At 44.6% G+C, this 57,236-nt stretch carries 59 protein-coding genes and 1 pseudogene (1 of these 60 running past the window's edge); 43 read left to right on the top strand and 17 right to left on the bottom strand.

Annotated features, from left to right (window positions below; translation table 11 throughout):
* The 4 genes from ACFSCZ_RS09765 to ACFSCZ_RS09750 form a co-directional block, all read left to right on the top strand.
* On the top strand, positions 1-941 hold the 3' portion of the coding sequence (locus tag ACFSCZ_RS09765; protein ID WP_380773742.1) for a siderophore ABC transporter substrate-binding protein. It extends 13 nt beyond the left edge of the window; the window shows 941 of its 954 coding nt (coding positions 14-954); the start codon falls outside the window, past its left edge; its stop codon occupies positions 939-941.
* A gap of 284 nt (positions 942-1,225) precedes the next feature.
* Positions 1,226-1,585: a hypothetical protein gene (locus tag ACFSCZ_RS09760; protein ID WP_380773741.1), complete on the top strand. Its 360-nt coding sequence runs from the start codon at positions 1,226-1,228 to the stop codon at positions 1,583-1,585.
* Between the two features lie 326 nt (positions 1,586-1,911).
* Positions 1,912-2,049, top strand: coding sequence for a hypothetical protein (locus ACFSCZ_RS09755; protein WP_380773740.1), 138 nt, complete (start codon positions 1,912-1,914; stop codon positions 2,047-2,049).
* A gap of 57 nt (positions 2,050-2,106) precedes the next feature.
* On the top strand, positions 2,107-2,439 hold the full coding sequence (locus ACFSCZ_RS09750) for a hypothetical protein (RefSeq protein WP_380773739.1): 333 nt from the start codon (positions 2,107-2,109) through the stop codon (positions 2,437-2,439).
* A gap of 96 nt (positions 2,440-2,535) precedes the next feature.
* On the opposite strand, the gene ACFSCZ_RS09745 is transcribed toward ACFSCZ_RS09750, so the two are convergent.
* Complete coding sequence (locus ACFSCZ_RS09745) at positions 2,536-2,796, bottom strand: sporulation protein (protein WP_380773738.1); 261 nt, start codon at positions 2,794-2,796, stop codon at positions 2,536-2,538.
* Between the two features lie 70 nt (positions 2,797-2,866).
* On the opposite strand from ACFSCZ_RS09745, the gene ACFSCZ_RS09740 reads away from it, so the two are divergent.
* A complete protein-coding gene (locus tag ACFSCZ_RS09740) occupies positions 2,867-3,610 on the top strand; it encodes a hypothetical protein (protein ID WP_380773737.1) in 744 nt (247 codons plus the stop codon).
* A gap of 400 nt (positions 3,611-4,010) precedes the next feature.
* Here ACFSCZ_RS09740 and ACFSCZ_RS20160 read toward each other — a convergent pair.
* The 4 genes and pseudogenes from ACFSCZ_RS20160 to sspL form a co-directional block, all read right to left on the bottom strand.
* Positions 4,011-4,311, bottom strand: a pseudogene (locus ACFSCZ_RS20160) (transposase); the annotation flags it as partial.
* 67 nt (positions 4,312-4,378) lie between these two features.
* Positions 4,379-4,819 (bottom strand): IS3 family transposase, encoded by a 441-nt coding sequence (locus tag ACFSCZ_RS09730; RefSeq protein WP_380773735.1) that lies wholly within the window; start codon positions 4,817-4,819, stop codon positions 4,379-4,381.
* A gap of 17 nt (positions 4,820-4,836) precedes the next feature.
* Positions 4,837-5,400: a helix-turn-helix domain-containing protein gene (locus ACFSCZ_RS09725; RefSeq protein ID WP_380773734.1), complete on the bottom strand. Its 564-nt coding sequence runs from the start codon at positions 5,398-5,400 to the stop codon at positions 4,837-4,839.
* Between the two features lie 72 nt (positions 5,401-5,472).
* Positions 5,473-5,610: a small, acid-soluble spore protein L gene (sspL, locus tag ACFSCZ_RS09720; RefSeq protein ID WP_380773733.1), complete on the bottom strand. Its 138-nt coding sequence runs from the start codon at positions 5,608-5,610 to the stop codon at positions 5,473-5,475.
* A gap of 99 nt (positions 5,611-5,709) precedes the next feature.
* On the opposite strand from sspL, the gene ACFSCZ_RS09715 reads away from it, so the two are divergent.
* Entirely contained in the window at positions 5,710-6,822 is a 1,113-nt protein-coding gene (locus ACFSCZ_RS09715; RefSeq protein WP_380773732.1) for an NAD(P)/FAD-dependent oxidoreductase, read from the top strand.
* A gap of 174 nt (positions 6,823-6,996) precedes the next feature.
* Here the strand turns inward: ACFSCZ_RS09715 and ACFSCZ_RS09710 are convergent, their stop codons facing one another.
* On the bottom strand, positions 6,997-7,572 hold the full coding sequence (locus tag ACFSCZ_RS09710) for a competence protein ComK (RefSeq protein ID WP_380773731.1): 576 nt from the start codon (positions 7,570-7,572) through the stop codon (positions 6,997-6,999).
* A 450-nt stretch (positions 7,573-8,022) separates the two neighbouring features.
* Here ACFSCZ_RS09710 and ACFSCZ_RS09705 point away from each other — a divergent pair, with 450 nt between their 5' ends.
* Complete coding sequence (locus ACFSCZ_RS09705) at positions 8,023-8,514, top strand: sigma-70 family RNA polymerase sigma factor (RefSeq protein ID WP_380773730.1); 492 nt, start codon at positions 8,023-8,025, stop codon at positions 8,512-8,514.
* A gap of 57 nt (positions 8,515-8,571) precedes the next feature.
* A complete protein-coding gene (locus ACFSCZ_RS09700; RefSeq protein WP_380773729.1) occupies positions 8,572-8,895 on the top strand; it encodes a thioredoxin family protein in 324 nt (107 codons plus the stop codon).
* Between the two features lie 286 nt (positions 8,896-9,181).
* Here ACFSCZ_RS09700 and ACFSCZ_RS09695 read toward each other — a convergent pair whose 3' ends face one another.
* The 3 genes from ACFSCZ_RS09695 to sda all read right to left on the bottom strand — a co-directional run bounded on the left by ACFSCZ_RS09695 (position 9,182) and on the right by sda (position 10,147).
* Positions 9,182-9,457 carry a YqhV family protein gene (locus ACFSCZ_RS09695; protein WP_380773728.1) on the bottom strand — a complete coding sequence of 92 codons (276 nt, stop codon included), beginning with the start codon at positions 9,455-9,457 and terminating at the stop codon, positions 9,182-9,184.
* Positions 9,458-9,565: 108 nt separating this feature from the next.
* Positions 9,566-9,943, bottom strand: coding sequence for a DUF2512 family protein (locus ACFSCZ_RS09690; protein WP_380773727.1), 378 nt, complete (start codon positions 9,941-9,943; stop codon positions 9,566-9,568).
* 72 nt (positions 9,944-10,015) lie between these two features.
* Complete coding sequence (gene sda, locus ACFSCZ_RS09685) at positions 10,016-10,147, bottom strand: sporulation histidine kinase inhibitor Sda (protein ID WP_380773726.1); 132 nt, start codon at positions 10,145-10,147, stop codon at positions 10,016-10,018.
* A gap of 104 nt (positions 10,148-10,251) precedes the next feature.
* On the opposite strand from sda, the gene ACFSCZ_RS09680 reads away from it, so the two are divergent.
* Entirely contained in the window at positions 10,252-10,587 is a 336-nt protein-coding gene (locus tag ACFSCZ_RS09680; RefSeq protein WP_380773725.1) for a L,D-transpeptidase, read from the top strand.
* A 128-nt stretch (positions 10,588-10,715) separates the two neighbouring features.
* Here the strand turns inward: ACFSCZ_RS09680 and ACFSCZ_RS09675 are convergent, their stop codons facing one another.
* On the bottom strand, positions 10,716-12,068 hold the full coding sequence (locus ACFSCZ_RS09675) for a sigma-54 interaction domain-containing protein (protein ID WP_380773724.1): 1,353 nt from the start codon (positions 12,066-12,068) through the stop codon (positions 10,716-10,718).
* Between the two features lie 245 nt (positions 12,069-12,313).
* On the opposite strand from ACFSCZ_RS09675, the gene ACFSCZ_RS09670 reads away from it, so the two are divergent.
* From ACFSCZ_RS09670 to ACFSCZ_RS09635, 8 genes are all read left to right on the top strand, one after another.
* A complete protein-coding gene (locus tag ACFSCZ_RS09670; RefSeq protein WP_380773723.1) occupies positions 12,314-13,333 on the top strand; it encodes an NAD(P)/FAD-dependent oxidoreductase in 1,020 nt (339 codons plus the stop codon).
* Between the two features lie 14 nt (positions 13,334-13,347).
* A complete protein-coding gene (locus ACFSCZ_RS09665; RefSeq protein ID WP_380773722.1) occupies positions 13,348-13,596 on the top strand; it encodes a ferredoxin in 249 nt (82 codons plus the stop codon).
* A 408-nt stretch (positions 13,597-14,004) separates the two neighbouring features.
* Positions 14,005-15,048, top strand: a complete 1,044-nt coding sequence (locus tag ACFSCZ_RS09660) for an aromatic ring-hydroxylating oxygenase subunit alpha (RefSeq protein WP_380773721.1) — start codon at positions 14,005-14,007, stop codon at positions 15,046-15,048.
* A 158-nt stretch (positions 15,049-15,206) separates the two neighbouring features.
* On the top strand, positions 15,207-16,382 hold the full coding sequence (locus ACFSCZ_RS09655) for a Glu/Leu/Phe/Val family dehydrogenase (RefSeq protein ID WP_380773720.1): 1,176 nt from the start codon (positions 15,207-15,209) through the stop codon (positions 16,380-16,382).
* Between the two features lie 85 nt (positions 16,383-16,467).
* On the top strand, positions 16,468-17,886 hold the full coding sequence (locus tag ACFSCZ_RS09650; protein WP_380773719.1) for an amino acid permease: 1,419 nt from the start codon (positions 16,468-16,470) through the stop codon (positions 17,884-17,886).
* Positions 17,887-18,107: 221 nt separating this feature from the next.
* Complete coding sequence (locus ACFSCZ_RS09645; RefSeq protein ID WP_380773718.1) at positions 18,108-19,817, top strand: thiamine pyrophosphate-binding protein; 1,710 nt, start codon at positions 18,108-18,110, stop codon at positions 19,815-19,817.
* An 88-nt stretch (positions 19,818-19,905) separates the two neighbouring features.
* A complete protein-coding gene (locus tag ACFSCZ_RS09640) occupies positions 19,906-21,375 on the top strand; it encodes an aldehyde dehydrogenase family protein (RefSeq protein WP_380773717.1) in 1,470 nt (489 codons plus the stop codon).
* Positions 21,376-21,578: 203 nt separating this feature from the next.
* Positions 21,579-23,519, top strand: coding sequence for a sigma-54-dependent Fis family transcriptional regulator (locus ACFSCZ_RS09635; RefSeq protein ID WP_380773716.1), 1,941 nt, complete (start codon positions 21,579-21,581; stop codon positions 23,517-23,519).
* 66 nt (positions 23,520-23,585) lie between these two features.
* Here the strand turns inward: ACFSCZ_RS09635 and splB are convergent, their stop codons facing one another.
* Together splB and ACFSCZ_RS09625 are read right to left on the bottom strand one after the other, a co-directional pair.
* A complete protein-coding gene (gene splB / locus ACFSCZ_RS09630; protein WP_380773715.1) occupies positions 23,586-24,614 on the bottom strand; it encodes a spore photoproduct lyase in 1,029 nt (342 codons plus the stop codon).
* A gap of 39 nt (positions 24,615-24,653) precedes the next feature.
* Positions 24,654-24,896 carry a transcriptional regulator SplA domain-containing protein gene (locus ACFSCZ_RS09625; protein WP_380773713.1) on the bottom strand — a complete coding sequence of 81 codons (243 nt, stop codon included), beginning with the start codon at positions 24,894-24,896 and terminating at the stop codon, positions 24,654-24,656.
* Positions 24,897-25,177: 281 nt separating this feature from the next.
* Here ACFSCZ_RS09625 and ACFSCZ_RS09620 point away from each other — a divergent pair, with 281 nt between their 5' ends.
* The 8 genes from ACFSCZ_RS09620 to ACFSCZ_RS09585 all read left to right on the top strand — a co-directional run bounded on the left by ACFSCZ_RS09620 (position 25,178) and on the right by ACFSCZ_RS09585 (position 31,730).
* Complete coding sequence (locus ACFSCZ_RS09620) at positions 25,178-26,161, top strand: thiamine pyrophosphate-dependent dehydrogenase E1 component subunit alpha (protein ID WP_380773712.1); 984 nt, start codon at positions 25,178-25,180, stop codon at positions 26,159-26,161.
* A 50-nt stretch (positions 26,162-26,211) separates the two neighbouring features.
* Positions 26,212-27,234 carry an alpha-ketoacid dehydrogenase subunit beta gene (locus tag ACFSCZ_RS09615; RefSeq protein ID WP_380773711.1) on the top strand — a complete coding sequence of 341 codons (1,023 nt, stop codon included), beginning with the start codon at positions 26,212-26,214 and terminating at the stop codon, positions 27,232-27,234.
* A gap of 78 nt (positions 27,235-27,312) precedes the next feature.
* The gene (locus ACFSCZ_RS09610; protein WP_380773710.1) at positions 27,313-28,431 is read left to right on the top strand and encodes a dihydrolipoamide acetyltransferase family protein; all 1,119 of its coding nucleotides are present in this window, start codon (positions 27,313-27,315) and stop codon (positions 28,429-28,431) included.
* A gap of 85 nt (positions 28,432-28,516) precedes the next feature.
* On the top strand, positions 28,517-28,708 hold the full coding sequence (locus tag ACFSCZ_RS09605) for a hypothetical protein (RefSeq protein ID WP_380773709.1): 192 nt from the start codon (positions 28,517-28,519) through the stop codon (positions 28,706-28,708).
* A gap of 137 nt (positions 28,709-28,845) precedes the next feature.
* On the top strand, positions 28,846-30,027 hold the full coding sequence (fmdA, locus tag ACFSCZ_RS09600) for a formamidase (protein WP_380773708.1): 1,182 nt from the start codon (positions 28,846-28,848) through the stop codon (positions 30,025-30,027).
* 10 nt (positions 30,028-30,037) lie between these two features.
* The gene (locus ACFSCZ_RS09595) at positions 30,038-30,310 is read left to right on the top strand and encodes an FmdB family zinc ribbon protein (RefSeq protein WP_380773707.1); all 273 of its coding nucleotides are present in this window, start codon (positions 30,038-30,040) and stop codon (positions 30,308-30,310) included.
* A 516-nt stretch (positions 30,311-30,826) separates the two neighbouring features.
* On the top strand, positions 30,827-31,327 hold the full coding sequence (locus tag ACFSCZ_RS09590; protein ID WP_380773706.1) for a helix-turn-helix domain-containing protein: 501 nt from the start codon (positions 30,827-30,829) through the stop codon (positions 31,325-31,327).
* Between the two features lie 211 nt (positions 31,328-31,538).
* Positions 31,539-31,730: a CsbD family protein gene (locus ACFSCZ_RS09585; protein ID WP_380773705.1), complete on the top strand. Its 192-nt coding sequence runs from the start codon at positions 31,539-31,541 to the stop codon at positions 31,728-31,730.
* A gap of 102 nt (positions 31,731-31,832) precedes the next feature.
* Here the strand turns inward: ACFSCZ_RS09585 and ACFSCZ_RS09580 are convergent, their stop codons facing one another.
* Complete coding sequence (locus ACFSCZ_RS09580) at positions 31,833-32,180, bottom strand: helix-turn-helix domain-containing protein (RefSeq protein ID WP_380773704.1); 348 nt, start codon at positions 32,178-32,180, stop codon at positions 31,833-31,835.
* A gap of 314 nt (positions 32,181-32,494) precedes the next feature.
* Between ACFSCZ_RS09580 and ACFSCZ_RS09575 the strand changes: the two genes are divergently transcribed.
* From ACFSCZ_RS09575 to ACFSCZ_RS09530, 10 genes are all read left to right on the top strand, one after another.
* On the top strand, positions 32,495-32,905 hold the full coding sequence (locus tag ACFSCZ_RS09575) for an uberolysin/carnocyclin family circular bacteriocin (protein ID WP_380773703.1): 411 nt from the start codon (positions 32,495-32,497) through the stop codon (positions 32,903-32,905).
* Positions 32,906-32,986: 81 nt separating this feature from the next.
* Entirely contained in the window at positions 32,987-33,640 is a 654-nt protein-coding gene (locus tag ACFSCZ_RS09570) for a YIP1 family protein (RefSeq protein WP_380773702.1), read from the top strand.
* Positions 33,641-33,662: 22 nt separating this feature from the next.
* On the top strand, positions 33,663-35,273 hold the full coding sequence (locus tag ACFSCZ_RS09565; protein WP_380773701.1) for a M48 family metalloprotease: 1,611 nt from the start codon (positions 33,663-33,665) through the stop codon (positions 35,271-35,273).
* A 2-nt stretch (positions 35,274-35,275) separates the two neighbouring features.
* Positions 35,276-35,863, top strand: coding sequence for a stage II sporulation protein M (locus ACFSCZ_RS09560; RefSeq protein WP_380773700.1), 588 nt, complete (start codon positions 35,276-35,278; stop codon positions 35,861-35,863).
* Between the two features lie 17 nt (positions 35,864-35,880).
* Positions 35,881-37,578, top strand: a complete 1,698-nt coding sequence (locus tag ACFSCZ_RS09555; RefSeq protein ID WP_380773699.1) for a hypothetical protein — start codon at positions 35,881-35,883, stop codon at positions 37,576-37,578.
* A gap of 13 nt (positions 37,579-37,591) precedes the next feature.
* Complete coding sequence (locus ACFSCZ_RS09550) at positions 37,592-38,311, top strand: ABC transporter ATP-binding protein (RefSeq protein ID WP_380773698.1); 720 nt, start codon at positions 37,592-37,594, stop codon at positions 38,309-38,311.
* A gap of 28 nt (positions 38,312-38,339) precedes the next feature.
* Complete coding sequence (locus ACFSCZ_RS09545) at positions 38,340-39,467, top strand: efflux RND transporter periplasmic adaptor subunit (protein ID WP_380773696.1); 1,128 nt, start codon at positions 38,340-38,342, stop codon at positions 39,465-39,467.
* Complete coding sequence (locus ACFSCZ_RS09540) at positions 39,454-40,146, top strand: ABC transporter ATP-binding protein (RefSeq protein ID WP_380773695.1); 693 nt, start codon at positions 39,454-39,456, stop codon at positions 40,144-40,146. Before ACFSCZ_RS09545 ends, ACFSCZ_RS09540 begins: the two co-directional genes overlap by 14 nt.
* Positions 40,143-41,336, top strand: coding sequence for an ABC transporter permease (locus tag ACFSCZ_RS09535; protein WP_380773694.1), 1,194 nt, complete (start codon positions 40,143-40,145; stop codon positions 41,334-41,336). Before ACFSCZ_RS09540 ends, ACFSCZ_RS09535 begins: the two co-directional genes overlap by 4 nt.
* 204 nt (positions 41,337-41,540) lie before the next feature.
* Complete coding sequence (locus tag ACFSCZ_RS09530; protein WP_380773693.1) at positions 41,541-41,693, top strand: Lmo0850 family protein; 153 nt, start codon at positions 41,541-41,543, stop codon at positions 41,691-41,693.
* Between the two features lie 263 nt (positions 41,694-41,956).
* On the opposite strand, the gene ACFSCZ_RS09525 is transcribed toward ACFSCZ_RS09530, so the two are convergent.
* Positions 41,957-43,249 (bottom strand): hemolysin family protein, encoded by a 1,293-nt coding sequence (locus ACFSCZ_RS09525; protein ID WP_380773691.1) that lies wholly within the window; start codon positions 43,247-43,249, stop codon positions 41,957-41,959.
* A 337-nt stretch (positions 43,250-43,586) separates the two neighbouring features.
* Positions 43,587-44,945, bottom strand: coding sequence for a magnesium transporter (gene mgtE / locus ACFSCZ_RS09520; RefSeq protein WP_380773690.1), 1,359 nt, complete (start codon positions 44,943-44,945; stop codon positions 43,587-43,589).
* A gap of 145 nt (positions 44,946-45,090) precedes the next feature.
* On the opposite strand from mgtE, the gene ACFSCZ_RS09515 reads away from it, so the two are divergent.
* Positions 45,091-45,858 (top strand): hypothetical protein, encoded by a 768-nt coding sequence (locus tag ACFSCZ_RS09515; RefSeq protein ID WP_380773689.1) that lies wholly within the window; start codon positions 45,091-45,093, stop codon positions 45,856-45,858.
* A gap of 319 nt (positions 45,859-46,177) precedes the next feature.
* Here the strand turns inward: ACFSCZ_RS09515 and ACFSCZ_RS09510 are convergent, their stop codons facing one another.
* Complete coding sequence (locus tag ACFSCZ_RS09510) at positions 46,178-47,332, bottom strand: dicarboxylate/amino acid:cation symporter (RefSeq protein ID WP_380773688.1); 1,155 nt, start codon at positions 47,330-47,332, stop codon at positions 46,178-46,180.
* A gap of 279 nt (positions 47,333-47,611) precedes the next feature.
* On the opposite strand from ACFSCZ_RS09510, the gene ACFSCZ_RS09505 reads away from it, so the two are divergent.
* The 5 genes from ACFSCZ_RS09505 to ACFSCZ_RS09485 all read left to right on the top strand — a co-directional run bounded on the left by ACFSCZ_RS09505 (position 47,612) and on the right by ACFSCZ_RS09485 (position 54,264).
* Positions 47,612-48,655 carry a D-alanine--D-alanine ligase gene (locus ACFSCZ_RS09505; protein WP_380773687.1) on the top strand — a complete coding sequence of 348 codons (1,044 nt, stop codon included), beginning with the start codon at positions 47,612-47,614 and terminating at the stop codon, positions 48,653-48,655.
* A gap of 15 nt (positions 48,656-48,670) precedes the next feature.
* Positions 48,671-50,056 (top strand): UDP-N-acetylmuramoyl-tripeptide--D-alanyl-D-alanine ligase, encoded by a 1,386-nt coding sequence (locus ACFSCZ_RS09500; RefSeq protein ID WP_380773686.1) that lies wholly within the window; start codon positions 48,671-48,673, stop codon positions 50,054-50,056.
* A 299-nt stretch (positions 50,057-50,355) separates the two neighbouring features.
* Positions 50,356-51,732: a degradosome RNA helicase CshA gene (gene cshA, locus ACFSCZ_RS09495; RefSeq protein WP_380773747.1), complete on the top strand. Its 1,377-nt coding sequence runs from the start codon at positions 50,356-50,358 to the stop codon at positions 51,730-51,732.
* Between the two features lie 539 nt (positions 51,733-52,271).
* Positions 52,272-52,754 (top strand): PH domain-containing protein, encoded by a 483-nt coding sequence (locus ACFSCZ_RS09490; protein WP_380773685.1) that lies wholly within the window; start codon positions 52,272-52,274, stop codon positions 52,752-52,754.
* A complete protein-coding gene (locus tag ACFSCZ_RS09485; RefSeq protein ID WP_380773684.1) occupies positions 52,747-54,264 on the top strand; it encodes a PH domain-containing protein in 1,518 nt (505 codons plus the stop codon). The genes ACFSCZ_RS09490 and ACFSCZ_RS09485 overlap by 8 nt, the downstream gene beginning before the upstream one ends.
* On the opposite strand, the gene ACFSCZ_RS09480 is transcribed toward ACFSCZ_RS09485, so the two are convergent.
* Positions 54,202-54,804: a rhomboid family intramembrane serine protease gene (locus tag ACFSCZ_RS09480; protein WP_380773683.1), complete on the bottom strand. Its 603-nt coding sequence runs from the start codon at positions 54,802-54,804 to the stop codon at positions 54,202-54,204. The genes ACFSCZ_RS09485 and ACFSCZ_RS09480 overlap by 63 nt on opposite strands.
* Positions 54,805-54,882: 78 nt before the next feature.
* Between ACFSCZ_RS09480 and acpS the strand changes: the two genes are divergently transcribed.
* Together acpS and ACFSCZ_RS09470 are read left to right on the top strand one after the other, a co-directional pair.
* A complete protein-coding gene (gene acpS / locus ACFSCZ_RS09475; protein WP_380773682.1) occupies positions 54,883-55,239 on the top strand; it encodes a holo-ACP synthase in 357 nt (118 codons plus the stop codon).
* An 822-nt stretch (positions 55,240-56,061) separates the two neighbouring features.
* Positions 56,062-57,081, top strand: coding sequence for a LolA family protein (locus tag ACFSCZ_RS09470; RefSeq protein WP_380773681.1), 1,020 nt, complete (start codon positions 56,062-56,064; stop codon positions 57,079-57,081).
* Positions 57,082-57,236 lie beyond the last annotated feature (155 nt).

The raw sequence follows: 57,236 nt of genomic DNA, 5'->3' as shown, positions 1-57,236 counted from the left end.
CTTTTTGGATGATGTTAAGTATTGTGGCCGTTGTTCTTGCGGCTTGTGGAGGCAGTGAAGAAAGCCAAACGGGAGCATCTGAGGAAGAAAAGCAAGGGGAAGAAATAACGATTACACATGAATATGGGGAGGCGACGGTACAGAAAAACCCCGAAAAAGTGGTTGTCTTTGATTTTGGGGTACTCGATACGCTGGATGAATTGGGTATTGAGGCAGCCGGTGTACCACAAATGAACATTCCTGCTTATTTGGAAAAGTATGAAGGTGAACAATATACAAACGTGGGAAGCTTAAAAGAACCTGATTTTGAAGCAATTCATGAATTGCAGCCGGATGTAATTTTCATTTCTGCCCGCCAGGCTGAGTTATACGATCAATTTGCTGAAATTGCCCCAACTATATTTATGGGATTGGATGAATCGCAATATATGGAATCCTTTAAAGGGAACATGGAGACCATCGGCAAGATCTTTGGAAAAGAAGATGAAGTGAAAGCTGAACTGGAAGCCATTGATCAGCAAATCGCAGAAATGAATGAAAAAACAGAGGCTATGGATAAAAAAGCGCTGATCGTTTTGGCAAATGAAGGGAAGGTCAGTGCCTACGGACCTGCATCCAGATTTGGCTGGATCCATGATGTCCTTGGCTTCAAACCGGCTGATGAAAGCATTGAATCATCTACCCACGGCCAGGGAATCTCCTTTGAATATATTTTAGAAACCAATCCGGACATTATGTTTGTTATTGACCGCAGTGCAGCCATTGAAGAAAAAGCAGAGCCTGCAAAAGAGGCGATTGAAAACGATTTGGTACAAAAAACAACGGCCTATCAGGAAGGTAATATCATTTACCTGGACGCCGATTATTGGTACCTTTCCGGCGGCGGCCTTCAATCCATGAAAGCCATGGTCAAGGGTATGGAAGAAGCTCTGAATGAATAAGGTAATGAAAACCGGCGAAGGATTCCCGCCGGTTTTTGTTTTGTACAAGAGAGTATTTCTAAAAGGTATCGAGTGCCATCGACGCTGTTAATATTTTCCATCCACTACATTAAACACAATATACTATACTAGTATAGTTAGCCTGGACGACTACAGAAGGTGAGTATATATGAGTTTCTCTACTAAAGAGGTTTCTTTGAACGAGAAAATATCATTGCAGTCTTTTTCTGTTGTCCAATCTTTTATATTTATTATTTCATCCATAATTGGAATTTTTCTATATTATGGTGCCTATTCGAACAGCTGATGGGCATTACGATCCCAGTGGCGTATTTATCAGGGAAGCTGGAATAGACATTGATCGATATTGTTCCGTACATCGCGGTTTTTTAATGGTCCTATCTGCACTGGTATCCATTGTTTTACAAATAACCAGGCCCGATGTTATTGTAAAAAATATTTTTCTTCCCAACGTTTTTCATGTGTCCAACGGGTGGCTCCTCACACGACTTCTGAGGACTATTTTTACAGTGCTTGCTGTTTTTCAAAGAGGTCCTGAATGGCTCATCAGTAAAAATACAGGTGGATTGCCGGCTTACGATTTGATTCCCGTGTTGTTTGTGACGTTTTTACTCGCCGGATGAATACTGCCATTGTTGTTGAGCTTCGGTTTACCGGAGTTGTTCGGCGCCCTGCATGCGAAAGTGATGCTTCCGCTGTTTAAAATTCCTGGACGTTCTTCTCTGGACTGTCAGGGTTGGAGATGAAACCATCGGGGGGGGGGGCTGTTGACCTCTAAGCAATCTGAAGGCGAATAATATACGAAACGTGAAGCTGCCGTCATCGCTGCTACGTTTTCAGTAGTATCCATCACTTTCATGATTGTGTTCAATCAGTATTACAACTTCAAGGTTATTTTCTTGAGTATTATAGAACGATTGTAATCGCAGGGTTGGATGCTGCTGAGATTATGCCGAGAATCCCTCCATTATCCGGAAAACCCGATACGGGCTATGAACTTACAGAGTTAAAAGGGGGAAGAAGGAATGCCTGCGAACATTTCTCTGTTAAAATGGGGGATCCGGGAAGCCGTGTTGGTGGCGAATAAAAATAAAATAAAAGTGTCCGATCCCTCGTCAAAGAAGGGATCGAAAATGTCACCGAAATGTGGATCGCCGTCATTCCGGTTGGGATAGCCATCAGAACGATGGGTGTTGTCATTGCAGAATATACGCCGGTGTTTAAGTATTTGGGATGGCCTTTTATCCCGATCCTTACCGCGCTTCATGTACCGAAGCAGCCGTTGCCTCTGCAACCATTTGATCATCGGATGTGCGGATATGTTTTTGCCGGCGATGATCGGCAGTGGATTGAGAGCGAAATGACCCGCTTCGTTATCGGTTGTGTGTCAGTTACACGGTTGTTTTATTTATCTGAAGTCGGCGGTCTGCTGCTCGGCTCCAAAATCCCGGTCAATATGAAGGATTTACTTGCTTAGAACTGCCATTATTGCCGATTATCGTACGGATTGCACAAGGGGTCTTTAATGTAGAGCGGTGATCCGCTGTTTTTAAAAAAATAAGAGCAAGTTTACTTATGGGAAAAGCTGCTCGTATACTTCTGTTAACTCTTTCAGGCGTTTTTCGTCCTGTGCCTGCTTTGCATAGCGGATTTCGACTTCCAGGAGGGCATCCAAATATTCAATGTCCTCACTTTCCAATGTTTCTACGAAGGCTTCTTCATTTTCATAAGTGTGATCGGAAAGATGGTTGAACAAGCGCATGGCTCTGGCATCCTCTTCATGATTGGATAAAGCTTCACGGAGATAACTTAGTGAGTGGTCGATGGGATTCACCTTCTTTTTTTGATACTTTACCTATAGTGTTATACCTTGCTGCAAAATTATTCTTAGGCGGGTGATCGAGTTGAAAGCCGAAGTCCTGACTTTAATTAGGAACTTGCCGGAGCCCCAATTTATAGAGAAAAAAGATCTTTTAAATGAAAAATTTTTGATAGACAAAAGAGGAAATATTGAAATGTATTACGCGCCGCACAATGAGACCGTCAACCGCCGCGCAAAAATTGTACTGGCGGGGATTACACCGGGGTGGTCCCAGATGAATATGGCTTTCCGGGAGGCGAAAAGAAGTTTGCTGCAGGGAGCTTCGGCGAAAGATATGTGTTTACAGGCAAAAAGAGCTGCCCGCTTTGCTGGAACAATGAGAAACAATGTCATTGAAATGCTGGATGACATTGGTGTTCATCAAGTGTTCGGGATGAAAACCAGCAGGCTGTTGTTTGACGAATGTGATCACCTCTTGCACACGACTTCGATCATAAAATATCCGGTGTTCATTAATGGAAAAAACTATACCGGGCATGTTCCAAAGGTGAAACAGTCTGCAATGCTGACTCACTATGCCTACGAAGTTTTTCCCAAGGAACTTAGCAGCATTCAGCACGATTATTTGCTTGTCCCCCTGGGGAAAACGGTATCTGAGGCAGTAGAAGATTTAACTGTACGGGGCAGTATTTCTACACCGCATATTTTATTTGGATTCCCGCATCCCTCCGGAGCAAACGGACATCGGATCAGGCAGTTTCAACAGGAAAAAGAAAAGCTGCAGGGGATCGTGCAAAGGTTTGCGGATCAAGTGGAAAGATTATAGGGTTCGGGATATTACAAAATTTCGGCGGCGGATACTTTTGAGTAATAACTGCTTGACGAATTCTGCGTGCAGATCGTGATCTTCTAATGTCGATACATTTCCATGGGGGAGGGTAAAATAAGAGGGTCTCTTAATTTTGGACAAATACTTATTTACTGTGATCCACGCCATCTCCAATGGAAATACACATGGAAACGGCTCCCTGCCAAGAGCAGAGTGAGGATTGTTCATTTGGAGAGCCATTATGAAAATAAACAATGAGTGCTGGCATGCTCTTGTGAGCCTCAAAAACGTTCCTCAATTGGACATATCTTTTTGCATTGTAAATTTTCCCGAACTACCGAAAATTTCATAAAACATGCCCCCGCACGGTGGTGACCCCACGAAGTTAGAGTTTTTATTATGCAGCTGTTTGGCTGGTTTGAGTTCGGTATTGTACCGGGCTTAAACCAGTCAATTTTTGTTTAATTCGCTCGTTATTGTAGTAATATATGTAGTTCTCAATTTCCTGTTTTAATTCTTCATAAAGATAATAATGGTTCGCCATAGTACATTTCTTGTTTCATTATCCCAAAGAAATTCTCCATTGAAGCGTTATCGGCACAAGTAGCTTTCCTAGACATACTTTGAAAAATTTTACTTACTTTCAGTGCTTTGACCCATTTATTATGTTGGTAATGCCAGCCTGGATCCGAGTGTATGGTTGTTCGATACCTAGCTTCCTTCTTGATGATTTCAATGGCCCGATCAAGTGGCTGAAGGACAAAGTCAAGTTGGTTTATTAGAGATACCATAAGATATGATTTCTCCGTTGTATAAGTCTAAAATTGGGCTGAAATACAGTTTCTCCTCACCTGTACACTTGAATTCCGTGACATCTGTTACTAGCTTTTGTAATGGAATAGGTGTATGAAACCGACGATTCAAACGATTTTTTGCCACTTTGCCAACTTTGCCTTTATACGACTTATATCGAGATTTGCGCGTGAATTTTTCGCATCTTAAGCCCAATTCCTGCATGATTCGTTGTACTTTCTTATGGTTAATTTCGTATCCTTTGCCTACCAATTCTAAATGAATACGACGATATCCGTATTTCCCTTCATGTTTATGAAATAATTCACTTATTAAATCCTTCCATTCTTTGTCTGGATCTTCTTTGTGTAATTGTTTGACGTGGTAATGGTAAGTTGCTTCCGGAATGCTCACCACTTGGAGTACATCTATTAATCTAAATCCTTCTTGTTTGAGTTCGAATGCCAGCGTTGCTTGTGCTTTTCGAGATAGGCATCCGGATTCTCCTGAAAAGCTTTTAACTTTTTTAAATATGCATTTTCTAACCGTAGAAGTTCATTTTCACGCTCTAATTGTTCCTCACGAGACAATGCTTTTTCTTGTTTTAACGTTTTCGGTTTTTTATTTTTAGACATAGGAGTCCGTCCTTTCGGTTTCGCTACGAACCCCTCTATCCCTTCCTCAAGAAAAATTCTATTCCAGTTTGCGATTAAGGAAGGATTATTCATCTTAAATTCGATTGCGGTATCTTGATAAGAGGCGCCCGTTTCTTTCATAAAGTTTAATACACTTGGCTTGAATTGAACAGAATAAACCTCTTTAGAACGCCTAGTCCGTATTCCTTCTAAACCAAACACCTTATATGATTTAACCCATCTTTCAATGGGAGCTTTACTTGGAATACCGTATTTCTTAGCTAACAATTTGTATCCAAGAGGACCTTCTAGATATTCCTTCACAACCTTTAACTTAAATTCGTCACTATATTTTGCCATTAAAAATACACCCCAAAAGTTAAGTTTTTCACTCTAACTTTTGGGGTGCAGTACCTGAAAGGCTTCTTTCTTTTATTTTGTATTCATTTTTTTAGCTCGCTGCTCAAGTTGCGTCTTCGGTTCCTGGTTTGCCGCATCTTCCGTCAATCCCTGCGGGTTCACGCTGCTTACAGGTCTTTTTTTGCTCCTGACCTGATTGTTTTGCTTCATATCGACACCTCCATGTATATTGTTTTTGTTATTCCGAGGTTTTATTCTTTCTGGTACACTTTTAATAAAGAATCTTTTGAAAAAAGGGAGTGGGTGCGCATGAAAGTTGCGGTCATTGGAGCAGGGATTGTCGGAGCGAGCACGGCATACCATTTGGTAAAAAAAGGGGTGGAGGTTACAGTCGTTGATCGCGGGGATGAAGGGCAGGCAACCGCTGCCGGTGCGGGTATTGTTTGTCCATGGCTTGAGGAAAATCCCGATCGGTATGTGTTGTACAATGCGGGGGCTTGCTATTACCCTCACCTGCTCTCCATGCTCAAGGGGGATGGCGAAAGCCATGTAGGATATGCCAAAGTAGGCGCGCTCTCTGTAAGTGATCAAAAGGATGAATTGGATAACATTGAACGGATCATCAATGAACGGAAAGGACAAACTCCCGAAGTGGGGGCGGTCCGGCGTTTGTCTGCTGAAGAAGCGCAAGCTCTTTTTCCTCCATTAAGAGATGGGCTGGAAGCTGTTTATATTGGCGGAGCCGCACGGGTCGACGGCGTTTTGTTAACAAATGCCATGAAAAAAGCTGCGAAAAAGCATGGAGCTCAATTTATTCATGGAGAAGCCCATCTGGAAGTCAAGGAGGGAAAAGCGATCGGCGTTCAGGTAAATGACCAAAGAGTTGCCGCTGATTCCGTGGTTGTGGCTGCGGGTGCGTGGATGTCTAAAATGGGTTTGGGCATTTCGGTTGAGCCGCAACGCGGACAGATCATTCACTTGCGATTGCCCGGTCAGGAAACATCCGCATGGCCTGTGATCACACCGCAATCTGATTACTATCTGCTTTCATTTGAGGGTTCCCGCGTTGTCGTCGGAGCGACGAGGGAAGATGGAAGAGGATTTGATTATCGTGTTACAGCAGGAGGGGTAAAAGAGGTACTGGATGAAGCTCTTTCTGTTGCTCCCGGTCTTTCGGAAGGAACCCTTGAAGAAGTTCGGATCGGATTCAGGCCTTTTGGAAAGGTCCGGCTTCCTTTGATCGGAGAGATCCCGACGGCCAAAGGTCTCATCGTTGCAAACGGTTTGGGCTCTTCCGGCCTGACAATGGGTCCTTATGCCGGAATGATTGCAGCACAGCTGGCTTTAAGCGAAGAGCCGGATATCGATATTACTGCGTACGCTCCCTTACGAAATCCAGTCCATGATATATCTGGAAGTTGATTGGACTTTACAGTCGGTCAGCGGTGACCACTCATCATGCACCCTTTGTCCAATTTTCAACATAACCGATTCATACTGTCGTAAAAAGAAAAGTCCGAACAGGCCGGTTAGTGCATATGTCGTTCGGATTTTTCTTTTTTATGGTTTCTATCAAATTGCTTCTGAAAAACCATATTATGGATCCAAGTCGCCGATCTGTTCCTCCGTGGCGTGGTAGGGCTGGAAAGACTCGTGAACTATTGGCATATCGTTCCCTGACATGTAAGGCCAGAAATAGGACTCTTCTTCGGTCCGCTTTTCATAAATTGATTTTAAATCATACGTTCGAATCCGTCTCTTCGTAAATTGCTCCAGACTCAGAGGTACAGTGACATGCTGATGAAATGGGAAAAGGATTTTGGTTTCTTTCGAAGTGATGGGAATGCGGTCTTTAATAGGGTCCAGTGCGAACCATATGCAATCATCCGCATAGGGGGATTTGCTTGGGAACCAGTAAATTCCCAGTTTTCCGCATATTTTTACAGGGGGCATATCAATTTTTCCCAGTGCCGCTTTCGCCGCCTTGTTTGCGCCTTCCCAACCATGCCCGTAATGCTGCATGCTGTTTTTGATAATTTGCAATGGAGGCAGTTTTACCAGAAACACTCTGGGACCTTCAATTACTTTTGTGTAAATATATCCATGTTCCACAATAATGGGTATCAAAACGTATGTTAGTCGCTTAATGAAGTAAAACTCCTTCATTTCCATTCCAGATTCCCCTTTCTTTTTTCTATGAGGAGTTTCCATGAACGGTCCATTGAAATTTTACAACAGTCAGTCAACTGAATTAATTTATTCTTTCAATTGGCATCACCTGATTTCAGATCATCAATTGAGTCCATTATCCTATACTTTTTAAAAAAGTCAACGAGTTTATTGAAAATTTTATCTTTTTTTACATTTGTTTTGCCGTTTTTCTGGGTCTAAAGGCTTGGTGTATGTACACAAAGAGCGGTATTACGGACTTTTCATAAAAAAACATGAAAAAATTTAATTTTCTCTAGGTGAAATATGAAGAATCCGGCTTTTTTTTTCCATCTCACCTTGTCAAAATTGAATTTTTATTAAAAATGCTGATTCGACCAAAAGGCAGCCTCCAATTATGGTGAAGCTACCCGGGAATATCATGGATGCGCGCTTCCAGGAAGGAATCCCTGAATGGAAGATTTCACCGAATTGGCCAAGCAATATAAGCCGATGATTTACCACATCATTCGTTCGCTCCACATTTATAAAAACGAAGAGGAATTTGAACAGACTGCCCTGATAGCCCTTTGGGAAGCCCGAGAACGGTTTCATCCCGATAAAGGGAGATTTAGTGCATATGCCTATTCTTATATGAAAGGAAGGATGATGACGGAGCTGACCAAGCATTCCAAAGAGGAGAATCTCGCCTATCCGGATGAAGACTTTTGGGAAGTGCAGGAAGATCAGCATCGAGAGCAGCCATTGGAGCTGGAAACTTTACTTTCTTATTGTGAAGGCTTGACAGAAAAACAGAAGCATTGGGTGATCTTTACGTTTTATTACGGACAGACTGTGAAGGAGATTGCCGAAGAAAAGAAGGTATCGGAGTCGGCGGTGAAAAAATGGAGGTCAGGTGCCATCAAAAAGATCAGGAGGAATATGAAGGGGAATTCGGTTCATTGAGTTGAAAAAAAGAGGTCAATCCGATTTAATTGAGAGAAAGGAGAGGGGGCGGATGATATGATGAAGCCAGTTCATACCCTGGAGGACATTCATGCCGCTATTCGGGAAAATCCGCTGGTTTTGCTTTATATCTCACGAAATGAATGCAGTGTATGCCATGGGCTGTTACCTCAGGTGGAGGACATGTTAAAGGAATTTCCAGGAGTCGTGCCTGTCCATGCCAAAGCGGATGAGATTCCGGCTGTGGCCGGGGAATTTTCAATATTTACGGTGCCGGTGGTACTCGTTTTTGTCAAAGGCAGAGAATTGCTTCGTAAAGCACGCTTTGTTCCGATCGGGGAGCTAAGGGAACAATTAAGAAAAATTATTGATCATATTTGAACAAGCCTGGCCATGTGCCGGGCTTTTTGCGTGCGGTTTCATATGTATAAGGAGTTTATAAGTTAAAAAAAACCTATCCGCTATGTAACGGTGTACACGGGTTCAAAAACGGTTGCAAATGCGCCCCACGATCAAGTAGATCGAGGAATTTTGATACCAATTGGGCGAAAACTAACCGGAGATTGTAAATACGGTCAGGAGTCAGAAGTCCTATCCGGAACCGGAACCAAGTGATAGCCTATGGAAAAATATCGTCCAGAAAAAGGAAGTTATCCATATCACTGAATTAATCCCCCTTCACTCCATACAAAATGCACCCGACGCCAACAATAATCCACATAAATTTTCCAAACGAAACACGGTCGGCAAGACCGTATACCCCGATAGCCGTGGTAATAATAAGAATGAGCGGACCGATAAGGGCCAATGAACTGTTGATAACCAATGCTTTTTCTACTGTATTGAACCGGATCATAAGAAAAGCGGCGAGCATCTCGATACCGCCGGAAAGCAATCGTAATAAAGCCATGGCCACTACAGCTTTCTCTAAAAAAGTAATCATCCGATTTCCTCCTATGACTTGTACTTCTTCATTATATGAACCGGATGAAAGAAAAATTAAAAAATAAATGGGCAGCGGATTACTTGTTTCCGCTGCCCATTATGGTCTTTACGATTGTCTTGCATTTTCCGGTCCGCTGAATTGTGTGCGTTCCATCCATAAATGGAAGAAGTATTCGGCTATGGTTAGGATCACAGCTGTCAAAAGCGACTCTCCAAAAGCTTCGTCATACCCAAACAGGTTCAACCCGCCCCAAATAATAAGCAATGACAGTACAAAGTCGCTGATGGTGGCTGTAGTATTCCCTGATTTGGGCAATATTGTCAAATCTCCGAGAAAGTATGAAATTAACACAAGCGCGATTCCCAATAATGTGGAATGCATGAACGCCACATCATTCAGCAGAGATAAAATAATCCATACAACCGGCAGTGTTATGATAGCTTTTCTCAGTAATGCCCTGCCGTGATCAACACGATTCTCCATGTTTCACGCCTCCTTCAATATTATGGTGCAAAGTTTTTGTTTTTTTTATACCTTAAAAAAGTCGTGAACCATTTATTTTTTTAGCGGCAGTTTTCTTTTTCTGATTTCTTTTTTTAAAAGCTCAACAAATTTCCGATCGACTTCTTTTAATGTTTTGGCCTTTTGATAAGAAACAAGAAGTACCTCGTCTGATAGCTTGTCCATATGTATGCCAACCTCTTTTTTTGACCCCATATACAATTATCCGTTTTTTTTGCCATTTAAACGTAACTTTGCATATTTATGTGAGAAAAGGATGGTGGGAAAAGATGCCTTACTGGATTGATGTATCGACAAAGGCTCATACTTTGAAGCTTTACAAGGAGAATCGCTTAATCAAAACCTATCCAATCGCGACTGGAAAAATGTTGACCCCGACCCCGACGGGTACCTATACCATTGTCAATAAACAGCGAAACCCGGGAGGTCCTTATGGTGCTTTTTGGATGGGGCTGTCAAGGCCCCATTATGGAATACATGGTACGAATAATCCATCTTCCATTGGAAAAAATGTATCCCGTGGATGTATTCGAATGCATAACCGGGACGTGCTGGAGCTGGCAGGGAAGGTACCGGTCGGGACGAGGGTGGTAATTCATCCCTGATGCCGGATGGTGACCATAATATTTACAATGCGTCGCTTGAGTACAGCCAGTGACCCATTTACATAAAAAATCCGAACGTAATTCAAAATAGTTGAATCCGTTCGGATTTTTTATATTTCAATCCACTTTTATCGTAAATCTTGGCAATATTCCCGAATCAGTTTGGCGGCCTGGGTTTGGCTGATTTGCAGATCTGCCGCTACTTTTCGTGAACTCCGGTTCACTTTGTATGAACTGCGCACCATTTCGCGCTTCGCTTGTTCAACAGCTTCATTGAGGGACGAGGGGGCTGTCTTCTCAATTTGGCGTACGCCGTTATTATAGATTCCCTCGGGAAGGTCCTCAATCCCGATCACATCCTCGCTTGTAATGACAAGCTTCTCGATCAGGTTTTCGAGCTGGCGCACATTTCCCGGCCAGGAAAAGTAGCTGAGCCACTCCAGACAGTCATTGGAAATCAGTTTGTTCACTTCGTACATTTGGTTGAATTTATATAAGAAATGATAAGTGAGCGGAATGATATCCTCCGGTCTTTCCCTTAACGGCAGCATACGGATGTCCACGACGTTCAGCCGATAATACAAGTCTTCCCTGAATGTTTTATTTTGGACCATTTCCTCAAGGTTTTTGTTCGTCGCCGCAATGATGCGGACGTCCACCGTCTTTTCTTTATTTCCCCCGATAGGAATAAATTTTTTGTCCTGGATTACTTGCAGCATTTTGGCCTGCAGTGGCAAGGGCATATCTCCAATTTCATCAAGAAAAAGAGTACCTCCGTCTACACTTTCAATCAGCCCTTTTTTTCCTGATTTGCTGGCATTTGTAAAAGCGCCGGGTGTATAGCCGAATAATTCAGATTCCATCAGTTCTGCCGGAATGGCAGCGCAGTTGATGGTTAAAAATGGACGGTTTTTTCGTTTGCTGTTTTCGTGAATATACTGGGAGAGAACACTTTTTCCCGTACCGGATTCACCCAGGATCAAGATCGTGGAGTTTGCTGCGGCCACTTTTTGTGCAAACTTCAGTACATTTTTCATTTTTTCGTTATTCGTAATAATTCCGGAAAAAGAATCTTCGCCAAGTTCCCCTTGTTTTCCTTTATCTTCCTTTGCCTTGAGTATTTTATAGCTTTGCATTTCCCTGGCGGTGGTGACAACGAGTTCCACTTCGTTTTCTTCATTTAATATGGGTACCGCTGTTGTCAGCAATTCCGCTCCGAGAATCGTTGTCTGTTTAACAGTAATGGGTTCTTTCTTTTCAAATATTTTTGGAAAAATAGACGGCGTCCAATATCCGCTGGCAACCAATTCAGCACTTTTCTTTCCAAGGACTTCCCGTTTGTCCAATCCGTAATGTTTTTTACAGGCATCATTGACATAGATAATTTTCATATCCTTGTCGAGGACAAAAATCTCATCTGAGGAATAATCCAAGATCTTCAAAAGTGTATCCAGGTCAAAATCAAGAGTGGACACGTTCATATGACGACCTCCCTTATAAAAAAATGAGTTTGAAAAAACTCGATTTGAGTTTAAAAATGTTCAAAACTAGAGAGCCGTAAGGCACTTTCATGGATATCCACGCGTTTTTCCCCTTTGGCATATTTCTTGCATTTTAAAAAGTGCGGTGCTAAAGCAGTTCTTTTACAACAGGGCTGCTCGTCTTAATAACTTAATATAGATCAATATTTTTAAATTGTAAATATCACTCAGGAGGGGGTTGCAACATGGAAGAAAAACATCAATATTCGGATATTACGATTATCGGCGGGGGACCTGCAGGAATGTTTACGGCGTTTTATGCAGGGATGCGCCAGGCTTCGGTCAAAATTATCGAGAGTCTTCCGCAATTAGGCGGGCAGCTGTCGACGCTATATCCGGAAAAATATATTTATGATATTGCCGGATTTCCAAAGGTGAGGGCGCAGGAACTCATCGACAATCTGGCGGCTCAGATGAATCAATTTAAAGTAGAGACTTGCCTTGGAGAAACTGTGGAAAATGTGGTGAAGGGAGCAGATGGGCTTTTTAAAATCGTCACGGATAAAGATTTCCATTTTTCCAAAACGATCATTATTACTGCAGGAAACGGGGCCTTCCAGCCAAGAAAGTTGAAATTGCCGGGAGAAGAGACATTTGAGGACACGAACCTGCACTACTCGGTTCAAAATATGACCCGATTTGAAGGCAAGCGGGTTGCCGTGTTTGGTGGAGGGGACTCTGCTGTTGACTGGGCGCTGATGTTGGAGCCGATCGCCCAGCAAGTGACGATCATTCACCGCCGGGATACATTCCGCGCGCATGAACACAGTGTGGAACTGCTTAAGCAATCTAAAGTGAATATCTTAACACCCTATGTGCCTGTTGAATTAGTCGGTGAAAAAAGAGTAGAAAAGGTTGTAGTGCAAAAGGCAAAAGGCGACAGGAAAGAAGAAATCGAAGTAGACGATGTTCTGGTGAACTACGGGTTTATATCTTCACTGGGGCCTATTAAAGATTGGGGACTGGAAATTGAAAAAAACTCCATTGTCGTCAATTCGAAAATGGAGACAAACATCAAAGGGATCTATGCTGTCGGCGATATTTGTACGTACGATGGAAAAGTAAAGCTGATTGCGACTGGATTTGGTGAAGCGCCGATCGCCGTCAGCCATGCCAAAGTGTACATGGACCCGGCAGCAAAACTGCAAACGGCGCACAGTACGACATTGATGGAAGATCAACAAAAGAAGAAATCACTTGTATAAGGAGAGAGCAAAAGATGGCTTTTTACGTAAAAGTGGACCGGGACACTTGCATTGGCTGCGGTGCATGCGGCGAAGTGGCTCCCGACATTTTTGACTATGATGATGCAGGCATTTCATTCAGTTTGCTCGATGGGAATGCCGGGGCGGTGCCGGTCCCGCAAGACTTGACGGATGATTTGGAGGATGCCCGCGACGGGTGCCCGACAGGCTCCATACAGGTGGAGGAGGAGCCGTTCAGAACATTGGACGAAAAAGCGGTTTGATATCTCCGAACATACCAAAAGTGAGAGTTTGCTTACTGGGATAGAAAATCCTGTCTGATTCCGACACGATACTAACTAAATATTACATGATACTGTCAACCAGCTTGAGGTATTGTCCAAAAGATGGGCAACCTCCCAGATTGGATTAACTTATAGTTCAGAAATCATGAAATCCTGTCCGCTCATAAGAAGATTCTGTCAAGGGAATGTCACTTTACGAAATAACTGGCAACTTATCTAAGCGGCTTGCCAGAAACGGAGTGAAAGCGAGTTCAAATGGACTCGATGAGTGCAAAATCACTCAATATTGGTAATTGAAACATTGATTTAATGGGCTTTCGGGACTAATGAAAATTGGTACAGTTTTTGCAATTACATTATATAAAGAGAAGAAGGGAGTTTTGAACCATGACAACAGAAACACACACTTTAGAATACACGCTTCCTTATAAAAACTATGTGGATCCAGAGATTTTTGCAGAGGAAAAGAAAAAGATCTTTCGCAGCAGATGGATTTTGGCAGGCCATGCAAGCCAGGTGGAAAATATCGGAGATTTCTTTACGTTTGATCTTGCCGATCAGCCATTGATTATCAGCAGAGATAAAAATAATGAGATCCACGCTTTTTATAATATTTGTCCTCACCGGGGGTCTAAAGTTGAAAAAAGCGAGTCAGGAAATAAGAAAATATTTATGTGCCAATACCACGGCTGGACGTTCCAATTGGACGGCAGTCTGAATAGAGCACCCAATTTCCATACAAAAGAATTGGGAAAACACAGCTGTATGACGAAAGTAAACCTTGAAATTTTTAAAGGGTTGATCTTCATTAATTTGGATCCTGAGGCCAAGCCAATGGCTGAAACCTTTGGGGAGCTCATGGAAAATCTGGGGAAATATGATTTCCTTGACTCTTTGAAAAAAGTCCGCGTGAACACAAGGGTGATTGATGCCAACTGGAAAGCGGTGGTGGACAACTATTTGGAGTGTGACCATTGCCAGATTGCTCACCCCGAGTTTGCTAAAACGTTTGATATGAAAAATTATTATATTGACCTGCATGACAACTTTTCATGCCAGTACTCCAAGATGACGAGCAAGACGGACGAAGAACGAGAGGAACATGCGAATTTCTATTGGGTATGGCCCAACCTGATGATCAGCATCTACCCGGGTGAAGACGGAAACATGACGACCAGCCAAATTCTGCCGATCGCCCCCGACAAATCGCTTGCGATTTACAGCTATTATTTTCAATCTGATGAAATCTCTGAAGCCAATGAAGAACTGATCCGGTTTGTCGATCAAGTTCGAAAAGAAGATTTCGATCTCGTGGAGTTATTGCAAAAAGGTTTCGATACGCAGGCATTCGAAAGGGGGATTTACTCTCCGACTGAATATGCGATCAAATATTTCCACGGTCGCTATGAAGAGGAAATGGGAGTGGATTGACCGCCTGAAAAGGGCTCCTTTCTGCCTGGAAGGAATCGATAGGTTTACATAATTCTTGGATATGATATGCTTATATATTGTTAAGATCGTACAGGTAAACCTACATTTTAATTCAATGCAAAAAAAAAAGCAATATATTTTTCTTAGGGGGATACATCATGTCTAAACCATACTTAGTTGTAGAGTGGAATGATACAGAAACGGATGCCCAAGGGTGGCTCGTTGTTCACAACTTTGTAAAAGGGTACACAGGCGGCGGTACCCGAATGCATCCATCTGTTACAAAGGAAGAAGTTGAACGGCTTGCAGAAGCGATGGCTTATAAATATGTTGCGAGTGAATCAGAGACAACCGGGGGATGCAAAGCTGGCATTTCCTACGACTACAAAGCGCCGGACGCCTACGATGTGCTGAGAAGATTTTTAATTGCCATGATGCCTTATATTGACAATGGTGTGTCTCTGGGAAGCGACCTGGGCACCAAATATGAGCATGTTCTGGAAATCTTCCATGAATTTGGTGTCGATATTCCATTGACCCAGTCGATGAAAAAGGATCCTGCTGTCCTTCAAGGGATCAAGGATTATGATGACCTGTTGACAAAAAGAATTGACGGCTTGCTCGTCAACGATGTCGTCACGGGCTATGGTGTGGCTTTTTCTGCAGATGAAGCCTGGAAGTTTAAAAATGGCAAGGAAGGCGCCAAAGTAGTCATTCAAGGTTTTGGATGCGTCGGTGCCAGCTGTGCGCTAAAGCTGTCTCAACTGGGCTATAAGATTGTCGGAATTTCGGACGCGAACCTTTTGGTTACGTGTGAAGACGGCCTGGATGTACAAAAACTGATTGACCACAAAAATGTGTACGGTGAAATGGACAAGGACTACTTTGAGGATAACTATGAGGTACGGCCAAACACAGATTGGCTGGATGTGGACTGCGATATTTTAATTCCGTGTGCTTTGGAGGATGTCATCAACGCCGCCAATGCCGAAGATGTTAAAGCCAGCCTCATTGTGGAAGCTGCCAATATTCCAATTTCTGCGGAAGGGGACGAAATCATTAAACGAAGAGGAATTGATATCGTGAATGATTTTGTTGCCAACCTCGGAGCAGTCAGAGCCTACGATGCAGTCATCTTCGGTTTGGTTGAAGCCGATCCGCAGGCAGTGATCAATGATATTGAAAGACTTTGCCGCAAAAATGTTTTTCGCTTGTTTACGGAAGCCAAAGAACAGAATCGGTATCAAAGAGATGTTGCGCATGAAATCTTTAAACCGGTCAAAAGCGACTTGATGGAATATAGAGCGGAGCCCCAAAAAGCAGCAGCGCAATAAAGAATGGGGGAACATCAGGCGGGTCATCCGCCTGATTTCATATATATCAAAAAAGAAAGCGCTATACAAAATTAGGGGGAATTTGATGCAAACAGAGCAAGTTAGTCAGCCGAAAGAACTTAATCGATCGATGAAAAGCCGTCATTTATTTATGCTTTCCATCGGAGGAGTCATTGGAACAGGCCTGTTCATGGGATCAGGCTATGCAATTGGGGAAGCCGGTCCTTTTGGAGCCATTACGGCTTATCTTTTTGGCGGCCTCGTTATGTATCTCGTCATGGTTTGTTTAGGGGAGTTATCAGTAGTGATGCCGGTATCCGGATCATTTCAGGCTCACGCCGAAAAATTCATCGGGCCTGCAACCGGTTTCATGATTGGCTGGACCTATTGGTTAAGCTGGGCGATATATGTCGGTCTGGAATTTGTAGCGGCAGGACTCCTGATGACCAGGTGGTTTCCTGATGTCCCTGTTTGGATCTGGTGTGCGGTGTTCGCGCTGCTTCTCTTCGGAATTAACGCGTTGACAACCAGAACGTTTGCCGAAACAGAATATTGGTTTTCAGCCATAAAAGTTGCTGCTGTTCTCTTTTTCATTGTTATTGGAGGATTGGCTGTATTTGGGGCTGTTCCAATACAAAACGGCGAATCAGCACCATTCCTCTCGAACTTCTTTGGAGATGGATTATTTCCAACCGGGTTTATCGGTGTCTTCGTATCCATGATGACAGTCGTTTATGCCTTCATGGGGTCGGAAATTATGGGGGTTGCAGCCGGTGAAACGGAAGACCCTGAAAAAAATATCCCGAAAGCCATTTGGAGCATTGTCATTCGTATTCTGATCTTCTATGTATTGGCTACTTTTGTCTTATCAGCCATCGTGCCGTGGAAAGAAGCGGGAGTGTTGGAAAGCCCATTTGTAACCGTCTTTGATATGATTGGCATTCCATATGCAGCGGATATTATGAACTTTGTCATTTTGACAGCGATTCTTTCCGTAGGAAATACAGGTTTGTACGCTTGTACGAGGATTCTTTTTTCACTATCCCAAAGCGGACAGGCGCCCCGCGCGTTAGGACGAGTCAACAAACGCGGTGTACCGATGAATGCCCTTCTCGTTACTCTGGCATTTGCGCTGGTTTCCTTACTGACAAGTGTTGTGGCAGAAGAAACGTTGTTTGTCGTCCTTCTTGCTATTAGCGGAGTTGGAGGCATTGTCACATGGATGGCGATCGCATGGGCACAGTACCGATTCCGCAAGCAGTATATTGCTGGCGGCGGAAAATTAGAAGATTTGACATTTAAGGTTCCGTTCTTCCCGTTCGTACCGATTCTTTGCCTGATTTTATGTGTGGGAATTGTAGTGTTCACTTTCTTTGATCCGACACAGCGGACCTCTCTTTATATCGGATTTGGTTTTGTTGCTTTATGCTATGTTTTCTATCATTTCAAGTTTGGAAGAAATAAAGACAACTCGGCTGCAGAACAATCCGATAAATTAGCTTAATAGCGAATGAACATTCATAACACATATAGACTGTGAGTTTCTGGACTTTCACATGAGTATCCAGAAACTCAATGTCAAAGGGAAATGCCCTATATTGTCCACTATTTGCTGTGCTTATAGGAGTGGCACGGGAATTGCATCTATAAGGGAAGCCGTTGCTGAAAAAAAGTGATTGGGGACAATTGTTTATTTTATAAAAAGACATCTATGGAGGGACAGAGTTGAATATACAAACAGACCAAACAGCAGTAAAACAAAACAACAGGCAAAGTGAATACACGGTTGCTGATGCAATTGTGGAGGAACTTGTAAGAGCAGGCGTTGAAGTTATTTTTGGGATTGTCAGTATCCATAATATGCCTATATATGATGCGATGCTCCGTAACGGAAACATCCGAATGGCGACAGCCCGCGGCGAAAGCGGTGCGGTGAACATGGCGGATGCCTATGCGCGTGCAACAGGAAAGCTGGGTGTTGTTTTGACGAGTACTGGGGCAGGCGCCGGTAATGGCGCTGGATCCCTGACAGAAACATGGAATTCCGGAACGCCGCTGCTTCATATTACAGGTGAGGCGGATTCCAACTACATTGGAACGGATCAGCGTTACATTCATGAGGCAAAAGACCAATTGAAGATGATGGATGGGGCAAGTAAAGCAGCCTATTTGCTCAAGCGTCCAAAATTAATTACACCGTTTATGCGCAAAGCGATCAAAGAAGCTCAAACCGTACCAACCGGGCCGGTAACGGTACAGATTCCAACGAATTTCCAAGCAATGATGATCCCGCAAAATCATCTGATTGAAGTCCAAGATACTCACGGTCAGGAAGCAAACATCGATCTTCCATCTGAAGTGATTGATCGAATCGCAGAAGCGAAAAGACCTGTAATCTGGGCAGGAGATGGAGTAATTCACTCCGGTGCCTCGGAAGAACTGTTGGACCTCGTTGAAAAAATTCAGCCCGCAGTCGTAACGAGTGAGTCCGGTAAAGGTTCGATTCCTGAAGAACACCCGCTTTGTATCGGAAACTTTGCCTGGTTTCCACGCTTTGAAGAGCTTTTAAGCAAATCTGACCTGTTAATTAGTATAGGGGTCCGCTTCCGTGGCGGGGAAACCAATGGATGGACATCACCCGTCCCTAAAAATCATATCAACATCGATTTGAACCCAGAGGCGTTTAACCGCAACTTTGATACATTGTACGGTTTGGCCGGAGATGCCAGAGCAGTTTTACGTGAAATTAACAAAGCACTGGCAGAGAAGGACATCAAACCGGATCAGGCTTACGTGGAGGAAGTAAAAGCTGTCCGGAAAGGCGTACGCGATGATCTATGCAGCACCATTGAACCATATGGGGAGATTGCAGCGATCATGAATGAACAGCTGCCGGATCATACAGTATTGATCACAGATGTAACGATTCCCGGCTACACGTGGGCCAATAAATTGGTCGATGTACACGAGCCCAGAAATTATCTTTATATGACGGGCGGAGGAATCGGACAAGGCTTGCCAATGGCAATTGGTGCCAAAGTGGGTCAGCCGGACAAGCCGGTCGTTCTTGTGGCAGGAGACGGCGGATTGATGGTAAATGCCGGAGAAATGATCACTGCTGTCCAAGAAGATGCTCCTATAATTGTTCTGCTGTTTGATGATGGGGGATATGGCATCTTAAAGTACTACCAGGAAGCAGCTTACGGCCGCAAGACTGCTGTAGATTTACAAAATCCGGATTTTGTCATGATGGCCAAATCTATGGGATTTGACGCGGAAAAGGTCACCTCCGTTGAAGAATTTGAAAAAGGGCTGGCGAATGCACTGGCCAGCAGCAAACCGTATATGGTAGTGGTCGATGTAGAGGCAGTCGGAATTCTTCATTATAAGGATTCTGATGAATATATCGAGTCATTCCGTCCGCACGGAGAGTAAGTTAATAGTGCAGATGGCCGTATGAGGAGGACATCCGCATACGGCCTCCGGTCTTGATTTTATTTAGTAAATAAGGGGGCATCACGATATGGCGGAAAACTTAAAACTATATATTAATGGAGAATGGATGGATTCGAGTCACCCTGAAAAGCAGGAAATCCTTAATCCTGCCAATCAGGAAGTAATTGCCATTGCTCCAAAAGCGACAAAAGAAGAGACAGAAAAAGCCATTCAGATCGCTAAAGAAACATTTGAAAGCGGAATTTGGTCTGAACGAACTCCCCGGGAAAGGGCAAAGGTTTTACTACAAATTGCCGAGAAAATGGAAGAGCATCTTGATGAATTGGCGGAACTTGAAATGAAGAATAATGGGAAGACCCTTAGAGAAGCACAGTCCGATGCAGCAGATGCCGCCCATACGTTCCGTTATTACGCAGGTCTTCTCAATCAGCCAAATGGCCAGACGTACCAGACAGCTGAAGACATGGAAACGAAAATCGTTAAGGAGCCCATGGGTGTTGCGGGCTTGATCGTTCCCTGGAACTTTCCATTGCTCATGAGCATATGGAAAGTGGCCCCCGCCCTGGCTGCCGGAAATTCAATTATTTTAAAACCGGCAGAAATCACCCCGGTAACAGCTGCCAAGGTGTTTGAGCTTATGGATCAAACGGATTTACCAAAAGGTGTAGCCAATCTGCTGATGGGATCCGGTTCTGTTGTCGGTCAGACAATCGCAGAAAGCCATGATGTCGACATTGTTTCTTTTACAGGAAGTACCGGCGTCGGCCGCAGCATCATGCAGGCAGCTACAGGGAATTTGAAGAAAGTTTCCCTGGAGTTGGGCGGAAAATCACCGAACATAATTTTTGATGATGCCGAATTGGAAACAGCAGTGGATTATGCGCTGTTTGGCATCTTTATGGGGGCTGGCCAAGTCTGCTCTTCCGGCAGCAGGATACTAGTGCAGGAAGGCATCTACGATGAGTTTGTGGCCAAATATGTGGAAAAGGCCAAAGCAATCAAAGTTGGTCCGGGACATGATGAAAGCTCGCAAATGGGGGCGATTGTCAGTAAAAAGCATATGGAAAACATTTTGGAGTATATCCGGATCGGCCAGGAGGAAGGTGCCGTGTTGGCCTGCGGCGGCCGCCGAATCGAGCGGGATGGTATGGAACAGGGATTTTTCATTGAGCCGACTGTGTTTACAGATGTCTCTGGCGACATGCGGATTGTCAGAGAAGAAATCTTTGGTCCTGTCGTCACTATTCAAAAATTTGAAGATGAAGAAGAAGCCATTCACACCGCAAATGATACAGAGTTTGGACTGGCAGGGGCTGTATTCTCCAAAGACCAAAATAAAGCTATGCGTGTTATTAACAAAGTCCGCGCCGGCATTACTTGGGTGAACTCCTATCACCTGTCATATGTTCAGGCGCCGTGGGGCGGCTACAAACAGAGCGGAATCGGAAGGAGCCTGGGTACTTACGGCTTGGACGAGTACCAGGAAACCAAGCAAATCAATGTCAGTCTTGATCCAAAGCCCATACATTTTTTTTGAGTAACAGAGGCCGGCCGTTCAGGCTGGTTTTTCTTTTATATAGGGTGCTATCTTTTGCAAAGGTGCATTCGCTGTCCCTGGCAGCAGGCTTTTAAAAAGGACGGATATCGTCCTGTGCTGGCATTTTACCATACTTATTGCTTAAATATTTCCAAAATTTTAATATAATAATAGATAACCCTTTAAAGTTGAGGTGAACAGGCTTGATAGACAATGATTCAATAAGGAAGTTTTGGGAGGATTTTGTATATCGGGGACATCTCAACAAGTCGGTGAAAAAAGTGATCCGGGAAGCGTGGCTTCGTTCTAAACAGTACGGCGTCAATCCGCATACTCAAAGTGGGACAAGGATTCTGTCGCTCGCTGAACTGGAGGAGCTGCGAAAAAAGAAAGAGAAACTGCTTCACATTTCACTGCCGCTCATGGAAAATCTGTATTCATTTGTAAAAGGTTCAGGGTTTCTTGTCATCCTTTGTGATGAAAGAGGGGTCTTGATGAAGTCTATCGGAGATGAAGAGACCCTTCTAGAAGCAGAGAATATACAGTTTGTTGAGGGGGCGATATGGAGTGAGGAGGCGATGGGTGCGAATGCGATCGGCACCGGTCTCATCATAGATCAACCCATTCAAGTCTGGGAATCCGAGCATTATACGGAGGCCTGCCAATCGTGGACCTGCTCGGCCGCGCCCATCCATGATTCCAATGGAAAGGTTATCGGACTCCTCAATATGTCCGGCCCACATGAAAAGGTGCATCCTCATACGCTGGGGATGGTTGTATCCACCGTCGCCGCCATTGAAAAACAACTGCAGATCATGGAAAAAACCCGCAGACATGCCATGATGAAAAGTTTGCTGGAAGCGACAACTGATACTTTTTCTGAGGGAATGATCATCGTCGATATGGCGGGAAACATTTTAAAAACAAATGAAGTGTTACATCAGATTATTGGAAAGAAGGAAGAGGAGCTGCTTGGTCTGGAGATTCAGGAAGTATTTAAGAACAAGATTTTTCAAGAGATTGTCTCATCCAATACCAATGTTGCGGATAGGGAAATCAAGCTGAATATCGCCGGAAGCATACGTCAAGTCCGGGTACTCGTCAGTTCAAAAGGTATTTTTCAGCAAAAAAGAAGAATTGGGAAGCTGCTCACGTTTAAAGAAATACATAAAGTCAGGCAGATGATCAACAAATTTTCCGGAAACCAGGCGAAGATGACGTTTCATGATGTTATCGGTGCCAGCAGTACCATCCGAAAAGTAAAAGAGGAAGCCATGGCCGCAGCCGGCACCGATTCCAATGTGCTGTTGATCGGAGAAAGCGGGACAGGAAAGGACTTGTTTGCACAGGCGATTCATCATGAGAGCAACAGAAGGCATAAGCCTTTTATTGCCATCAACTGCGGAGGAATTCCAAGGGATCTGCTGGGAAGCGAGCTGTTCGGGTATGAAGATGGCGCCTTTACCGGAGCCAGGCGCGGCGGAACACCGGGAAAATTTGAGCTGGCGGAAGGCGGAACGATTTTTCTCGATGAAATTGGCGAAATGTCGCTGGAAATGCAGGTCCTATTGCTGAGAGTTTTACAAGATAAAAAGATTGTAAGAATTGGCGGTTATAAAGTGGTCCCGGTCAATGTCCGCATCATTGCGGCTACAAATAAAAATTTACGGGAGGAAGTAAAAAAAGGAAACTTTCGGGAAGATTTGTTTTTCAGGCTGAATGTCATTCCGATCCATATTCCCCCGCTGAGAGAGCGGCGTGAGGACATACCGCGGCTGGCGGAACAGTTTATGAAAAACCTGTCTGAAAGGGTCGGCAAGCCCCATCTGCAGGTGGCCCCGTCATTTTATGAAGCACTGCTGAAATATGACTGGCCCGGAAATGTCCGTGAGCTGCAGAACATTCTGGAGAGAGTTATTGTTAAAGGAACAGGGCGACTTCTCGGCCCTGAGGAACTGCCTGCAGAAGTAGTGGGAGATATTTCAGCTGTCTCCCAGAGTCTGCCAATGAAAGATGAAATTCAAAAACAGGCGCTGCTGCAATCGATTGCTATCTGCGAGGGAAATTACAGCAAGGCCGCCCGTTATCTAGGTATCGCCCGGAGTACTCTTTATCGGAAATTGGAGAAATACGGCATTAAATAGGGAGGATGGAAAGAGGAGCACGCCGAAAATTGTATAGGCATGCTCCCGTCCGCCCCAACTTGAAGGTTACGTAAAGTATTCAATTTTGCTGCCGGGAAAGTACGTATGGATATATTCAAACAAGGTTTCTTTCATCTCGGATTCTTCTTCTTTCGGATAAATATACTTTCCAATCCCATATCTTCCCCATTTATAACGGCGCTTTTCTTCATCCAGTTCCAGTTTCGTCATGGGGTAATTTTTGAGAATGACTTTCTTTGCGGGCTTTGTAAACCGGTGCTGAATCAGCTCAAAAGTGATATCCTGCTTTGTATCGTCAGGGAGGTCCCGGCTGAGTCTCTCAAACAATTCCCTGTAGCCTTCCTTCCAGCCTTCAAACAAATAGATCGGAGCAATGATAAAGCCCAATGGATATCCGGCATGTGCCACTTTCACCGCGGCTTCAATCCGCTCAGCCAGACGGGAAGTCCCCGGTTCAAAGTATTTAATGACATAATCTGCATTCATACTGAACCGAAAACGGGTTCTTCCGTTGTGCTTGGCATCCAGCAAATGGTCCACGTGGCTGAACTTCGTGACAAAGCGCAGTCTCCCCAGATCGGACTGCCCAAAATACTCAATGGCTCTTTTTAATGTATGGGTCAGATGGTCAATGCCGACGATGTCAGATGTACAGGACGCTTCAAACCGCGTAATTTCCGGTGCACGCTCTTCCATGTAATTTTCAGCTGCTTCCAAAATTTCCTCCACATTGACATATGTACGGATGTACGGTTTGCTTCCCATCGTTGTTTGTAAATAACAATAATGGCAATGTCCCATACATCCGGTTGCAAAGGGAATGGCATACTCGGCAGAAGGCTTGGACGTGTCGAACTTCAAGGTTTTTCTAATACCGACCACAAGCGTGGACTTTGCGATCCGGTACCGTTGAAAATCATTTTCTCCCGGAAGATTGCGCACTTGATTATGGGATGTGGTGTAACGGATTTCCTTGCCCAAATCAGTAAATTTCTTAAGCAGCTCCTGTCCAAGCGGATAATCCAGCGCTTTGGGTTCAAAGTATACGAGCTGCGGCATAAATGGTTTGACCATGGGGACAACTCCTTTGGATGAAACTTGGTTTCGGGCTGCTTAATCCACTGCCCCAAAATAATATTGATAGGCTTCTTCCGCTTCGGATGCTGACCGGTAAATGGCCAGATCCTCTGTTAAGGGATAGTAGGTTTCATATAAAAAAACAGCAAGTTGACCCGGGCGGTCCGGATCATTCACTACAGCAGCTTCCTGAATCATGGCGACATTTTGTGTATGCGGATTCCGATATAACACATAAACAATATCTCCCGGCGAATAAGAAGGTTCAAATATTTCCATGTGATCGCTCCTTTTTATCCATAGGGTGCCTGGTTGTTTTAAAAAAATGCATGCTTGTTCCATTTCATTTTCTGTCGACTTTAGGTTTCTGCTGTTGAATTACCCTCCATACCTTTACTAAAGTGTCCCATTTTGGCACAGTGTCCCGATGATGATCGGACATCCTGTATCAAAATGGGACATATTTTTTAGTGAAAAACGTTGAAATCGGGCTTTAAATCATTGGAATGAATGTTGCTTCTTAAAGAGGTGATAAACATTTTGAAAAGGGAGGAGAAAACATGGCTGTACCTTTGGACAAGTTGAAATGGATATATGAAATGATGGCTAAAAGCCGCTATTACGAAGATCAGATGGCCGAGGTGTATATGGAAGGGAAGACTCCCGTGTTTAATATTGGAGCGGGAACGGTCCCGGGTGAAATGCATTTGTCGACCGGACAGGAACCAGCAGCGGTCATTTGTGCTCATTTAACGAAAGATGACACAGTTACCTCTCCGCACCGGCCGCACCACCATGCAATAGCAAAGGGTGTGGATCTGAAACGGATGACTGCGGAAATTTTCGGAAAGGAAACAGGACTCTCAAAAGGCAAGGGCGGCCATATGCACCTATTTGACCCCGATGTCAAATTTTCCTGCAGCGGGATTGTCGGGGCAGGAATTCCACAGGCAGCCGGAGCTGCGCTGGCGGCAAAAATGAAAGGGAAAGATTGGGTGGCTGTTGCCTTCCTCGGAGAAGGGGCGGCAAACTCGGGCGCTTTCCACGAGACACTCAATATGGCTGCGTTATGGAAACTCCCGCTTATATTGGTTGTAGAAGATAATGCCTATGGCATTTCAGTTCCAAAAACAGCTTCAACAGCTGTTGCCTCCAATGATCTCAGGGCTTCTGCTTATGGTCTTGAAGGCTTCTATGTAAAAGACAATGACCCGATAGAGATGTATCAAGTATCAGAAGAAGCCGTACAAAGAGCCCGAAGCGGAGAAGGGCCATCGATTATTGAAATTGAAACCTACCGGTACTTGGGCCATTTCCAGGGAGATCCTGAAGTGTACCGCGAAAAAGAAGAAGTCCCGGCTCTCAGGGAGCGCGATCCAATTTTAAGAATAAGAAAGCTCATGATGGATGAATACGGCATGGATGAATCCGAACTTGAAGAGATGGAGTCCAACGTAAAAAAGCAAGTTGATGAAGCATACAGCTTTGCCAGGGAAAGCGAGTATCCGAAGCCGGAGGCAGCGCTGGAAGACATGTTTAATTAAATGGATGCGGAAAGTGACCCGGAATTTTACCTGAAGGGAGAGCTATGTAAATGGAAAAAACAAAGAAAAGGCTTTTGACCGGAAATAAGGCAATGGCTGAAGCGATAGCCCTGGAAATGGAAAACAATCCGGATGTATTTGTCCTGGGTGAGGATGTAGGAAAGTACGGAGGGATTTTTGGGTCGACGGAGGGCCTTTTGGATAAGTTTGGTCCGGAACGTGTACTGGATACGCCGATTTCTGAAACCGCCATCATCGGATCTGCCATCGGTGCAGCTGCTGATGGGATGCGCCCGATTGCCGAGCTGATGTTTGTGGACTTCTTTGGTGTATGCATGGACCAGATTTATAACCATATGGCTAAAATTCAGTATATGTCCGGTGGCAGCGTGAAGCTGCCAATGGTGCTGATGACGGCTGTCGGCGGCGGGTATAATGATGCGGCGCAGCATTCCCAGACTTTGTATGCCACCTTTGCACACATGCCCGGCTTAAAAGTGGTTGCGCCCTCAACACCATACGATTTAAAAGGCATGATGACTTCTGCCATACGGGATGATAATCCGGTCTTTTTCATGTTCCATAAGTCGCTGCAGGGCCTGGGCTGGATGGACCAGCTGGATGAAACAGTCGGCCATGTACCTCATGATGCCTATACCGTCCCGCTCGATAAAGCAAAAGTCATGCGCGAAGGCAGAGATTTAACCATTGTGGGGGTACAGATGATGGCCCATTACGCGGCGCAGGCAGCAGACAAGCTTGCAAAAGAAGGGATTGAAGCAGAAGTGATTGACCTGCGTTCACTGAAGCCGATCGATAAGGATACCATCATTGATTCGGTTAAAAAGACCCACCGTCTTGTAGTCGTTGATGAAGACTACCTCTCATACGGAATGACGGCAGAAATTTCAGCGATCATTGCGGAAGAAGCGTTATATGAACTGGAAGCGCCCGTTAAACGCCTGGCCATTCCAGATGTGCCGATTCCGTACAGCGACCCGCTGGAGGACTTTGTGATTCCGGGCCCGGACAGTATTTTTAAAGCGGTAAAAGAATTGATGGAAACCTATTAAGCTTTTACCTTCTGAGAACCGGACCATAAAAACTGTCATGGTGAGCTTCTCCAGATCTGCAAGCAGGGAGGAATATGCATGTTTGAAGTAAAGATGCCAAGAACGTCCGATGACATTGAGGAAAGTCTGATTGTCTTTTGGCACGTGGAAGAAGGAGATGATGTGGAAGAAGGAGACGTGCTCGTTGAGGTTCAGACCGAAAAAGCCGTCTTTGAAATCGAGGCGGAAACAGAAGGGACGATCAGGGAAATTTTAGTTAAAAGAGGGGAATCCGCCAAGATCGGAGAAACCATTGCAACGATCAGTGATGATCAGGATAACGAGTCTGCAGAAGAAGAGAATGACCAGAAGCACATTGAAAAAAAAGCTGAAACGGGCGCAGGCTCCCAGTCTTTTGTCCGGGTGTCTCCGCGGTTGAGAAAGCTGGCAAGAGATGCGGGCGTGAACCTGTCCGAAATCCGAGGTTCAGGAAAAGGCGGTGTCATCACTGAAAGTGACATCAGGAATGCGGCAGAGGGTCAAACAAATGAAGAAACCGGCTCTGGGAATAAAATGTCGGGAATCCGCAAAGTAATTGCCTCGAGAATGATGGCGAGCCTGCATGAATCTGCACAGCTTACCCTGACCTCATGGGTAGATGTGACGGGTTTGAGTCAAAAAAGGAAAGAAAGCGCCTCGAAAGTGAGTTGGAACACACTGATTTGCTATGCAACCGTTCAAGCTTTGGAGCTGCATCCTGAGATGAATGCTCATATAGAAGGTGATCAAATCACCACTTATGATCAAGTTCATTTAGGAATGGCGGTGGATACGGAATCAGGTTTATATGTGCCGGTTTTAACCGGTGCCCATGAATTAACAATAGAGAAGATGGATGAGGAATTAAAGGTTTTGGCTAAAAAGGTTGCTTCCGGAAATTTATCGGGTATCCCGATGAAAGGAAGTACGTTTACGGTGACAAATTTAGGAAAATTTGGAATTGAATTTTTCACACCCATCATTCATCCGCCGGAAGTAGGAATTCTTGGTGTTGGGACCATCGAGACTCATTTGGCATTGGAAAATGGCAAAGTCATTCAAAGAGAACGCATTCCGCTCAGCCTGACATTTGATCACCGTGCAGTTGACGGAGCGCCCGCTGCAAAATTTTTACAATCGGTTGCCGGCCAGTGCCAGGCGCTCATGGAAGAATTATAGAATGTACCGAAGAAGCTGGTACGTTGTGTCAGCTTCTTCTCTTTGAAATAAGGGCAAGTGTTGAAAGTCTCTGTGAGATTTCTGCATGTCACCGAAAGATTTGGAGTGCAGCGTATTGAATTGCGTTTTTCAGACATCCGGGAAAAAGGAGCTTTCCATACCCGAAACGTACGATTGGGCAAGCTTATACCACAATTGGAATTGCTTGTTTGTTAATCTGAAATGGATTGCTGAGAACTTGGAGCGTGCTGACGGCAAAGCGAAAGACTACGGGTAGGGCGGTATAAACTTTTAATGAGGTCGTACAGAATTTTAAATAATTTGATAATTTACAACCCTTGTCATATACTAAAAGCGCATATGTATTTTTCACCCTATGAGCTATATAAAAAATAATTGTGGGAGGAATGAACGATGCCAAAAACAATGTTTAAGCTGGATTTGAGCAAGCCGATGGAGGAGCAGGCCCACCCGGGGCACAACAGGTGGCATCCGGATATACCAGCAGCTTTCTCGGTCGATCCCGGGACAGCCTTTCGGATGGACTGTAAAGAATGGACAGATGGACAGATTCAAAACAATGATGATGCCAGTGATATCCGTGATGTCAATTTGGAAAGAGTCCATGTTCTGAGCGGACCGGTATATGTCAATGGGGCAGAGCCGGGGGATTTGCTCGTTGTGGACATTCTGGATGTGGGTGCTCATCAAGAGTATGAATGGGGGTTTAATGGAATTTTTGCCAAAGAAAACGGCGGAAGTTTCCTGGTTGATCACTATCCTGAAGCACAAAAATCCATTTGGGATTTTGAAGGCATCTATACGACTTCACGTCATGTTCCGGGGGTGAAATTTGCGGGTATTATCCATCCCGGACTGATCGGTGTAGCCCCGTCTATGGAATTGTTGCAGGAATGGAATAGAAGAGAAGCGGAATTGAAGGAAACTGATCCGGACAGGACACCGCCGCTTGCGAATCTTCCTACGCCGGAAAGTGCTGTTCTTGGTACGTTAAAAGGTGCCGAGTTTGACCGGGTGGCCAGAGAGGGTGCAAGAACAGTACCACCGAGAGAAAATGGGGGAAACTGTGACATTAAAAATCTGTCCAAAGGCTCGAGAATCTTCTTTCCGGTCTTCGTTGAAGGGGCGAAGCTATCGGTGGGAGATCTGCATTTCTCGCAAGGAGATGGAGAAATCACTTTCTGCGGCGGCATTGAGATGTCCGGATGGATTGACCTCAAAGTGGATGTGATCAAGGGCGGAATGAACAAATATATGATCAAAAATAATCCGATGTTCAAACCTGGCCCCGTGGACCCTGTATATTCTGATTTTCTTGTGTTTGAAGGTGTATCTGTAGATGAACATAATGGCCAGCAATACTATTTAGACGCGAATGCTGCGTTTAAAAATGCTTGCCTCAATGCAATTGAATATTTAAAGACACAGGGGTATACCGGTGAGCAGGCATATATGCTCTTAAGCTCCGCACCGGTGGAAGGGCATGTCGCGGGCATTGTTGATATCCCGAATGCCTGCTGTACCATCGGAATCCCTACACAGATCTTTGATAAAGACATAACTCCGAAGAAGTAGGAGGGATATCTTGCCAAGCTATACCTTTCGGTGTGAGACTTGCGGAGATTTCACACTTCATTTCAAAACGATGTCCGGAAACAAAGGAAGTGCCGAATGTCCTGCGTGCGGAACAGCATCCAAACGGATATTTTTGCCGCCGAATCTTTATTCCATGTCCAGCCAGCTAAAATCGCGAATTGAAAGAGGAATGGAACCGCGTCGCATGACAAGGGAAGAATTGGGCACAAGAAGACTGCCGATAAAAAGATCGCCTGTGGCGAATCGGCCATGGCAGGCATAGCATTACAAGGCTGCACAAAAATCAGTGAGTACTGATTTTCTGTCGCAGCCTTTTTGTTTTTATAAAATGCATTGGAGGAAAAGTTTTTGGAAATTGTGGGGAGGATGGTTGTGTGAAAGATATTCGATAAGCCCGGTTCAATAAAATGATTTCAAGGGAGGAAGCATGATGAAGTTTCCAGCTAAGAACACTCATCATTAAAAGGTAAGATCGGATATCCTTTCGCGGACGGAAGGTTATTCTTTTTGGCAGATGCGTATCCGAACAAGAGAATTTTACGTAAAAAGGGAATGCATCAGGAGGTCCTCCCGAACAAGGAGAAATCAATCCGAAAGGGAACGGATCTGAGTGCACCCAGGAATAAGTGTCAATCATTTGTAAGGAAAGACTTCCCCTCATTGAATCCCCGGTATAAAAAATTTGTAAAACGATAGACAGTTCTCTACAGGATTAGAGAAAGGAGAAGGCTATCGCCTGTAGAATAAATATATCAAACAAAACTGGGGAGGGACGACGATGGAGAAGAAGTTGTATACATCCGACGCAGCGAAGATATTGGGCTTAGGGGTCAGTACCCTCAGAAACTATGCGATTGTCCTGGAATCCAAAGGGTATCGGTTTGAACGCGGGGCAAATAATGGCCGGATTTTCAGAGAGAAGGACATCCAAGAGATTCAAACAATGATGAGTCGTATGATAGATGATGGAATGACAGTGGATCAGGCTGCCGAGGCCACGGCAAGGAAGTTTCCCAGGCAGGAACCGGATGGCATCGCTGCTGCAGATATTGAAAAGCTCTGTGAAAAAATATCTCTTCTGGAGAAACAGCAGACGGACTTGACGGAGATTAACCGAAAGCTGGCGGTGCAAGTGGAAAGGCTGACAGAGAAAATTGAAGACCGGGAGAGAGACCAGCAGCTTTTTCAAATGCGCGAAGATGCCCAGAGCAAAAAGAAAAGCAGAGGGATATCTCTGTTGCGGACTTTTACATTTTTGGACAAAAAAACAACGGTTTGACCATTTTTTAACAGGAAAGAGAGCTTGACTTTATCATCACCCGCCGCATGCCGGGTACAATGTCCTAATCTTAACGTCTGAATAACCTGCCTTTCCGACTAGCTTGTACGTCCCTCAACGGACGCTTCTTTTTTTATCAGAGATCGTTTCATATGAGTCTGAAGGGGTACATATAAACTATAGCTTTTCAGACGGAAAGGAGGTATTCCCGATGAGAGACTCAGATGGAACTAAGAAAAAATTGGAAGGTACATGGGACAAGGTGAAAGGTGAAACTAAAGATGCATTCGGAGATGCCATGGATAATGAAAGACTGCAGGCCGAAGGCAAATGGGACAAAGTCAAAGGTAAAGCAAAGAAAAAATTTGGTGAAGCGAAAGACAAACTTTCTGATTGGGACTAGACATAGAGCGGGCCTTCCCGGTAAGGGAAGGCCTGCTTTTAAAATAGTACAAATAACAATCCTGGCCAAACAATGTAATCTAAATCCCCGGAAATCCCCGGTTTACTCTTTTCCGTTTTTCATAATATCCCAAAGCTTCTTTAATTTACGCAAATCGTGTACATCAGAAGATACGAGATTTCTCAACCAGTTACGAAGTTCTTGCTCCTCTAAAGAGGTAAAGGAGGAATCTCCGGTTAAGTCTGGCTCCTCTTTCCTGCCAAAAAGCCAATCGGTGGATACCTCGTAAAGATCAGCCAAGTTCGTTAGGGTGTTCACATCTGGTTTCCTGTAATCCCTTTCATATCCGGATAGTCGTGAATTTTTAAGCTGAAGGATCTTACAAACTTCGGTTTGTGTATACCCTTTTCTCTTCCGGGCATCCCGCAGCCTGGCCCCTAGAGAAGGCATTTAGCCACCATCCTTAATTCCTATTTTTCGTATTATCGCATGGATAATGGCCTGGTGCAAATTACACATTTGGTTAAAAAGTCTCTTGTATTACACTATACGCACAATTAGAATTGTAAAAGGATTGTAATAAGAATTTAATTTTCTAACCTTTTGAAAAAATGCACGGTATGTTACAGGTAAGATAGATCCTTGCATTCTAAAGAACGGAAATGAGTAATTACAAGTCTCGGTTCGCTTAACGATGAATTTGGTTGTTTCCCTTTATGGGGTGAAACAATACATATCTTATAAAAAAAGGAGGTGTAACAAAGATGACATTTGCATTGGATAGCCGCAAGAAAAAGGGGATTGCTATTCTTCTTGTATTTGCCATGGCATTCTCGATTTTGGCCAGTTCTTTGTCTTTTTCCTCTCAGATCAGCAGTTCTAAAGCTACCAGCTCTTCTGTTGTTTCTTCTGAATTTAAAGGTGCAGAGATGCAGTTGGCCCAAGTCATTTATAAATATGGCAAGAAGAATAAAAAGATCACTTGGAATGAATCTCAAAAGAGAGCATCCAAGATTGTCAACCTAGTGATCACTGGATCTGATATTGCATCAGCCATCAGCATTGTGTTGGGATTCTTATCTTTTGGAATAGTTACTGCTATTGCCTGGGCCGCAAGAATGACCTTGAAGTGGTATATCAAGAAGAAAGGCAGACAAAAAGCAGTAACCTGGTAAAACTTTTGAAGCAGCCCTGATGCCAGTCAGGGCTACTTCTTCTATTATAAACGAAATCCATTCTTTGGGGGAGTATCAAAAATGGGAAACGGATCTATATTGGGTTCTTATTATAAGACCATTATTGAACCCAATAAATTTTTTCATGAATTATTGGAACAGCCCAATATTTTAAGGCCTTTTTTAATTATATTATTAAGTGGAATGGCGTTGACCGCTGCTACTTTCCCTCATACTTATAAAGAGATACAGGATTTATTTGGTTTAGGCTCCTCTTTGTCCACAGCGGCCATTGTTTTTATCATTCTGGCTCTCATGATATGCGGATCTGCATTGATAGAGTGGGTGATGCTGTCGGTTTTTATTTACTTTATAACAGCATTGCTCTCGCCTGCTTCAAGCAGTTTTAGAACTGTATTCAGTGTGGCCGGTTTCAGCTGGGTACCGATCATCTTAAAAACATTATCGTTCGCAGCGCTGGTTTTAATAACAGGCAAAGTGTTTCAGCCTGTTGGAATGCAAATTTTGTTCCCCAACCTGGATAACCATGCAGTTGTTGCAATGCTAAACCAAGTTGAACCTTTCTTTATATGGCAATTTGTATTGTTATATTTCGGTGTGAAAGTCCTGTTAAAATCCAGCAGCCCAATGACTCCTTTACTTGTAGTAGTCATTACATTTGCGGCAAACCTGGCATTAAAAACAATTCCCGCGCTCATGACAAGTTTCCTATAAGCCCTGCAAGGAGAGTATAGCCATGAAAAAAAGTGTCCTCATATTTATAATGGTTGCAGCATTTTCATCCGCTGCAGTTGTAATGGTTGAGTTAGGAGTCCGCTCAGCAGTATTATCGCCGTTTATTCTCCTTGATTCCAAAAAGGAAGAGGGCGTCCACAAGGTATTGACGGGGTATTCCGTATACCAGGGAGATTATCAATTGGACATTAAAGAAAATAACACGGTTAAAACAGGCAGCAGCGAATCGCTAGCTTTTCATATTGGCGATACCGTCTATCAATTTAGTGAAATACATAGCAAAAACGTGAATCTTCCGGCGGAAGAAGAATGGACGGTCATGACCAGAAGAGGGATTGATGCCGAATTCAGTCAGGATGCAACCGTCCAATCCAGTGACAGGAAGTTCTTTTTTAACGAATCCACCATCCTTGCTGCCGGCAACAGCGGTTCGTTTTCTTTCCAACTGAAGCCGGAGTTCAGCAAACCTCTGATCCTGTTGATGTATGTGGGTTCATTTTTACTGCCTTGTCTTCTTGCGCTTTTTTTTAATCATGTTCTTTCTATACGCAATCTGTTTACATTATTTTTCCCGTTTATTTTGGCTGGAACGTTGCCTCTCATTCTAAACTATCACTTTACAATGGGCTACGCTCTGCTTCTGACAGATTCTTATATATGGAGCATTCTATTATGTATATTCGTGCCGTCGTTTCTTTCTGTGGCACTAACAACCGGGGTCTATCAATATACCTTAAGGAAAGATGAAGAGGAAGATTCTTCCGAAGTTCCGGAGATGAAAGAAACCGGATTTCTTCATTTTACAAAAAGAGAGTCGATCGGCATAGCGCTGCTTATTGCCGGGGGTCTTGCCTACTTCTTCACGTTTTTCCTGCTTCCCATGTCCCTTTATGTACAAATCACAGATAAATGGTATTACTTTATTGCCTGGTATTTATCGTTGACGCTCATCATCATGGTGGTATATACGGTCCTGCACCGATTTATGGGCAAATACAGAAACATTGGAATTACGGAGCCGTTTGCTTCTTTGAAAAACTCCATCGAGCAAGTTTGCCAGGCGAAAATAAACTTATTTATGAAAGATGAGTCCAAGCACGAGACCAATGCCTGGGTGTACAGCACCCCTTTTTCTTCCAGAAAAGGCTTGAACATTTATATGACCGAAGGCTTGGTTAAGAATTTCACTTTGGATGAAATTAAAGCAGTATTATTTCATGAAATCGGCCATATCAAACTCAAGCATGGCCGTTGGATTCTGGCGATCACGTTTGGAGTGGCGGTTGCCATCAGCCTGACGATGTTTTTTGCCAGAAAAATTATGCTCGGTTTTGGATGGTGGCATTATATTGTCATTTTCCCGATTGGCGTAGTAGTTTTAATCTTGCTGACGGAATGGCTTCCGAATAAAATCAGCAAAATGTTTGAACACCAGGCAGATGAATATGCTGTAAGGCAGTCGGGAGATAAGGACCTGTACATTCAAACGTTAATGAAATTAAACAAAATCACTGAAAAAGAGGATGGCGAGTTTGCCTCCAAAAGAAAAGAATGGAAAGAGACCCACCCGTCCTTTCAAAAACGAATTAACTTTATCAAGGATTTGACGTAATCGTGGCAAATCAATTCAGCATAAAAGCCGTTGGCTTGTCATTTATGAAAAGAAACCGGGATGTTTTTGTTCTTTCACTCCTAACAGTATTGGCCAGTTTTTTTGGAACGATCCTGTACCTTCAGCTCACCGGTGCAGGCGAAGTGGCTGCCATGGTGCAGGAGGCTTCGGTGCTTGACGTGGAGGAGCCTGTTGAGGAGGAGCTTACATGGACATCCGTGTTCCAACATAACTTCATGATTTTGCTGCCGGCATGTATCGGTGTTCTCTCCTTTGGTTTTGTTTCTTTTTGGTACATCGTTTTACAAGGCTGCCTGCTGGGGTCGACCATCTTTTATTTATCAAAAGATCTTTCCGCCTGGATGGTGTTTAAATATACATTTCTTCATGGGGTCTTTGAAATTTTGGCGATTGCACTCGTCGGAGCATTTGCCATGAAACCCGCAGTGGTGACGTTTAATTGTGTGGCCTTAAAAAAGCCGTTCTTTCAAAAAAGGGATTTTAAGGATATGGCTTTACTGTTTGTCTTCTATGTATCTTTTCTTTTTATCGCTGCATTAATAGAAGGGCTGATCACGACGAAGCTTTGAGAAATGAGGGCATAGACGTGAAAAAGATCTGGCTGATCTGGAACAACCGGACACGATTGAGCATGAATAAAATTGTATATGCGGGGGATCCCTCGAATCAAAATAAAACAAAGTTTTGGAGTTTTGCGTTGGCGGCAGCGCTTATCGCGGTCGTGGTCGTCCTTCTCGTAAACTCCTTTTCTCACGTCCTGTTGGAGTGGATCCATAACCATTTGAGTGGATTAACGGAACAGGACAAAGTGAAGTGGATCAGCACGTTAAATTTGGTCATTCTTTTATCATGGATCGCCACCGGCATTTACGATCAATTGTACCGGTTTTTGCTCGCTGAGGATATGAAGCTTCTTGTCCTGGCGCCCATTTCTTTAAAGCAGCTGTTTATTGGAAAAATATTGGAACGGACATATATCAAGTCTATTTTTTTCATCGCTGTACTCGCTGTTTTTTCTTATCAGTTATCCGTGTGGCTGGAGTTCGGTCTCGTAAAGGGTTTTGTCTTGTTTGCGGCTTTGGTTTCTCAATTTGTGTTTGCGGCTTTCATACGTTTTATGTTTATTAGTACGATGGTTATCAGAAAAGTGCTGAAGAAACCGTTACTTCCTTTTGCGCTGCTGTTTTTATGCACAAATGCAATGGGTGCCATCTTGATCCTATATGTCATACAGCCGTTTGTCAGCGGCATGAGAGGGTTCTTTTTTTATCCATATTATTTGTCGATTTATGAAAGTACGTTTGTTCAGTCGATAGCTGATTTTGTAAGTTATTCCTATTTTCCCCATTCTATGATGGCAGGGAGTTTTCCGTTTTCGTACGTGTATGCGCTGATCACATTCCCGGTGTTGGTCCTTATCTTGTATTGGCTGTCAGGAAAGCAGTTGGACAGGCTGGATGACCGGCAGATTCTTGGGAAAATGCATGAGCTGCAGTCGCTGCGGAAGGGATTCCCTCAAGAGCAGAAGCCGATTCCCGGGATGAACTTGCTGGAAACCATCCCGTATCTCCACCCTTATGTAAAGTCTATTCTAAAAAAGGATCTGTTGGCCTTTTCGCGTGATGAGAAATACCGTTGGAAGGCGGCCTTTTTGATGATGAGCTTCGGCCTGGCCGTGATCATCAGTGCTTACTATTTTTTTGAGTCTAAGGTCGATGCGCTTTCGGCTCAAGCTGCACCCGTCTTTTTGAGTATTTCTGTGTTAATGATGCTGATGAACAGTGTAATCAACAAATTTTCGATTGATTCAGAAGGCATGGGTTTTAGGAATCTGGTCGTATTACCGGTGAATTCCAAGCAGATTGCCATGGCAAAAATCATCGGCCTTCATTGTGTCCTGTTACCTTTTTCATTGATTTATATTGCAGCTGCGTTCCTTTTAATCAAGCCGAATTTTTTTGCCTTAAGTATAGGACTTTTATCCGCCATGCCCGTCATTGTGCTGATCGGCTTGATTGCCACGGCCACGTTTCCGAACTTTTCGGATGATTCCTTGCTGAATTTGCCCAGTACCAGGGCGAAGGTAATGATCAGCTTGCTGTCCGGGTGTTACTTATTTACCGATGGATTGTTATTTTACTTCACTGGTTCTTTTTTCGTTTCGATGGGAATTTTTATCGTGATGAATGTCATACTGACCGTGTTTTTATTTAAGAAGTTTTGTCAAAAGATTGAGGGAATTACTTTTACGAACTTTGAATCACTGAGCGAACTTTTTGATTAAAGGTGTGATCAACGTGCTGCATGTACAAGAAATATCCAAATCCTATCATGGTGAAGTCGCAGTGAACGGAATCAGTTTTCAACTGAAAAGAGGAGTGATTTACGGCATCCTCGGGCCTAACGGGGCGGGCAAAACGACATTGCTCAGCATGATTGCGGGATTGTTAAAACCGGATCAGGGATCCATTCAGCTCGGGAACCTGAACAGCCATTCTCCAGAATATAAAAAGAAAGTCGGCTTCGTGTCGGATGCTGTCAGCATTTACGATTACTTAACAGGCAGGGAATACATAAAATTTACTGCCAGTTTAAGAGATGTTCCTAAAAAAATACAAGATATCGAAATAGAACGGCTTGCCAGGGTGTTTCGGATGGAACACAAATTGGACCAGTTCATTAAAACCTATTCAAAGGGAATGAGGCAGAAGACAGCCCTGATTTCCTCCCTTGTCCATCAGCCGGAACTTCTGATTTTGGATGAGCCCTTTTCAGGGCTTGATCCGAATGCGTTAAAAGAAATGAAAGATTATTTAACTGACTATATCACAAAGGGAAACTCAATTATTTTCAGCACGCATATATTGGAGATTGCCGAAAAATTGTGTAAGGAATTAATGATTATCCATTCCGGGAAAAAGATGGCAGAAGGCAATATAGATCAATTAAAAAATGATTTGCAGCTGGATCATTCTACAGATTTGGAGTCTATTTTTTATCAAATGACAAGCGGTTAATTATTTCGGATAGTTGGTGTGAACAGAAATGAAAAGAGCTATGATTATCGCAGGAGTCTTTCTGTTGGTTGCGGGTTTTATCGGTCTGAACTTGGTGAATCAAGCCTCAAACGAGGTAATGGCTGTTGACGTTACCCATTTAAAGGAACAAACTATGACGGAGTCGGTGATTATATCCGGTACCCTTCAGCTTGCTGACCAGCAATCTGTCTATTACGAGCCGGATAAAGGGAAAGTAGGCGAGCTGCTCGTCAAGGAAGGAGACGAGGTCCAAAATGGAACTCCGCTGTTCCGATACGACAATGAGCAGCTGGAGCTGGAGAAGAAACAAATGGAATTGCAGCTTCGTTCCAATCTCTTGCAGTTGGAGAATATTAAAAAGCAGCATAGAAAGATCGACCGGCAGGTAGCCAAGGCAGAAACTGATGACATGCTGGATAAAGATGAGCTGGAAATGGAACATGATCAGATTTTCCTGGAAGAACAGCAGCTGAAAATTGAAAAAGAGCAGACTCTCTTGCAGCGCCAATCGATTGACAGCCAGCTGGAAGAGCTGACTGTCAAGAGTAAAATCGACGGGGTCATTCTTCGGATCAATGAGCAGGCAGCCATGTCCTCGGAGTCGATACAGCCTTTGATTCAAATTGCCGCGCCAGGCCAGTTTGTTGTGAAAGGTGCCATTTCTGAGTACGATGCCTTGAAGATCAAGGAAGGGCAGCCTGCTGTTTTGACATCGGATGCAGTTCCTGGTGAAAAGTGGGGTGGAACAGTAGACTCCGTTTCATTCCTGTCGAATGAACATGAACAAATGGAACCCGTAAATGGGGAAACGGCCAAAGTCCAATATCCCATTGAAATCAGGGTGGAAGATGAACAGTTGGACATCAAGCCCGGTTTTCAAATACTTGCGGAAATTGAAACAAACAAGAAAAACGGATGGACACTGCCGTTGTCTGCGGTGAAGCAGGATGGAGCAGACAATTATGTGTATGTTGTAAAAGATGGAAAAGCGGAACGGCATAAAGTAAAGGCCGGCATGACAACAAACCGCGAAATTGAAATTACAGGCGGCTTATCCAAAAATGACCAGGTGATTGTCAATCCTCCGGAAAACCTTGAAGATGGAGCGGAAGTGACCGTAAATGATCAGGCTTGAATCAATCTGTAAATCATATCAAACAGCTGAAACAGTGATAGAGGTTCTCAAAAATATTCATATACATATCCAAAAAGGTGAATTTGTCGCCGTCATGGGACCTTCCGGATCAGGCAAGTCTACCTTGATGAATATTATGGGCTGTTTAGAGAAACAGACGAGCGGCGAGTATTTTTTAAATGGTGAGCGTGTAACCGATTATGATCAGAAGCGCCTGGCAGGCATCCGCAATCGTTCGATCGGTTTTGTATTTCAGCATTTTCAGCTGCTTCCCCGCCTAAATGCGTTAAGAAATGTGGAACTGCCGATGATCTATGCAGCAGTCCCCCGTAAAGAAAGGGAAGAAAGAGCTGTGGAGGCATTGAAAAAAGTAGGCCTTTCAGACAGGATCTATCATCTGCCCAATCAATTGTCAGGTGGGCAAAAACAGCGTACAGCGATTGCCAGGGCCATTGTAAATGAACCTGCTGTCATATTGGCAGACGAACCGACGGGAGCGCTCGATACAAAAACAGGGAAACAGGTCATGGAATTGTTTCAAATGTTTCATCAGGAAGGCACTACGGTCATTGTTGTCACGCATGATCCCGAAGTGGCAGCTGTGGCGGATCGAACCATCCTGATTCGAGATGGCGAATTGATCAAACATCCCGGCAATCCCGGAGGTGGCCGGAAATGAGTGTCTATGAAAATATAAAGATGGCGCTTACGTCCCTAAGGGCCCATAAGCTGCGATCTATATTAACCATGCTGGGTATTATCATCGGGGTGGCCTCTGTAATTGCCGTAGTAGCCATTGGTCAGGCTGGAGAAGCCATGCTGAAATCTCAAATAGTGGGAGAAACGAATACAACAGAACTCCTGTATGTTCCGCCGGAGGAAGAATTGATGTCAAATTCGGGTGGATGGATGGAAGATCCATTTACAGTGGAAGACATCCAATTGATAGAAGAGATCCCCGAGGTGAAGAGGGTTGTTGCTTCCAGTTCAGAGTCAAGTATGGTCCGTTACAGGGAGGAATCAGTGGATGCCTTGGTGAACGGCATTAGCCAGGCTTACTTTGAAATCAATCATCTTGGTATTGGGGAAGGCCGAAGTTTGATGGCAGAAGATTTTTTGGGAGGCAGCCGGAAAGCAATGATTTCCAGCTCTTTAAAGAAAGAGCTCTTTGGGGAAAAAGAGGTTTTGGGGGAAGTCTTGTATATCGCTTCGCAGCCTGTTGAAATTATCGGTGTTTTATCAAAAGAGACAGTTTTTTTGGCATTGGATTCAAACGAAATATATATACCGTGGAAAACGTGGCAAAATATTTACATGAAAAGTGAATACAGCCAAGTGACCATTGAGGCTGAAACACCCGAAGAACTGCAGATTGCAGGAACAAAAGCTGCTGAATTGCTCAACCGGATCCATGATAAAGATCAGGCATATCAAGTGTTAAATCTGGAAGAGCTTACGGACGGGATCGGGCAAATTACAAATATCATGACGATTGTCATTGGAAGTATTGCAGGCATCTCCCTTCTCATTGGCGGGATCGGTGTCATGAATATCATGCTTGTATCTGTAACTGAACGCACTAGAGAAATCGGGATCCGGATGTCACTGGGTGCTACTCCGGGACAGATCTTATTTCAATTCTTGGTGGAATCGGTTACCTTGACACTGATTGGCGGTGCGATCGGCATCGGAATTGGCATAGCGTCCGCTTCAGTTGTTGCCTATATCGCCGGTTGGCCTGCCTTAATTTCCTGGCAGGTGATTTTGGGCGGCTTATTGTTCTCTATGGTGATAGGTGTGATATTTGGCATTTTACCGGCAAATAAGGCAGCCAGACTGGATCCTATTGAATCTCTTCGGTATGAATAGGAGGGGGTCCGCACTGAAGACGTTCTTGAAAAACCCCTGAATTTTTTTAAAAAAAGGTTTATTTTTGCAAGTGCAGGGTAAATTGAAGGAGAGTTTTTATTTTGGACACATCTTTTTACCCTTTTTTTTGAAAGCGATACAAAACAGTGGAAAATTAGGTTAAAATAGGTACGAAGATGTCAAATCTTAAACGGGGTGGTCTTTTTGAACAGAGATCATGAACAACTTGAAAAAATCATCGATAGTCTTGCTGAAATGGGAGTAAATCTTTCCGTTACAAAATCCCGACTGGAACTTTTTAAAGTTCTTGATGAGGTACAGGCTTTACCCGGGTATACGGAATACCATTTGGAATAAACAACAAAGCGGGCCGCATGGATCCATGCCGGCCCGCTTTGTTTATATGACTTCTTGGCTCTTACCCCGAATGCCGCTCCTTTCGCTCTTTCCTCGAGTCGACCATGAAAAGATAGAGGTGCGAACGTTAAGAGGTAAAACCGAAGAAGCTGATGTACAAACGTCAGAGGACGTGTCATATCCTGTTACATCAAGGAGGGATCAATGTCAAAATAGAGATCATTTCCCCGGAAATAAATGAAGCTTTGTCGACTTTTCTCCAGTTATCCAGTCACTTCCACTTCACTGATATGGTTTCCTTCCATTGTTTTCACGTAAAACTTATACCCTTCTTCTTCGATGACGTCACCTTGTTCCAAATCATATTTCCTCGTCAAGAGCCAGCCGCCGATTGTATCAATATCCTCACATTGAATGTGTATGCCCAGTAAATCATTGACCTCTTCTATCAATATTTTTGCATCGAGAAGATAATGTTCGTCATCTAATTTTCTGATAAGCGGCACTTCATCTTCATCAAATTCATCTCTGATTTCACCCACAATTTCTTCCAATATGTCTTCAGCTGTGACAATGCCTGCCGTTCCTCCATACTCGTCATAAAGAATCGCCATATGGCTTCTTTCTTTTTGCATGTGAACAAGAAGTTCCTGAATCGGAACGGTCTCAATGACACTAATGACCGGCATGATATAAGGGGAGATGGGTTCCGATCCCTTGCAATTTCCATCGATGCAGTCGGTTAAAAATTCTTTGATATTGACAACTCCGAGAATATGGTCTTTGTCTCTCTCTGCTGTAACAGGATAGCGGGTAAGCCCTGTTTCTTTCACTATATCCATAATTTCGCTGATGGAAGATGACCGGTCGATCGTGACTACTTCTGTCCGGGGTACCATAATTTCTTTGGCCACCCGATTGTCGAATTCAAATATTTTATTGACATACCGGTATTCGGACTGGTTTATTTCCCCGCTTTTTAAGCTGTCAGACAGGATGATGCGCAGTTCCTCTTCCGAATGGGCCACTTCCCCTTCCGAGGCAGGCCTGACGCCAAAGAGTTTTACAATCCCCCTTGCCGCTCCATTCAACAGCCAGATAAAGGGAAACATGATTCTATAACACCAAACAAGCGGTTTGGCGAAAGCAAGCGTGATGGCTTCGGCTTTATGAATGGCCAGTGTTTTCGGGGCCAGTTCTCCTACAACGACATGAAGGAAGGTAATCAGACTAAAAGCAATGACAAAAGAAATAAGGGTTGCAACCGACTCCGGAATAGCTAAGCTAGTAAATATTGGCTCGAGCAGGACTTGGATTGTCGGTTCACCGAGCCAGCCCAGACCGAGCGCGGTTACAGTAATTCCGAGCTGGCAAACAGACAAGTAGGCATCCAAGTTGGAAACGAGCCGTTTGGCAACTGTTGCCCTTTTATTTCCTTCGGCAATTAATTGATCCAAACGGGAGCTCCTGATTTTAACAATGGCAAATTCCGAGGCAACGAAAAATGCAGTCAGGGCAATCAATAGGATTACGAGAAATATGTTGATCATAAGCAAGTGGAGCGAAGCCGGGACAAAAGAGTTTTATCAAAGAAAAACCGGAACCCGCCAGAAATGGTGCTATGGAAATATACTTCTTTTTCCACGGGATTGTTAAGCTTCCAGAGGCGGCTGCACTGCACGGGTTCACACGGGCTTTTCTTCCCGCAGACGTCCGCGTATACTTCCAGTGCAGGCAATGTTTTGCTCGTGCTCGTCTTTCACTTTGAATACTTTTATTTGTCCCGGCCTCTTCACCTCCTTTATTCTTCTTTGTTTGGAAATGTGCATTGTCTTACCATACTTTACCCTGAACCAGGGGGCTTTTATCATGAAGCCGCCAACTATTTGCCGTTTAGGTCAGTTTACTCAGGAAAAAGGTAGCGGTTGAAAAGTAGGCAACCAGAGAGAAAATATCATTAACAGTTGTAATTAAAGGCCCCGATGCAACGGCAGGATCCATGTTAAATTTATATAAAATGAGTGGAATGATCGTTCCTGCAAAAGTTCCAATGATCAAAGTAAGCAGAAGGGAACCGCCTACGACAATGCCAAGGTAGATATTGTGCTGCCAAATAAAAGCAATGATGGCAATCAGCATTCCGCAGGTGAGCCCAATGATTAAACTGACGCGAAATTCCCGCCATAAAAGCTTCACAGCAGTTTTCATGTCAACTTCTTTTTTAGTCAGTCCGCGAACAACAACCGCAAGTGACTGCGTTCCCGTATTTCCGGTCATTCCGGCGATGAGCGGCATGAAGAAAGCAAGTGCTACGACCTGAGTCAACGTTTCTTCAAAACGGGAAATAATGGTGCCGGATACCAGTCCGATGAATAAAAGAGCGATGAGCCATGGAAGACGGCGAATCGCTGCTGATACCGGTTTGGTATCAAAGTCAATTTCCTTGTTTAATGCAGAAAGTTTACTGATATCTTCGCCTGCTTCATGAATGATGGTCGTGACCATATCATCAAAGGTGATGACGCCCACCAGTACTTCCTCGTCATTGACGACCGGAAGGGCCGTAAAATCATATCGTTGAAGGAGACGGACGATCTCATCCCGCTTTGTCAAGACATGAGTGGAGATGACTTTTTCCACCATGATCTTTGTCACGTTTTCCCCGGGTTCAGAAATTATGAGATCTCTGTACGGAACAATCCCTTCCAGGCGGCCCTCCTCATTGACTACGTAAATATGATTGAGGCTTTCAGAATAAAGAGCAAAGGTCTTTAATTTTTCGGCTGCCTGTCCCACGGTAAAGCCGGTATGAACCGTTACATAGCGGTTGGTCATCATGCTTCCGGCCGTATTTTCGGGGTACTCCAAGATTTTCCTGACATACTCCGCTTTCGACAGTTCCATCTCTGCCAAAAAAGAATCGACGTCGGCTTTGGGATAATGGCGAAAAAGTCTGGTCAGGAAGTTGACATCGAGCAAAGCCAATACCCGATTGGCTGCGTCAGGGCCAATTTTACTCAAGATCTCCAACTGCAGTTTAATGTTTACCTTCTGCATCAAACCTGCCAGTGTAGAATGGCTCAAATGTTCCAGCATAGCCCCGCGGAACCGTTCCGGAAGGTGTTGAATAATAGAGGCCATCGTTTCCGGGCCGCAGTCATGAAAGATTTCATTGACCTCATCAAAGTTCTCATTTTTAATATGGTCTATGATGGACAGGGTCAATTCTTTTTCTTTTTCTTTCGCCAGCATTTTGATCACCTCTATGAGAAGTAGACACCCATCCCCATTCCATTTGTAGTGAATATGTAATATGAACAATCATGATTTTTTGATATTATATAGATATACTAACAATAGGAATATTGTACGAATTTTATGGGTGGGGGCATTTCCTTTGAAAAATCACGCAAATGGGAAAAATATCCTGTACATACACATGAATCAAAACGACAAGTATATCTTGTCACATGGTATTCAGTTTCCCGATTTTATGAAAGGTATTCCTGTTAAGCCGGCAAATATTCTTTTGCTTTGCCGTCAATTGGAAGACGGATACTATAACATGCATACCCGGCTGAGCTTTGTGTCCGGGGAAAATATTGTTCAATTGGCAGAAGACGGGGTTTCCCGTTACGGCGGATTTTGTTGGGTTGATTTTTCAGAAGAGGAAGACCTGAACGAGCTGACAGGTCAGGAATTGGCGGAACTTCTATATGTCGGACACATGAAATCACCGCTGAAACCCCCGTTTTATCGAATTCTTGGGAATCAATTTGTTTATTTGACTCATGAAGACGGCTATTTTAATAAAATTTATTATAAAAAGTGGGATCATTTTTTTTCTATGATGGGTGTTGTGCTGGCAGACAGGGCAAGATCCGGACGGGAAAAAACATTGTTTGGCCTAAGAAAACACAGGCCTGCCCCTTTTGTTCCTGCAGATACGCTGCAGCTGCTAAGCGGAATGCTGAAGGAAGGAGCAGTGTTTTCATTTGAGGCCATGACAGCAGACCGGTTAAAAATCGACATTCCCATCTGGATTGTCGGGGATTATATGGATATGGATGAAATGGGCGCATCATACGTTGAGGAAAGAAAGCGGCCGCCTGATTGCCGACTGGTGCTGGATCGAAAAGCCGGTGAATGGCTGGTGCATATGTGACAAAAGCAGCTCCTGATGTTCAGGGGCTGCTCTTTTGATGGTATGAAGGGCCCGGGATTTGTAGTAACTTTGCAAAAATCGGGGTATTTTTAAAAAGTCCTGGGCAGGTCCAGAAATGATCGGTTTATAAGGTGTAACATTCGGCGGTATTTGTATTGATTAATCCTTTGAGAGTCTGTCTGCTGAAAATCCGAATGATTGAGTATTTAAGGTGTAAGTCAGTTCCCGGCGGTTGGGCGATGAGAGAACAAGAGATGGGGCAAATGAAACTAACCTCCGCGCTTCCCGCGCAGAGGTCAGTTTCTGGTGACAATTCCCTTTATCGCTGGCCGATTCGGTCTACGATGGCAGTAATGGCGCCGTCGCCCGTGACGTTACACGCGGTTCCAAAGCTGTCCTGGGTAATATACAGGGCGATCATTAACGCAGTCATAGCCGGGCCGAAACCGAGCATGGATTCCAAAAGGCCAATTGCTGCCATAACGGCACCGCCTGGGACTCCCGGTGCTGCCACCATTGTAATGCCAAGCATGAGGATAAATGGAAACATCAGTGCGAAAGCAGCCGATTGTCCCTGCATAAACATGATGGCCATGGCACAGCTGACCAAGGTAATGGTACTTCCCGATAAATGGATCGTGGCCAGTAAAGGAACCGCGAAATCCGCTACTTTGTCATTTTTCACTATGTGTTTGGTCTGTCTGAGCGTAACAGGGATCGTCGCAGCGGAAGATTGTGTTCCCAGGGCTGTAAAATAGGCCGGGATGATCGTCTTCAGCATGGATAAAGGGTTCCGCTTTTGCACTGATCCTGCCATTGTATATTGGATCAGCAAGTAGGCAATATGGAGAACAATAATCATGGCAAATACTTTAATAAAAATATTCAGGATAGAGCCCACTTGCCCTGCATGTGTCATGTTTGCAAAGATCCCAAAAATATGAAACGGCAGAAGCGGTATGATAATTTTTTCAATCACCAAATGGATAATGGAACGAAAATCGTTTGCCAATTTCAGCAATGGCTCGCTGTTCACGGCTGCAATTCCGATACCGAAGAGAAAAGAAAGCAATAGTGCTGTCATCACTCCCATCAGTGGTTCCATTTCGATGTCAAAGTATGCTGCAGATAAGGCTTCCTCCGGATTGGCGAATTCCTGAAGGGATTGTCCGGCCAGCATGGACGGGTATAAGGAGTTAGCCGTGAAATATGCAAGCAGGCCTGCTCCGATCGTGGAAATATAAGCTATAGCAGCAGTCCAGCCCAGTAACTTCCCTGAACCTTTTCCAATGGCGCCAATGCCTGGAACAATGAAGCCGATAATCAACAAAGGTATGATAAAACCGAGAAAATTTCCGAAAAGGCCATTGAATGTAGCAAAAATCCGGATGAGCGGATTCGGTGCAATCAGCCCGATGAGAATACCGAGCACGATGGCAGTGATAATGCGCGGCAATAAACCGAATTTCATCATTTAGGGACCTCCAGTAAAAAAATTAGGCGAGCCAAAGGAGCCGCCTGCACTATTCTAGCATAATAATAGCAGGACTACTTATAAATATTCCTGTAAAATTCTCCCCCTTGACCAGCTGCTTTTCCTGAATTTCACGCCCTTTGGCTATTCTACATACGATAAACATGGGCTTCTGCTGATTTTTCTCCGGCAAATCACAGACTGCCTTCACATTCTTCTTTGATTTATCCAAAATCATGTTAAAATTAGAAAGATGTTAGGGAGATGGAGGATCAGAATATGAAATTATGTTTGCTTTATGGCGGAAAATCAGCAGAACATGAGGTTTCGCTGCAGACTGCAAAAGCAGTGATTCATGCACTTGATAAAAATAAATTTGATGTTTTTCCGATCTACATCACTAAAAAAGGTAAATGGATTCAGGGTCCGCAGATCAAAGAGTCTGTTGAGGATATCAAACTGCTTCAATTTTCCAATGGGGACGAAGAGATCATGCCCCAATCGCTGAGTAAAGATATGGACATGGTGTTCCCGCTGCTTCATGGTCCAAACGGAGAAGACGGTACCGTCCAGGGACTTTTGGAAGTGCTGGATATCCCTTATGTGGGAAATGGGGTGCTCGCCTCTTCAGCCGGAATGGATAAAATTGTCATGAAAAATATTTTTGCTCAGGCCGGACTGGATCAGGTCGAGTATGCTTCGTTTATTCGCAGCTCATGGGAAGCCGACCGTGATGCAGCATATTCTGAAGTAGAAGAAAAAATTGGCTACCCGAGCTTTGTCAAGCCGGCAAACCTGGGTTCCAGCGTCGGCATCAGCAAATGCGAGAATCGCGAAGAACTGGCAGCCGCTTTTGAAGAGGCGTTCCGCTATGACCGGAGAATCATTGTGGAAGAAGGGGTAACCGCAAGAGAAATTGAAGTTGGAATCCTTGGTAATGATGAGCTTTCCTGTTCAGTAGCAGGTGAAATTGTCCCCAAAAAAGAGTTTTATGACTATGAAGCGAAATATGCGGATGATACCACAGAATTGGTCATCCCGGCAGATATCACAGAAACGGATTACGCCTCCATGAAGGAAATGGCTTTTACAGCCTATAAAGCACTCGACTGCTCAGGACTCGCTCGTATGGACTTTTTCCTTACTGCCGACGGAAGGGTACTGATCAACGAAGTAAATACGATGCCTGGATTTACACCGGTCAGCATGTTTCCGCTCCTTTGGAAAAACAGCGGTGTACCGTATCCGGAGCTGATTGAGCGTCTTGTCAGGCTGGGCAGACAACGATATGAAGAAAAACAAAAAATTGTACACACTTTTTAAAAAGAAGGGGTCACGATGATTCAAAGAACAATCGGCCAAATTGCCGGCATGATTACCATCGAAAATGATATTACTTCCTATTCTTCGGAAATGATTAAAGGAGTATCCATTGACTCGCGCAACATTTCGCCCGGGAATCTATTCATTCCTTTTAAAGGGGAACAGACCGATGGGCACAAATACGCAGAATCGGCACTGGAAAGCGGGGCAGGGGCTGTTCTATGGCAGGAGGATGTCCCCAACCCGCCGGGTAACGGCCCGGTGCTGATTGTAAAAGACACCCTGCTTGCTTTGCAGGACCTGGCAAGGGCTTATCGGGACGAATTGTCCGCCAAAGTGGTTGGGATTACAGGGAGCAATGGGAAGACAACCACGAAAGATATAACAGCAGCCGTCCTCGGGGAGACCTTTCGCGTTCAAAAGACGGAAGGAAACTTTAATAACCATATCGGACTTCCGTTAACAATTTTAGCCCTTGAAGAAACAACGGAGATTGCCATTTTGGAAATGGGTATGAGCAGCAGGGGAGAAATTTCTTTGCTGACCAAAATGGCCCGGCCGGATGTAGCGATTATCACGAACATTGGAGAAGCACACTTGCTTGATCTTGGTTCAAGGGAGGCCATTGCTGCGGCCAAATTTGAAATTGTTGAAGGTCTGGCTCCCGGAGGGTTATTCATTTACCCGGGAGAAGAACCCCTTTTACAGGAAAAAACTGCTTCGCTGAGAAATATCCGGCTGGCAGCATTCGGGGATTCAGAGGACAATGAGGCATATCCCATGGGCATAAAAATGCAAGAAAGAGGCACCCTATTCACTGCATCCATTTATCCGGAGGAGTCCTTATTTTTGCCGATTGCCGGGAAACATAATGTGATGAATACCCTGGCAGCACTGCTGGCAGCAAAGGAATTTTCCGTTCCCGCCCGTGCGGTCAAAACGGGTTTGCATTCTGTGAAATTGTCTACAATGAGAATGGAATGGCGCAATGGGATGAAAGGAACCGTCATTTTAAATGATTCCTATAATTCAAGTCCGACAGCACTGCGCGCTGTGCTGGGAATGCTGTATCATCTCGATGATCAAAAAGACAAAATTGTGGTTCTCGGAGATATGCTTGAGCTTGGAGAGCGGGAAAAGGAATTTCACGAACAAATTGGAGAAGAGATCCATCCGGACAAAATAAAATATGTTTATACCTATGGAAATCTTGGGAAATGGATAGCAAAGGGTGCCCGAAAACATTTTCCCGAAGGGCGCGTTCGCGCATTTGACAATCAGGATGAGTTGATCCGTTCACTGGAACAGGCGATTACCGGTTCCGAACTGATTGTCGTAAAAGCATCACGCGGCATGAAGATGGAAAAAGTGGCAGAAGCATTATCTGCTGCGAATAAGTAAAGTCTTTGCCGGGCCCAACAATTAAGGCTCGGCATTCAGGTGCCGTTACCTCCCATCTGAACTTTAATAGGAATTGTTGAGCTGGGAGATAACGGCACCTTTCAGAAAATCGGGTCAGTGTGTAAATTGTCATCACACTTTTTTAGTGTTAGAATAAGCAACATCGTTTACCACACTCGTATCAGTTTATATTGCGGGGCATACAGCCTCAACTCGAAGTATTTAAAGGAGATTGAGAAGCATTGACGAAGTTTGCAGATTTGAATTTAAGCCCGTCTATTTTAAAAGCGGTCAATAGAATGGGTTTTGAAGAAGCCACACCCATACAGGCCAAAACCATTCCGTTGAGCATGGAAGGAAAAGATTTAATCGGACAGGCCCAAACCGGAACAGGGAAAACTGCCGCGTTTGGAATCCCTTTGATTGAAAAAATCAACCCGGACGATCATCAAGTCCAGGGTATTATTATCGCGCCGACGCGTGAGCTTGCGATTCAGGTGTCAGAAGAGCTGTACAAAATTGCCATAGACAGCCGGGTCCGCGTGCTTGCTGTTTATGGTGGATCGGATATCCAGCGTCAGATCCGGGCCTTGAAAAAAGGTCCGCAGATTGTAGTGGGAACCCCTGGAAGGGTACTTGACCATATCAACCGCCGCACGCTGAAACTGGGAAATGTCCATACTGTAATTTTGGATGAAGCCGATGAAATGCTGAACATGGGATTTATTGACGACATCGAAGCTATTTTGAAAACAGTCCCCGAGGACAGGCAGACCTTGCTCTTTTCTGCAACAATGCCGGAGCCGATCCGCCGGATTGCCGAGCGTTTCATGAAATCGCCTGAGCTTGTAAAGGTCAAGGCAAGAGAAATGACGGTTCCGTTGATCGAGCAATTTTTTATTAAAGTCCCCGAAAGGGAAAAATTCGATGTCCTTTCCCGCCTGCTTGATGTGCAGTCACCGGAATTGGCCATCGTATTCGGCCGGACGAAACGCCGCGTAGACGAATTGTCGAATGCTCTGACAATCCGCGGCTATACAGCGGAAGGCATACATGGAGATTTAAGCCAGGCGAAGCGCCTGTCTGTTTTACGGAAGTTTAAAGAAGGAAAAGTGGATGTTCTTGTTGCAACCGACGTAGCTGCACGCGGACTGGATATATCCGGTGTCACTCACGTGTACAACTATGATATTCCGCAGGATCCGGAAAGCTATGTGCACCGTATCGGCCGTACGGGCCGTGCCGGTAAAGAGGGAATTGCCGTTACTTTTGTCAGCCCGCGTGAAATGGGCTATCTGCGCATCGTGGAGCAAACCACGAAAAAACGCATGCAGCCCATGCGTCCGCCTACTTGGGATGAAGCCCTGGAAGGCCAGCAGCGTCTGGCAGTAGAAAAGCTGGGTGAAACAGTCGAAGAGGGCAACTTGGATGAGTACCGGCCCGCGGCAGCAGACCTGTTGAACGAACATGATCCTGCAGAAGTCGTTGCCGCCGCGTTAAAAATTATCACAAAAGAACCGGACAAAACACCGGTTCATATTACAGAGGAAAGACCGCTCCCATCCAAAAGAGATTCTTTCCAGGGCGGCGGCCGCGGCAGAAGAGGCCGGCACAGCCAGTCCTCTTACAAGGGCCACCGTAAACCGCAGCGCCGTTCAGGAAATCGGAGACCTTAAAAAAGAATACCAGCCTGAAGGACTCAGGCATACCAAGCGAACAACCGGAGATCTCCGGTTGTTTTTTTATCCGTAGGCTCATATATGGCATTACCAGGAGGAATTAGAATAAAAGGCAGTCCGGAATACATATTTTTTGACTTGCAAAAATCATAGGACTCGCACTGTTCATCATGGTATGATTGAAATAATTGCGGAATACACATCATTTCGCGATATGGATTAAAGCGTCATTCCTGTTCGGCCTGTTTTTGTATCATGCAGGTAGCAGCGGAGCGTTTCTAGTGAAACTTACGATAATGCAGCAGTTTCGGAGCTGAAGTTTTTTTGGAAAAAACAGAAGAGAAACTTTGGGAACTTGGCGTAGAGGAGCGAAGGCGGTGTTTTCCGCCTGTTGGGGTATTGAAAACCAGGGATCACCTCGGGATATGTTGAAGACTGCAAAGAAAATATTCCTGAAAAGTGTACTTGTGCCTGCGTCGATCCATTAAGGGCATTTTGAACATAATCATATGTTGTTGTCAGAAAGAAGGGTTTATATGGAGATTAGACAGCCATCCCGCCGGATTTCGCAGCGCGGCCTGAAAGTCTGGCGAATTATGGGAGCGTTGATATCCCTGTTGTTTTGGGGAAGCGTCGTTACTTTAGCAGTGCTTACTCATTATTTTGACTGGCCGCTTTGGATTGTATCGGCGGCAGCCGGTCTTGCACTCATTATTACGATTTTAGGTATTTTCGTCATACCGTCGCTCCGGTGGAAACGTTGGCGGTATGAAGTGACAGAGCATGAATTGGATCTGCAGTACGGGGTATTTTTCATTCACCGGACGCTGGTGCCCATGGTGAGGGTTCAGCATGTCGATACATCGCAGGGACCTATTTTGAAAAAATATCATTTGGCGACCGTTTCTATTTCAACAGCGGCAACGGTCCATGAAATTCCTGCGGTGGATATTCAGGAGGCGGAGGAGCTGCGCCGCTCCATCTCCGCTTTGGCGAGGGTGGCTGAAGACGATGTTTGAACCGAAACGCCTTCACCCGATATCGATGCTGTATGATTTATTCAAATCAGTAAAAGAGATCATCGTTACGTTTATTTTCCTATTCTTTTTTGGAAGAAATGAAATGGATTTCGGCGGTCCATTCTTAAGTATGCTGCCACAGCTGATATTTGCAGTAATCCTCGTATCCATGATTGCTTCCATGGTCATCAAGTGGCTCAGGTTTACATACCGGGTGGAGGATTATGAACTGCGGATTGAGCAGGGGTTGTTTGTAAGAAAAAAAAGGTATATTCCTTTTGAGAGAATTCAAAGCCTGGATCTGTCGGAAAGTCTTTTTCACAGACCGTTTGGTCTGGTTAAAGTGAAAGTGGAAACAGCCGGCTCCAGCGGGGATCAGGCGGAGGCCGAACTGACTGCCATTCATAAAGAGGATGCCGCCGCACTTCAAAAGCTTATCGCTGACGCAAAAAATAAGATCCCGTCTGATGCCGGGGAATCAGTGGAAATACAGCCGGAAGGAACGCTCATTTATCGCATTACTGCCCGCCAGCTTTTATTTCTTGCTACCACATCCGGAAGGGCCGGTGTTGTCATTTCTGCGTTTCTTGCTTTTGTTTTTCAATTCGACGAACTGATTCCATATGAGAAAATGTTTGCCGAAATGCAGGAGCTGATAAAGCTGGGTGTCCTGTTCATTGCGTCTATTATATTTCTTGTACTCGTTATTGCCTGGATTTTGTCTGTCATCATTGCTTTTCTAAAATACAACGATTTTACCGTCCGGAAACTTAAAGATGAGTTGATCATTACCCGGGGATTACTTGAAAAACGGACAACCACCGTGCCGCTGCATCGGATTCAGGCCGTAACCATCACAGAAAGCCCCATGCGGCAGCCGTTTGGATTTGCGGGCGTATCCCTTGAAAGCGCAGGAGGGGCATCAACGGATTTGGAAAGCACGACCATGTTGCTTCTACCCATTGTTAAACGCAGCAGCGTAGAGCGTATTTTAGAACATTGCCTGGAAGAGTATCAATTGAACGTACCATTTGAGGGGGCGCCCAAACGGGCGAAGAGGCGATATCTATTCCTCAAAACTTTGATCGCTCTCATCATAGCCGGTATCGTTACTGGAGTCTTCTGGCCATACGGCTTATTCGCTGCAGTCCTGCTGCCGATTGCCCTATTATGGGGATATTCCCAATACAAATCGGCCGGATGGAATATTTCCGGCCAGCAATTGGCTCTGCGTTACAGGGGGATTCAGCAGCATACGATGTTTATGAAGAAAAACCGAATTCAGTCCATGGATGCCAGGATCAGCTGGTTTCAGGACCGTGCTGATTTGGCTGCTATCACAGCATCGGTTAAATCCGGGGACGGTGTTCAGCAGGCAGAAATTCCCCATTTGGGTGACTCGGAAGTTTTGGCAATTTATGAATGGTACAGCCGCCGGGAACAGGGTTTAATAAAAGCGGATTGTCCTCGTTCTGATGAGCACGATCCCAACGAGAATACCGGCAATTAATCCGAAAATGTGCCCTGTGATATTGATATTGGATTGAAAAAAGGTCATGATCACACTCAAAGCGGCTATTGGAAGGATTACCTGTTTTCCATGTTGGGGCATCGCTTCTTTTTTAAAAAAAATAACCGCAAGATAAATGCCGAACAAACCAAAAATAGCTCCGCTTGCACCAATGTGTGTATAGTAAGGGGGTTTGATGATCAAAGTCGCCACATTGGCTGCTACTCCGCAGATGATGTAGACGAGGAGAAACTGAAATTTGCCGAGCGCACGTTCAAGGGCAGGACCGAATAAAACAAGCGAAAAAGAGTTAAACAGAAGATGTGCGAAGCCGACATGGACAAAAATAGGTGTTACCAGCCGCCAGTATTCACCCATCAGGATAAGAATGTTCGTGCCTGCCAATGTTTCAAAAACGAGTTGGTGCGGTAACATGGGCAGGTGCATGGATAGAAAGATCACGATATGAATGGCGACAAGCGCTGTAATAACAGGATACAGGCTGATAAATTGCCGAAACGATTCAGTGCGGACAAACATGGGAAGGGCTCCTTTCCGTACAAGACTCCTATTATTATATTACAGACATGGATCAAAAATAGAAGGGAAAGAGCATCGATGATTTTAGGAATCGGGCTGGACCTCGTGGAAATAGAAAGAATTGAAAAGCTGCGAAAGCGCCAGATGCGTTTTCCCGAACGGGTTTTAACAGAAGGGGAACGTCAAGTTTACGAAACGTTGCCGGAAAACAGAAAAACTGAATTTCTGGCGGGAAGATTTGCAGCGAAAGAGGCGTATGCAAAAGCCCTCGGGACCGGTATCGGGGCACAGCTCTCATTTCACGATATAGAAATTGTGGCTGACGAGTTGGGGAAACCGCATATCATTCGGCCAACCAGTGAAAAAACTCATTTGTCGATCACGCATACGAAGGCCTATGCGGCGGCGCAGGTCATTTTGGAAGGGGCACGCTGAGGGGCGTGCCTCTTTTTAATAAGAGGGGTGGAGGGAGAAAAAAGTTTGGCAGGCTACCGTCAGGAAACCCTCCCGAATCAAGCGTTAAACTGAAACACGGTAGCCTTACGCCGGTAACCTCTCCGAACCAAGTGTCAATCAAAAATAAGGTAGTTTTTGAGAGAGTTCCGGGCGGCAGGGGTTTGAGATCGCTTCAGAAAAACCAATGAAGGCAAACTGCGACTTCACTGATTTTTCCTCCGACGGACAGGAGGTCCTAGTGCCACCGCCGCCACAGGACTTGGCGTTCGTCGGCGGCCGGCGCTTGTCGCCCTAATCGGCCGCCCTCCACTTTTCTATTGTCCAGTTTCGGTTCCTAGCCTCTCGAGGTCATAAGCCAAACGCTGCTGAAGGCAAACCACGCCTTCTTCCGCGTTTGTCTTATGCTTGCCGGGGCTGAACAGTCGCCTCCACTTTTCTACCGTCCAGTTCCGGGCGGCAGGGGTTTGAGATCGCTTCAGAAAAACCAATGAAGGCAAACTGCGCCTTCACTGATTTTTCCTCCGACGGACAGGAGGTCCTAGTGCCACCGCCGCCACAGGACTTGGCGTTCGTCGGCGGCCGGCGCTTGTCGCCCCTAATCGGCCGCCCTCCACTTTTCTATACATATTGTCCACGGTTGTCTCATATATTTTTAATGCGTCAGGAGAGAAGAGGCCGGGTACGGGGACAATTGCCGCGTTGGGCGGTTCGTTCGCTTGCATGCAATGCTGGCCAATGGTTCACGGACCCGCCACCTCTCTTCTTTTCATGTGTAAATGAGACAACAAAGGGGTTGAAGGAATGAGAAAGGGGATATGGCTATTTTTGGGGATGGTTGCGGCGATGCTCGTGCTTTCGGCCTGTGGTTCCAAATCTCAGGAGGATGTAACCAAGGATTTAAAGGAAAAAGTCGCTGATATGCAGGGATATAAGGCAAAAGCAGAAATGACCTTGGAAGTGGGGGATGAGCCTCAAACCTATGAAATTGATGTGTGGCATCATAAACCGGGTGATTATCGGGTTCATTTGAAGAATGCAAAGAAAGAGCAGAGCCAGATGATTCTCAAGAATAAGAGCGGTGTTTATGTATTGACACCTGCTCTGAACAAGAGCTACAAGTTTCAAAGTGACTGGCCGCAAAACAGCAGCCAGGTATATCTGTTTGAGTCGCTGGTAGAGGATGTTCTGGAGGATAAAGAGGCGAAATTTAAAGAAACAAAGGATCATTATGTATTTGAAACGAAGACACGCTATCAAAATAACAAAATGCTTCCGACCCAGGAAGTGACTTTTAAGAAAAAGACATTTGAACCGATCAGTGTCAAGGTCTTGGACACAGATAAAAATCCCGTCGTGACTGTAAAGTTTACGAAAGTGGATTTTGATGCAAAGTTTGATGACGATGCCTTTGATACGAAGAAAAACATGACGAGTGCCCAATTGGAAGTTCCTGTGCTTGCGAATATGAATGAGAAGGAGTTTTCTGTAAAATATTCGATGGCCGACATTCCGGGCTTAACGCTTCATGAAGAAAAAACACTTGAAACGGAAACGGGCAAGCGAGTGATCCTGACGTATACCGGAGACGATCAATCGTTTACTCTCATTCAAGAAAAAGCAGAAGTTGTTCCGACTGCTTCCATGGAAACTGTGGAGGTGTCCGGTGAGCTTGTAGACCTCGGATTTGCCGTTGGTGTCATGAATGATCACTCTGTCAGATGGAGCGAAGACGGAGTCGATTATATGATCGCTTCTGAAAATCTGACACAAGAAGAACTCCTGATGGTGGCTCGTTCCGTTCAGGGAGGATCAGTCAAATAAGGCAAAAGTTGCGGACCCTTTTTGTAAGGGTCCTCAGCTTGTAGAGAAAGTATATGTTTTTTTCTCTACAGGCTTTTTTATTTTACATTTAGACGACTTGTATCTAGATTTTTGTGTTTTTATTTTTAAGAAAAAGATTCCCATCCACCTAGACC

It is taken from the genome of Siminovitchia sediminis, assembly GCF_042680885.1.
GTDB lineage: Bacteria > Bacillota > Bacilli > Bacillales > Bacillaceae_C > Siminovitchia > Siminovitchia sediminis.
Note: the sequence above shows the minus strand (reverse complement) of the source record. Positions and strands in the feature narration are given on the sequence as shown.

Coding starts and splice junctions, on each gene's coding strand:
- ACFSCZ_RS09760 (WP_380773741.1), top strand. CDS start 1,226: ATGGTGCCTATTCGAACAGCTGATGGGCATTACGATCCCAGTGGCGTA.
- ACFSCZ_RS09755 (WP_380773740.1), top strand. CDS start 1,912: ATGCCGAGAATCCCTCCATTATCCGGAAAACCCGATACGGGCTATGAA.
- ACFSCZ_RS09750 (WP_380773739.1), top strand. CDS start 2,107: ATGTGGATCGCCGTCATTCCGGTTGGGATAGCCATCAGAACGATGGGT.
- ACFSCZ_RS09725 (WP_380773734.1), bottom strand. CDS start 5,400: ATGGCAAAATATAGTGACGAATTTAAGTTAAAGGTTGTGAAGGAATAT.
- sspL (WP_380773733.1), bottom strand. CDS start 5,610: ATGAAGCAAAACAATCAGGTCAGGAGCAAAAAAAGACCTGTAAGCAGC.
- ACFSCZ_RS09715 (WP_380773732.1), top strand. CDS start 5,710: ATGAAAGTTGCGGTCATTGGAGCAGGGATTGTCGGAGCGAGCACGGCA.
- ACFSCZ_RS09710 (WP_380773731.1), bottom strand. CDS start 7,572: ATGGAAATGAAGGAGTTTTACTTCATTAAGCGACTAACATACGTTTTG.
- ACFSCZ_RS09705 (WP_380773730.1), top strand. CDS start 8,023: ATGGAAGATTTCACCGAATTGGCCAAGCAATATAAGCCGATGATTTAC.
- ACFSCZ_RS09700 (WP_380773729.1), top strand. CDS start 8,572: ATGATGAAGCCAGTTCATACCCTGGAGGACATTCATGCCGCTATTCGG.
- ACFSCZ_RS09695 (WP_380773728.1), bottom strand. CDS start 9,457: ATGATTACTTTTTTAGAGAAAGCTGTAGTGGCCATGGCTTTATTACGA.
- ACFSCZ_RS09690 (WP_380773727.1), bottom strand. CDS start 9,943: ATGGAGAATCGTGTTGATCACGGCAGGGCATTACTGAGAAAAGCTATC.
- sda (WP_380773726.1), bottom strand. CDS start 10,147: ATGGACAAGCTATCAGACGAGGTACTTCTTGTTTCTTATCAAAAGGCC.
- ACFSCZ_RS09680 (WP_380773725.1), top strand. CDS start 10,252: ATGCCTTACTGGATTGATGTATCGACAAAGGCTCATACTTTGAAGCTT.
- ACFSCZ_RS09675 (WP_380773724.1), bottom strand. CDS start 12,068: ATGAACGTGTCCACTCTTGATTTTGACCTGGATACACTTTTGAAGATC.
- ACFSCZ_RS09670 (WP_380773723.1), top strand. CDS start 12,314: ATGGAAGAAAAACATCAATATTCGGATATTACGATTATCGGCGGGGGA.
- ACFSCZ_RS09665 (WP_380773722.1), top strand. CDS start 13,348: ATGGCTTTTTACGTAAAAGTGGACCGGGACACTTGCATTGGCTGCGGT.
- ACFSCZ_RS09660 (WP_380773721.1), top strand. CDS start 14,005: ATGACAACAGAAACACACACTTTAGAATACACGCTTCCTTATAAAAAC.
- ACFSCZ_RS09655 (WP_380773720.1), top strand. CDS start 15,207: ATGTCTAAACCATACTTAGTTGTAGAGTGGAATGATACAGAAACGGAT.
- ACFSCZ_RS09650 (WP_380773719.1), top strand. CDS start 16,468: ATGCAAACAGAGCAAGTTAGTCAGCCGAAAGAACTTAATCGATCGATG.
- ACFSCZ_RS09640 (WP_380773717.1), top strand. CDS start 19,906: ATGGCGGAAAACTTAAAACTATATATTAATGGAGAATGGATGGATTCG.
- splB (WP_380773715.1), bottom strand. CDS start 24,614: ATGGTCAAACCATTTATGCCGCAGCTCGTATACTTTGAACCCAAAGCG.
- ACFSCZ_RS09625 (WP_380773713.1), bottom strand. CDS start 24,896: ATGGAAATATTTGAACCTTCTTATTCGCCGGGAGATATTGTTTATGTG.
- ACFSCZ_RS09620 (WP_380773712.1), top strand. CDS start 25,178: ATGGCTGTACCTTTGGACAAGTTGAAATGGATATATGAAATGATGGCT.
- ACFSCZ_RS09615 (WP_380773711.1), top strand. CDS start 26,212: ATGGAAAAAACAAAGAAAAGGCTTTTGACCGGAAATAAGGCAATGGCT.
- ACFSCZ_RS09610 (WP_380773710.1), top strand. CDS start 27,313: ATGTTTGAAGTAAAGATGCCAAGAACGTCCGATGACATTGAGGAAAGT.
- ACFSCZ_RS09605 (WP_380773709.1), top strand. CDS start 28,517: ATGTCACCGAAAGATTTGGAGTGCAGCGTATTGAATTGCGTTTTTCAG.
- fmdA (WP_380773708.1), top strand. CDS start 28,846: ATGCCAAAAACAATGTTTAAGCTGGATTTGAGCAAGCCGATGGAGGAG.
- ACFSCZ_RS09590 (WP_380773706.1), top strand. CDS start 30,827: ATGGAGAAGAAGTTGTATACATCCGACGCAGCGAAGATATTGGGCTTA.
- ACFSCZ_RS09585 (WP_380773705.1), top strand. CDS start 31,539: ATGAGAGACTCAGATGGAACTAAGAAAAAATTGGAAGGTACATGGGAC.
- ACFSCZ_RS09580 (WP_380773704.1), bottom strand. CDS start 32,180: ATGCCTTCTCTAGGGGCCAGGCTGCGGGATGCCCGGAAGAGAAAAGGG.
- ACFSCZ_RS09575 (WP_380773703.1), top strand. CDS start 32,495: ATGACATTTGCATTGGATAGCCGCAAGAAAAAGGGGATTGCTATTCTT.
- ACFSCZ_RS09570 (WP_380773702.1), top strand. CDS start 32,987: ATGGGAAACGGATCTATATTGGGTTCTTATTATAAGACCATTATTGAA.
- ACFSCZ_RS09565 (WP_380773701.1), top strand. CDS start 33,663: ATGAAAAAAAGTGTCCTCATATTTATAATGGTTGCAGCATTTTCATCC.
- ACFSCZ_RS09545 (WP_380773696.1), top strand. CDS start 38,340: ATGAAAAGAGCTATGATTATCGCAGGAGTCTTTCTGTTGGTTGCGGGT.
- ACFSCZ_RS09540 (WP_380773695.1), top strand. CDS start 39,454: ATGATCAGGCTTGAATCAATCTGTAAATCATATCAAACAGCTGAAACA.
- ACFSCZ_RS09535 (WP_380773694.1), top strand. CDS start 40,143: ATGAGTGTCTATGAAAATATAAAGATGGCGCTTACGTCCCTAAGGGCC.
- mgtE (WP_380773690.1), bottom strand. CDS start 44,945: ATGCTGGCGAAAGAAAAAGAAAAAGAATTGACCCTGTCCATCATAGAC.
- ACFSCZ_RS09510 (WP_380773688.1), bottom strand. CDS start 47,332: ATGATGAAATTCGGTTTATTGCCGCGCATTATCACTGCCATCGTGCTC.
- ACFSCZ_RS09505 (WP_380773687.1), top strand. CDS start 47,612: ATGAAATTATGTTTGCTTTATGGCGGAAAATCAGCAGAACATGAGGTT.
- ACFSCZ_RS09500 (WP_380773686.1), top strand. CDS start 48,671: ATGATTCAAAGAACAATCGGCCAAATTGCCGGCATGATTACCATCGAA.
- cshA (WP_380773747.1), top strand. CDS start 50,356: ATGGGTTTTGAAGAAGCCACACCCATACAGGCCAAAACCATTCCGTTG.
- ACFSCZ_RS09490 (WP_380773685.1), top strand. CDS start 52,272: ATGGAGATTAGACAGCCATCCCGCCGGATTTCGCAGCGCGGCCTGAAA.
- ACFSCZ_RS09485 (WP_380773684.1), top strand. CDS start 52,747: ATGTTTGAACCGAAACGCCTTCACCCGATATCGATGCTGTATGATTTA.
- ACFSCZ_RS09480 (WP_380773683.1), bottom strand. CDS start 54,804: ATGTTTGTCCGCACTGAATCGTTTCGGCAATTTATCAGCCTGTATCCT.
- acpS (WP_380773682.1), top strand. CDS start 54,883: ATGATTTTAGGAATCGGGCTGGACCTCGTGGAAATAGAAAGAATTGAA.
- ACFSCZ_RS09470 (WP_380773681.1), top strand. CDS start 56,062: ATGAGAAAGGGGATATGGCTATTTTTGGGGATGGTTGCGGCGATGCTC.